The organism is Pseudomonas sp. WSY_20 (assembly GCF_043104335.1).
Classification (GTDB): domain Bacteria; phylum Pseudomonadota; class Gammaproteobacteria; order Pseudomonadales; family Pseudomonadaceae; genus Aquipseudomonas; species Aquipseudomonas parafulva_B.
This window is the reverse complement of sequence record NZ_JBICKP010000008.1, coordinates 57,672-101,569: the sequence shown is the minus strand read 5'-3', so window position 1 is coordinate 101,569 and position 43,898 is coordinate 57,672. Positions and strand designations below refer to the sequence as shown.

Below are 43,898 nucleotides of genomic sequence, written 5' to 3'. Positions count from 1 at the left end.
AAAGGTGATCATGCGCCACCCTAACTATTGAATACCAACTCAATATAAATGCCCACACCGATACTCAGAACTCAGAACTCAGAACTCAGAACTCAGAACTCAGAACTCAGAACTCAGAACTCAGAACTCAAAGTTCAAAGTTCAAATCCCGCCGAGTTTGATTCAAAATCCGGGTAACTACTAAGCGCCCGCCCACAAACCCCACCCCCACCTCCCATAAAGTCCCCACCGACAATACCCATTGACTGTACCACCCACCCCCTCCGCATAATCCCCAACCCACCCGGAGGCACCATGCACAAGACAATCCTGGTCCTGGTCGAAACCGTAGACACCTATCTACCCCTGTTGACCAACGCTGGCTACCACCTGATCCTCGCCCAAACCCCCGACCTGCGCGCCCAAGCCATCGAGCAAAACGGCCCCCGCATCGACGCCGTCCTCACCCGCGGCCCCCTCGGCCTGACCGCCCAGGAAATCGACGCACTGCCCAACCTGCAGATCATCTGCGTCATCGGCGCCGGCTATGAGCAGGTCGACCTGCAAGCCGCCCATGCCCGCCACATCACCGTCACCAACGGCGCCGGCGCCAACGCTGACGCTGTGGCCGATCACGCCATGGCTATGCTCCTGGCCCTGCTGCGCAACATCCCACAAGCCGACGCCAGTACCCGGCGCGGCCAATGGCAGCGCGTGATCAGCCCATCGGTCACTGGCAAACGCCTGGGCATTCTGGGCATGGGCGCCGTTGGCCGAGCCATCGCCAAGCGCGCGCATCAAGGGTTCGACATGCCCGTAAGCTACTACAACCGTACACCACGTCCGGCATTGCCCTACACCGGCTACGACAGCGTCCTGGCCCTGGCCGGGGCAGTCGATATTCTCGTGGTCGCCACACCCGGCGGCGCCGATACACGCCACCTAGTGGATGCACAGGTGCTGCACGCACTCGGCCCCCAGGGCTACCTGGTCAACATCGCGCGGGCCAGCGTCGTCGATACCCAGGCGCTGACCCAGGCACTGCAGGGCGGGCAATTGGCCGGTGCGGCCCTGGACGTGTTTGACGAGGAACCTGACGTTCCCCACACCCTCAAGTCGCTGTCGAACACGGTATTGACGCCCCATGTCGCCGGACAATCGCCAGAAGCGGCAGAAGCCACGGTGACGTTGGTGCTGCGTAACCTCGATGCTTTTTTCGCCGGCAAGCCAGTGCTGACACCGGTGCTTCATTAAGCCCCATACTGCCAAATACCTGCACAAGGGCAGGCAACAAGGAGCGCATCCATGCAACTTGAAATCTTCCAGGTCGACGCCTTCAGTGCCGAACCCTTCGGCGGCAACCCGGCTGCGGTCATCCCGCTCGATCACTGGCTACCCGATGCCGTGCTGCAGCGCATCGCCGAGGAAAACAACCTTTCCGAAACGGCGTATTTCGTACGCAACGGCGAGGCGTTCGACCTGCGCTGGTTCACGCCCACCGTGGAAGTGGACCTGTGCGGCCACGCCACGCTGGCCTCGGCCTACGTGTTGTTCGAACACCTCAATGAACCGGCGCAGGTGCTGCGCTTCAGTACCCGCAGCGGTGAACTGCGGGTAACTCGTCAAGCGGACGGCCTGCTGGCCATGGATTTCCCCGCTCGCCAACCAGAGGCCCAGCCCGTGCCAGCCGGTCTGTTGCAGGCGTTGGGCCTGCAACAGGCGCTGGCGGTATATCGCAGCGACGACTACGTGGTGGTGGTCGATGACCCTGGGTTGCTCGACACCCTCACGCCAGATTTTGTCGCGCTGGCCGGCTTTGACGTGCGCGGCATCGCCGTGACGGCGGCGGGGCGTGGGTTCGATTTCGTGACGCGCTGGTTCGGGCCACGCGTGGGGGTCAATGAAGACCCGGTGACCGGCTCGGCCCATACCTCGCTCGCACCGATCTGGGCACAACGGCTAGGCAAGCAGTCGCTTGAGTGCGAGCAGGGCGGTGCGCGCAAGGGCCAGCTGCGCTGCGTGCTGCCGGGCAATGGCCGGGTGATCATCAGTGGGCGGGCGGCGTTGTTCATGCGCGGTAACGTTTACCTATAGGACGGCCCTGTCGTCACGGACAATGCGCGAGCCGACACCAAGGCTTGCCAAATCCGGGCAATGCTGCGAAAAGGACGGCATTTTCGTAGCGGCTGGAGCCTGCGCATGAACCAAGAACTGCAAATCATCGACCTGGTCGAGGGCGACGGCAAGGCGGCCGTCAAAGGTGCCCTGATCACTACCCAATACACCGGATGGCTGGCCGATGGCACCGAGTTCGACTCCTCCTGGTCACGCGGCAACCCGTTTCAATGCGTGATCGGTACCGGGCGCGTTATCAAGGGGTGGGACCAGGGCATCATGGGCATGCGCGTTGGCGGCAAGCGCAAGCTGTTGGTGCCGGCGCACCTGGGCTACGGGGCGCGTAGCGTCGGATCGATTCCACCTGATTCGGACCTTGCGTTCGAAATCGAGCTGCTTGAAGTGCTGACGCGCGACGACTGACAGGATGGCCCCGTAATGCCCGTGCCAGACGCCTGGCACCCGGGCAGCGGGGAACAAATCGGGTTTTTGGCACTCTGAACCGAACCCGTCGTCAAGGAAGGCACTCACTGCAAAAGGCGCCCTGTGCCCGTCCGGGCGATGCGCGGGTGACCCGTTTGTCACACGAGCCTGCATTGATGAAGTTGATTCCACACCTGCATCGTCGCCGTCATTGGTTGCTGGGCCTGGCCCTGACCGCCGTAGGCGTGCCGCTGGCGCTGGACGCCGTCGAGAGCCGCGCGCAACCGGTCGATGGCACCCAGACCCTGGTGTTTCTGCGCCATGCCGAAAAACCCGGTGAAGGCTTAGGCCAATTGAACTGCCAGGGCCTGAACCGTGCACTGGACCTGGCCACGGTTTTACCCGAACGTTTCGGCAAGGCCGATTACGTGTTTGCCGCCAACCCGTCCCGGCACGTGGAGGAGGGCGCCGATGACCAAAGCTACAGCTACCTGCGTCCGCTCATGACCATCAGCCCCAGTGCCATTCGCCTTGGCCTGCCGGTCAACATCGACTACAGCGCCAACGACACCGATGACCTGGCCGATGAGCTGCTCAGCAACAAGTACCGTAACGCGACCATCTATACCGCGTGGTCACACGGCTACCTGCCGGACCTGATCAATACCGTCGCGGAAAAAGCTGTCGGCAAGGAGCACGTCATCACCGAGGATTGGCAGGATGGTGATTTCGACACCCTCTATGTTCTGACCCTGAACTGGCACGATGGCAAGGCCAGCCTGCGCAGCCGTAACGTGCGTCAGGGGCTCGATGACGGTGAGCATAGCTGCCCGACCTGATCCGCTGGTACTGTTGAGCCAGGATGCTGAACAGGGATGAACGATGAAGCGGCAGGTGACGGTGATAGGGGGCGGCGTGGTCGGGCTGGCGACGGCCTATGCGCTGGTGCAGGAAGGCCATTGCGTAGAATTGATCGAGGCCCACGACACCTTGGGGGCAGCCACCAGCTTTGCCAATGGCGGTCAATTGTCCTACCGCTACGTCGCGCCACTGGCTGATGCGGGCGTGCCGTGGCAGGCGCTGGGATGGTTGCTGCAGGGCGATTCCCCGCTGCGTCTGCACCTGCGTCTGGACCCGGCGCAGTGGCGCTGGCTGTTGGCCTTTACCCTGGCATGTCGACGCAGCGTCAACCGGCGCAACGCCACCGTCTTGCTTGACCTTGCCCTGCACAGCCAGGCGGTGTTGGCCCAGTGGCGCCAAGCCCAGGACCTCGGCGACTTTGCCTGGCGCCGCAATGGCAAGCTTGTAGCGTTTCGCAGCGAGTCCCAGTTCAAGCGCAGCCGTCTGCAACTGACCGATCCTGATCACCAGCAGGTACTGGGCGCTGCTGAGCTGCGGGCTCTGGATCCTGCGCTGCAAGAGTCGCCCTTCGTGGGTGGGGTATTCACCCCGGACGAGGAGGTGGGCGACTGCCATGCCTTCTGCCTGCGCCTGGCCGCCGCGCTGCAAGCCTCCGGCCAATGCCAGTTCCGGCTCGGTCAGCCGGTGACCCAGCTGCTTCACCGTGGGCATCAGGTGGTAGCGCTGCGCCTTGGCCACGAAGAACTGGCAGTCGATCAGTTGGTGCTGTGCGCCGGTTACCGCAGCGCTGCGCTGAAGTTGCCAGGGGTGAACATTCCGATCTATCCACTCAAAGGGTACAGCCTGACTGCGCCGCTAGCATCAGGGCAGCGTGCGCCTGAAATCAGCCTGACGGACTACGAGCGCAAGATCGTCTATGCCCGGCTGGATCGGCAACTGCGCGTTGCGGCCATGGTGGACATCGTGGGGCAAGACGAGGCGCTGGACAAACGCCGTTTGCAGAGCATGCGACGCCTGGCCCTGGAGACACTGCCCCACGCCGCCGATTACGCCCACGCGGTGGAGTGGGCCGGCATGCGACCGGCGACGCCCACCGGTGTGCCGATCATCGGCGCAACGCCTTATCGCAACCTTTGGCTCAACCTTGGCCATGGCGCGCTGGGCTTCACCCTGGCCTGCGGCAGTGGCCAGCGGCTGGCCAGAATGATCGGTTAAGCAGGCCCTGCGCAGGGTCGGTTGCCGATCCCGCGCAGGTTGCGCCGTGGTGCCCTAGCGGCCCAGGCGCATCGGCCAGCCTATGACCTTCTTTGCCCGAGGGGTCGCGTAGGTGCGGACCTTGGACGTACTCAGACCCAGGCGCACCAGCGACTCGGCGATGGTCACCGCCGCGCTGACCCCATCGACCACCGGTACCCCGGTGCGTTGGCGGATCTGCTCGTCCAGCCCGGCCATGCCTCCGCATCCCAGGCAGATGACCTCGGCCTTGTCATCGCGTACGGCCCGTTCGGCCTGCTCGACGATGGCCTCGACGGCGCGCTGCGGATCGGCCTCGAGCTCCAGCACCGCCAGGCCGCTGGCGCGTACCGAGGCGCACCGATCGTAGAGCCCGGAAAGTTTGAGGCGGTCTTCGATCAAGGGCACGGTACGGTCCAGGGTGGTGACCACCGAGTAAGCGTGGCCCAGGTACATGGCGGTACTGGCGGCGGCATCGGTGATGTCCACCACTGGCACGTTCAGCAGCTCCTGCAAGCCTTCACGGCCGTGCTCGCCATAGCCGGCCTGGATCACGGCATCATAGGGGCCCTCATAGGCCAGTACCCGATCCATCACGGCGATGGCGGCCAGGTAACTCTCGAAGTTGCCCTCCACCGATTCTGCGCCGAACCACGGCGTCAGGCCGATGATCTCGGTGCCCGGCGCCGCCACGGCGCGGGCCTGCTCGGCGATGGCCTCGGTGATGGCTTCGGTGGTGTTGACGTTGGCAATCAGGATTCGCATGCGCAGTCCTCCTTGTTCAGTGGCTGCTGTGGTCGACGGCGATGCATTCGCCGCTGACGTCGTGGTAATGACGGTTGCGCGGCGCGATCAACAGGTACAGGGCGGCGGCGATGCCAGCCCCGATCAGCCACGAGAACGGCGCGACGCTGTGGAAGTTGGGGACCAGGGCCAGCACGATGGCCAGCAGGGCCGCCGGCACGAACGCCGCGACCGCGCGCAGGTTGATGCCCTTGGTGTAGTGATAAGCGCCGGCCGGGTCTTCGCTGTAGAGCTGCGGGACGTTGATGCAGCCTTTGCGCAGCAGCCAGTAGTCGGACATGATCACCCCGTACAACGGGCCCAGCAATGCACCCAGGCCGGAGAGGAAGTAGACGATCACCAAGGGGCTGTTGTACAGGTTCCACGGCAGGATCAGCACCGCCAGCGTGGCGCTGATCAGCCCCGCGCGGCGGAAGTTGAGGTGACGCGGTGCCAGGTTGCTGAGCACGAAGGCCGGCGCCACGAAGTTGGCCATGATATTGACCGCGACCGTGACGATCAGGAACGACAGACAGCCCAGCACCAGGAAGGTGGTGTTTGGAATGGCTGCCACGATCTGGGTGGGGCTATCGATGATCTGGCCGTTGATCTTGAATTGAGCGCCGCACAGCACGACGGTGATCACGGCAAACACCAGGATGTTCACCGGCAGGCCCCAGAAATTGCCGACGCGAATGGTCTTGCGGCACGGCGAGGAGCGGGCGAAGTCGCAGAAGTTGAGCACCAGCGTGCCGTAGATGGCCAGCCACAAGGCACCGCCGGCAAAAATGTTGCGCCACATCTCGTAACCACTCAGGGGCTCTGCCACCGACCATGCGATGCGGGTGTCGGCCTTGAAGTACATGAATACCGCCAGCGCCGCGACCGTTACCAGGATGACAGGGCCTGCGAAGGCTTCGTAGCGACGCACCATCTCCATGCCGTAGGCGAGGATCACCAGCTGCACCAGCCAGATGGCCACGAAACAAGCCCAGCCCAGGCTGGAAAGGCCAAGGATGCTGTCGTGGTCATAGGCTGCCATTTGCGGCCAGACGGCGCTGAGCAGCACGCGCAGGACCACCGAGGCCAGGTAGGTCTGGATGCCAAACCAGGCGATGGCGATGACCGCACGTATCAGCGCCGGGATCTGCGCGCCGTGAATGCCGAAGGCGATGCGGCTGATGACCGGGAAGGGTACGCCGGTTTTCTGCCCCATGTAGCCCGATAGGTTCATGAAGAAGTACACCAGGGCCGCGCCAATGGCCAACGACAGAAGTATCTGCCAGCCGCCCAGGCCCAAGGCGAACAGGCCCATGGCAAATGAATAGTTGGCGATGTTGTGCACATCGTTGGTCCACAGCGCGAAGATGCTGTAACGGCCCCAGCGGCGTCCGGCGATGCGCGTGGGGGCCAGGTCTCGATTGTGCAGGCGAGGGCTCAGTGCCATGTCCGGCATCGTGTCGGCCGGGGTTGGGTGGGTCTGGGTGCTGGCGACGGATAGTTCAGGGGCAAGGTTGAGGCTGCTACTCATTCCGGCGGGCTCCTGATGCACGTTGACTGCGATGAGCGGGCAGCGCACGGGCTCGCCATCTCGTCGGTGCAGCGTTGGCATCTCGGGTTCTGGGCGCGGCGGCCGACGGTCAATCGGCGTCGCGGGTTCTTGTGTATTTATGTTCGTTGAAACTTGTATACAAAACACAAGCACAGTAAAGCCATTTCCATGCCAGCTTGAGTAAGCGACCGCCAAGGTGTTCATTCGGAAAGCGGGTATATTGCGGTAACAAGCTGAAAAATCAGGTTTTTAAACTGACCACAAAGTCAATAATTGTTTGAATTCATGGGCTTAGTTGATCAGTTAGTCAGCATTCAATGAGCGCTTCATGTAACACATCGGGGCTTAATCGGTGCAAGTGCACACAAAAATGGCACTTAAGGTGACATTAGTGTGTACAAAAAATAGACAATCCGAGATGGCGCCCCTTCGTGGCCTTGCCATGTAAAATACGACTCCGCTTACCGATGTGACCTGACATGACCTCTCCGATTGCCGCCCTCGAGCAGCATCTGCTTGCCGCCCTGAACCCCGCCCCTGAAGAAACCCGTCGTCTTTTCCACGGTCGTGGCCGTTGCTGGCCTGGTCTTGAGCAAATCACGGTGGACTGGCTTCAAGGCGTGTTGTCGGTCGCCTTGTTCCGTGAGCCCCCGGAAGGACAATTGGCAGAGCTTGAGGCGATGCTGTTGCGGCTGTCGCGCCTTGAGCAGTGGACAGGCCAGGCGATCCTGCTGCAACACCGTTACCTGCCCGACAGCCCCGGTCAATGGCTGGTGGGCGAGCCGTGTCAGCAACGTGAAGTGATCGAGGACGGGTTGACCTATCTGCTGGACCTGGGGGTACGCCAGAACAATGGCTTGTTCCTGGACATGCGCCTTGGTCGCCGATGGGTGCGCGCCCAGGCCAAGGGGCAGCGCGTGCTGAACCTGTTTGCCTACACCTGTGGTTTTTCGGTGGCGGCGATTGCAGGTGGCGCTGAGCAGGTGGTGAACCTGGACATGGCCAAATCGGCACTGTCCCGAGGGCGCGATAACCACCGCCTTAACCAGCACGACCCGTCTCGGGTGGCCTACCTGGGCCATGAGCTGTTCAAGTCGTGGGGCAAGGTGCGCAAATACGGGCCTTACGATCTGATCATCATCGATCCGCCTACCTTCCAGCGCGGCAGCTTCGTGCTGACCCAGGACTACGCGAAGATCCTGCGGCGCTTGCCTGAGCTGTTGAATGAAGGTGGGACGGTGTTGGCCTGTGTGAACGACCCGGGCATCGGGCCTGAGTTTCTGATCGAGGGCATGGCCGAGCACGCGCCCGGCCTTGCCTTCGTCGAACGCCTGCAGAACCCGCCGGAGTTTCCGGATGTGGATCCGGCTGGGGGGTTGAAGGCGTTGGTGTTTCGGTTGGGTTGATGGGGCGGGGCCACGCGGCGAAGCTCAAGCCCCCAGGCGCGTGCGCGGCTGACCCAGCTCAGCCCGCTTCACTGACCGGTATAAATCTGATCAAACACGCCCCCATCGTTGAAATGCGTTTTTTGCACGGTGCGCCAGTCACCAAAGGTCTTCTCGACCGAGAGGAATTCAACCTTGGGGAAACGGTCGGTGTACTTGGCCAACACAGTCGCATCGCGTGGGCGCAGGTAGTTCTGGGCGGCGAGTTCCTGGGCCGCCGGGGACCACAGGTATTTCAGGTATTCCGCGGCCACCGCCTGAGTGCCTTTGCGGGCGACGACTTTATCGACCACGCTCACCGGCGGCTCGGCTTCGGCCGACACGCTTGGGTAAACCACCTCGAACTGATCGCGACCGAATTCGCGGGCGATCATTTCGGCTTCGTTCTCGAACGTCACCAGCACATCGCCAATCTGGTTGGTCATGAACGTGGTGGTGGCGGCGCGACCACCGGTGTCGAGCACCGGCGCCTGCTTGAACAGCTTGCCGACGAACGCGCGCGCCTTGTTCTCGTCACCGCCTTGCTTGAGCACATAGCCCCACGCCGACAGGTAGGTGTAGCGGCCGTTACCCGAGGTCTTGGGGTTGGGTACGATGACCTGTACGCCATCCTTGAGCAGGTCGGGCCAGTCTTTCAATGCCTTGGGGTTGCCTTTGCGCACGATGAACACCGTGGCAGAGGTGAACGGCGCACTGTTGTTCGGCAAGCGCGTGACCCAGTTGTCAGGGATCAGTTTGCCGTTGTCGACCAAGGCATTGATGTCGGTGGCCATGTTCATGGTGATCACGTCGGCCGGCAGGCCATCGATCACCGCGCGCGCCTGTTTGCTCGAGCCACCGAAGGACATCTGCACATTGACCTTCTCGTTATGCTCGGCCTCCCAGTGCTTCTGGAAGGCGGGGTTGTAATCTTTGTAGAAGTCACGCATCACGTCGTAGGAAACGTTCAGCAAGGTCGGGGCAGCGTGGGCCAGGGTGCCGAAGGCCAGGCTGGCGGCGGCCAGCGAGACGGTGAAGAACTTTTTCACGACGCATTCCTTATGGGTATGAATGTTGGGCAATGTGCCAGCGACTATAGCGTCTTGTTCTTCAGGTATTAAAGAATCAATGCGTCTTTGCTTATATGCGCTGGCCGATTGGCGGTTCTGGCAGTTGTCCAGGGGCTTTGCCCACTTAATGACTCGCTCAGCCGTCAAGGTGAGCGAGCCCTTCAGATCGTCAGGGGCGCCTTAGTCAACCGGATTTCGGGAACAACGCATTGCCACACCGGGCACAAAACGCCGCGCCACTTTCATGGGATTTCTTGCTGCAGGTCGGGCAGGCGTGCTGCAGTTGTTCTCCACGCATGGCATTGGCGAGCTCGGCCGTAAAGATCCCGGTCGGCACCGCGATGATCGAGTAGCCGATGATCATCACCAGTGAAGAGAGCACCTGGCCCAATGGCGTTCTGGGCACGATATCGCCGAACCCGACCGTGGTCAGCGTGACGATGGCCCAGTAGATCCCCTTGGGAATGCTCGTGAAGCCATGTTCCGGGCCTTCGATCACATACATGAGGGTGCCGAACACGGTGACCAGCGTCGAGACGCTGACCAGAAACACGATGATCTTCTGCTTGCTGCCGCGCAGGGCATCGAGCAGGTAATTGGCCTGCTTGAGGTACGGGCTGAGCTTGAGCACACGGAAGATCCGCAACATGCGGATGACCCTCACGATCAGCAGGTACTGCGCGTCGCTGTAGTACAGCGCGATGATGCCCGGCACGATCGCCAGCAGATCCACCAGGCCGTAGAAGCTGAATGCGTAGCGCAAGGGCCGGGGCGAGCAGTACAACCGTGTCAGGTATTCGCACAGGAAAATGGCGGTAAAGCCCCATTCGATCGCGGCCAGCAGGCCCCCGTACCCGCGATGCACCTCGTCGATGCTGTCCAGGATGACCGTGACCAGGCTGGCCAGGATGATCAGCAACAGGGTCTTGTCGAAGCGTCTTCCGGCCACGGTATCGCTCTGGAAGACGATCACGTAAAGCCGCTCGCGCAGGCTTGCAGGTTTGTTCATTGGCTCTGTCCATCGTGAAGTCGGCTGAGCCTATGGGGTGCCTTTCAGCTATGCAAGCGCCCCGGGGTCTGGCGTTTGCCAAGCTTCAGGTGACGACCGAAGTGGATGAGCCAGCAGGCGGCGACGAAGGGTGCCGTGAGCGCCGGGACCGGCAGCCTGCTCAAAAGCGGCTGCAACGCCAGCGCCAGGCCAATGGCCAACAGCGTGACCCAGGGTTTTTCCCCTTGTCGGCTGAAGGCCAGAGCTGCCAGGGCCGCGTTGAATCCATACAGCCCCATCCATGCTGACTGCGCATCACCCACGAGCAGTGCCAGGCCTGCACCCGCGGCAGAGCCTATGACCGCCCAGAGACAGGCATACGGGTTGGCGATCAATAGGCCGACGATGATCAGCAGCCCGGCCAGGGGTTGATCGAGCAGGAAAATCTGCCCGACCCCTCTTGCCAGGGCACTCGCCAGGTCGGCCTCGACCACCACGGGTGCGCTAGCCGTCTGCACGAATAGCAACGTGCCCCAGCCCAGCAGTACGAAGGGCGCCGTGTAGGCGACCAGCAGCTTGCCCCCCCGCTTGCGCCATTGGTGGGTGATGATGCTGGACAGGCCGGCGGCAGCGATTACCAGCGGTGGCTGGATGATCGACCAAGGCAGCACAGCGCTGATCAACAAACCGATGAGCACGCCGTTGTAGCTGTACAGCCCAGCCTGTCGATCGGCGCGGTCGTAGCCGCGGGCCTGTGCCGTCAGCAGGCCTGCCAGCGCGCCAAGCAGCGCGCCGCCCAGCAGCGCCGGTGCGGTCAACAAGATCGCCAGCAGGCAGCATAGCCCGCACCAGGGGTTACGCAGCAACAGCACCTGGCTGAAGCCGTTTAGCAGCGCCGTGGCCCAGTCGGGGCACGGGTTTACGAAATTTTTGGTGTACATGGGGCAGTCAGTGAGGTGGATGGGAGGGCGGTGGGCCTCTTTGGGCCTCGATTGACCGCAGGTCTGGTACATCGGTGTTAGGGGAGGGCTGCGCCCTCCATTCCCGGGGCAAGGCTGCTCCCACAAGGTCTGCGCTGTGCCATGGAGTGGCGCGCATTCTGTGGGAGTGGGCTTGCCCCGGGAATGGGGCGCAGGGCGCCCCCGGGGATCTCAGTTCAACGTCTCGATCCGCAGCGTGTTGGTCGACCCTGGCTTGCCGAAAGGCACACCGGCAGTGATCAGAAGCGTGTCGCCACGGCTGGCCATGCCTTGGGCCTGGGCAATTTCCAGCGCAGTGGAAACCACTTCGTCCACCTGGCGCAGGCGGTCATTCACTACCGAATGCACGCCCCAGGCCACGCTCAGGCGCCGAGCGGTGTTCAGGTTCGGCGTCAGGTTGAGGATCGGTGCCCGTGGGCGCTCGCGCGCAGCACGCAGGGTCGAGGCGCCCGACTCGCTGTAGTTGACCAGCACCGCCACCGGTAGGATGCCGCTGATGCGGCGGATGGCGCAGCTGATGGCGTCCGATACGGTGGCCTCGGCCTTCGGCCGGCCAACGTCGAGCTGGGCCTGGTAGTCCGGGCCGTTCTCCACCTGGCGGATAATCTTGCTCATCATCTGCACGGCTTCGAGCGGGTAGTTACCCGAGGCCGTCTCCGCCGACAACATCACAGCGTCCGCACCTTCGGCCACGGCGTTGGCCACGTCGGTGACTTCGGCACGAGTCGGTGCTGGCGAGAAACGCATCGATTCGAGCATCTGCGTAGCCACTACCACCGGTTTACCCAGCTGCCGGCAGGTGCCGATGATGCGCTTCTGAATCTGCGGCACGCTCTCGGCCGGTACTTCCACGCCCAGGTCGCCACGGGCCACCATGATCGCGTCCGCCAGTTCGGCAATGGCTGGCAGTTGTTCGACCGCCGAAGGTTTCTCGATCTTGGCCATCAGGAAGGCGCGGTCACCAATCAGCTGGCGCGCTTCAAGGATGTCCTCGGGGCGCTGTACAAACGACAGGGCCACCCAGTCCACACCCAGCTCCAGGCCGAAAGCCAGGTCGCGGCGGTCTTTTTCGGTGAGCGGGGAGAGGTTGAGCACCGCTTGCGGCACGTTGACGCCCTTGCGGTCGGACAGCTCGCCACCGTTCAGCACTTCGGTGTCGATCGCATCGCTGTGTTTGGCGGTCACCTGCAGGCGCAGCTTGCCGTCATCCAGCAGCAGGTCCATGCCGGGCTCAAGGGCTGCGATGATTTCAGGGTGTGGCAGGTTGACCCGGCGGCTGTCGCCAGGGGCCTCGTCCAGGTCCAGGCGCAGGGCCTGACCGCGTTGCAACTGCACCTTGCCTTCAGCGAAACGGCCCACACGCAGCTTCGGCCCTTGCAGGTCCATGAGGATGCCTAGCGGGTAGTGCAGCTGCTGCTCCACCTCGCGGATCCACTGATAGCGCAGCGCATGGTCGGCGTGCTCGCCATGGCTGAAGTTGAGGCGAAAAATGTTCACGCCTGCTTCCACCAGTTGCCGCACATCGTCGATGCCACCCGTAGCCGGGCCCAGGGTGGCGAGGATTTTCACTTTCTTGTCAGGCGTCATGAGGGGTCGGTCTCGAGAATCAGGATGGCGCGAAAGTCATTGACGTTGGTGCGCGTGGGTTCGGTGACGATCAGCGCATCGAGTGCGGCGAAGTAGCCGTAGCCGTTGTTGTCGTCCAGCTCGTCGCTGGCCGACAGGCCCAACGCTTGGGCGCGTGCGTAGCTGTTAGGCGTCATGACAGCGCCGGCGTTTTCTTCCGAGCCGTCGATGCCGTCGGTGTCGCCTGCCAGTGCGTAGACGCCCGGCAGGCCCTTGAGGCTTTCGGTGAGGCTGAGCAGAAATTCCGCATTGCGCCCGCCGCGGCCATTACCGCGCACGGTGACAGTGGTCTCGCCGCCGGACAGAATCACGCAAGGGGCCTTGAGCGGCTGGCCATGCTGAACGATCTGTCGGGCAATGCCTGCATGCACCTTGGCCACTTCCCGTGACTCACCTTCCAGGTCGCCCAATATCAACGGGCTGAAACCTGCCTGGCGCGCCTGGACCGCCGCAGCTTCGAGCGACTGTTGAGGCTTGGCGATCAGCTGGAAATGGCTGCGGGCCAGGGCTGGGTCGCCAGCCTTGAGGGTTTCCGAGGCCGGGTCGTTGAGCCAGTCGATGACGGCCTGTGGGGCGTCGATGGCGTAGCGCTTGAGGATCGCCAGTGCCTCGGCCGAGGTGCTCGGGTCGGCCACGGTGGGGCCTGAAGCGATGACCGTGGCCAGGTCGCCCGGCACGTCCGAGATCGCGTAGGTGTAGACCGTGGCCGGCCAGCAGGCCTTGGCCAGGCGCCCACCCTTGATCGCCGAGAGGTGCTTGCGCACGCAGTTCATCTCGCCGATGGTGGCGCCGGATTTGAGCAGGGCCTTGTTGATGTGCTGTTTGTCCGCCAGGGTCAGGTTGGCGGCGGGCAGCGCCAGCAAGGCAGAGCCGCCGCCGGACAGCAGGAATATCACCCGATCCTGCTCGCTGAGGTTGCCGACCAGTTCCAGCACGCGCCTGGCAACCGCCAGGCCGGCCGCATCAGGCACCGGGTGGGCGGCTTCGACCACTTCGATGTGTTGGCAGTTGGCACCATGGCCGTAGCGGGTCACGACCAGGCCGCTGACCTCGCCTTGCCAGTGCTTCTCAACCACCTCGGCCATGGCGGCGGCCGCCTTGCCTGCGCCGATGACGATCACCCGACCGCTGCGGTCGGCGGGCAGGTAGGGTTCGAGCACGTGGCTGGGATGGGCGGCGGCGATGGCTGTGTCGAACAGCTCACGCAGCAGTTTGTGTGGATCGACCGACATGGCAGGCTCCCTTTATTGTTGTTCTGCACAATCGAGAACGCCCCTGGAACAGCCTCCGTGCAGGCCGAACCAGGGGCGGTGTTGCTCGGGTTCACCCCTGGCTGTGCTCAGCCAAGGGGCGTAACAGGTGTGCCGGGTTACCGGCAGCAGGGCTGCAAGGCAGGCCCTGCGCTCGGATCAGCGGTCGTCGCGGATCGAGAAATTGGCCATGTGCTCCAGGCCCTTGATCAGCGCCGAGTGGTCCCAGTTGCCGCCACCCAGGGCCTGGCAGGTGTTGAACACTTGCTGGGCATTGGAAGTGTTAGGCAGGTTGATGCCCAGTTCCTTGGCGCCTTGCAGGGCCAGGTTAAGGTCCTTCTGGTGCAGGTTGATGCGGAAGCCTGGGTCGAAGGTGCCTTTGATCATGCGCTCGGCGTGCACTTCCAGAATTTTCGACGATGCGAAGCCGCCCATCAGTGCCTCGCGCACCTTGGCCGGGTCGGCGCCGTTCTTCGCGGCAAACAGCAACGCCTCGCTGACGGCCTGGATGTTCAGGGCGACGATGATCTGGTTGGCCACCTTCGCGGTCTGACCGTCACCATTGCCGCCTACCAGGGTGATGTTCTTGCCCATGCTCTGGAACAGCGGCAGGGCGCGCTCGAAGGCTTTTGGGCAGCCGCCGACCATGATGCTCAGGGTCGCGGCCTTGGCGCCCACTTCACCCCCGGACACCGGGGCATCAAGGTAGGTAGCGCCGGTGGCGTTGATCTTCTCGGCAAAGGCTTTGGTGGCAGTAGGGGAAATCGAACTCATGTCGATCACCACCTTGTTCGGGCCCACGCCCTGGGCAACGCCGTTGTCCCCGAACAGTACGCTGTCGACCTGTGGGGTGTCCGGGACCATGACGATGATGAACTCGGCTTCCTGGGCCACCTCCTTGGGGTTGGCCAGAGCCACGGCGCCGTCGGCGATCAGGTCGGCTGGAGCTGCATCGTGGTGGGTGGAGACGAACAGGCTGTGCCCTGCTTTTTGCAGGTTCTGGGCCATGGGCTTGCCCATGATGCCGGTGCCGATGAAACCGATTTTAGCCATCAGAAATTACCTCTTTTATCGTTGTTCGCGTTCCCGGTGGGATTCAGATCGCGTTGTGCGTTTTCAGCCAGCCCAAGCCCGCTTCGGTGGTGGTCTTGGGCTTGTATTCCGCGCCCACCCAGCCCTGGTAGCCGATGCGGTCCAGGTGCTCGAACAGGAAGCGGTAGTTGATCTCGCCAGTACCCGGCTCGTGACGGCCCGGGTTGTCGGCCAGCTGGATGTGGTTGATCGACTGCAGATTGGTTTCCATGGTGCGCGCCAGGTCACCTTCCATGATCTGCATGTGGTAGATGTCGTATTGCAGGAACAGGTTGTCGCTGCCCACTTCGGCCTGAATGGCCAATGCCTGCTCGGTGGTGTTGAGGTAGAAGCCCGGAATGTCGCGGGTGTTGATCATTTCCATGACCAGGCGAATACCGGCGGCCTGGAGCTTGTCGGCGGCATAGCGCAGGTTTTCCACGAAGGTCTTGCGCACGGTGGCGCAGTCCGGGCCGTCTGGGCGAATCCCAGCCAGGGCGTTGACCTGGGTGTTGCCCAGCACCTTGGCGTACTCGATGGCCTTGTCGACACCTGCACGGAATTCTTCGACGCGATCGGGGTGGCAGGTGATGCCACGCTCACCCTTGGACCAATCCCCCGCGGGAAGATTGAACAGCACCTGGGTCAGGCCGTGAGCCTTGAGCTGCGCCTGGATTTCGGCAGCGCTGAAATCGTAGGGGAACAGGTATTCGACACCACTGAAACCGGCGTCGGCGGCGGCCTTGAAGCGGGCCAGGAAGTCCTGCTCGGTGAACAGCATGGACAGGTTGGCAGCGAAGCGAGGCATGGTTGTCTCCTTGCGTTGAGAGCCCCGGGCCAGCCGGGGCGTCAGGCGATCAGTCCAGCAGCGAGATGGCGGTCGGCGCATCGTTGCCGACCAGGGCGAGGTCTTCGAACTCGTTGACCGCGTTGATCTCGGTGCCCATGGAAATGTTGGTAACCCGTTCAAGAATGATCTCGACCACGACCGGCACGCGGAACTGCTCGGCCATTTGCCGTGCTTTTAGCAGGGCAGGGGCGATGTCGGCCGGCTCGAATACCCGCAGGGCCTTGCAGCCCAGGCCTTCGACCACGGCGACGTGATCGACGCCATAGCTGGCAGCGTCGGTGGCGTTGATGTTCTCGAACGCCAGTTGTACACAGTAGTCCATGTCGAAACCACGCTGGGCCTGGCGAATCAGCCCCAGATAGGCGTTGTTCACCAGCACGTGGACGTAGGGCAGGTTGAACTGCGCCCCGACGGCCAGTTCTTCGATCATGAACTGGAAGTCGTAGTCGCCCGACAAGGCCACGACCTGGCGCGTGGGGTCGGCCTTGACAACACCCAGTGCCGCAGGGATGGTCCAGCCCAGTGGGCCGGCCTGGCCGCAGTTGATCCAGTGCCGTGGCTTGTACACGTGCAGGAACTGCGCACCGGCGATCTGCGACAGACCAATGGTGCTGACATAGCAGGTGTCCTTGCCGAACACCTGGTTCATCTCCTGGTACACGCGCTGGGGCTTGACCGGCACGTTGTCGAAATGGGTCTTGCGCTGCAGGCTGGCCTTGCGCTGCTGGCAGTCTTCAAGCCAGGCCTGGCGGCACTTGAGTTTGCCAGCGGCCTGCCATTCCCTGGCGACTTCCAGGAACACCTCCAGGGCCTTGCCGGCATCGGAAACGATCCCCAGGTCTGGGGTGAACACGCGACCGATCTGGGTCGGCTCGATATCCACATGCACGAATTTACGGCCTTCGGTGTACACGTCCACGGAACCGGTGTGGCGGTTGGCCCAGCGGTTGCCGATGCCCAGTACCAGGTCGGACTTGAGCAGGGTGGCGTTGCCATAGCGGTGGGAGGTTTGCAGGCCGACCATCCCGACCATCAGCGGGTGGTCATCCGGGATGGTGCCCCAGCCCATGAGCGTCGGGATCACTGGCACACCGGTCAATTCGGCGAATTCGACCAGTTTGTCGCTGGCGTCGGCGTTGATGATGCCGCCGCCTGCCACCAGCAAGGGCCGTTCGGCCTCGTTGAGCATGGCCAGGGCCTTTTCCGCCTGGACGCGCGTGGCGGAAGGCTTGTGCACGGGCAGCGGTTCATAGGCGTCGATGTCGAACTCGATTTCAGCCATCTGCACGTCGAATGGCAGGTCGATCAGTACCGGGCCGGGCCGGCCGCTGCGCATTTCGAAGAACGCTTTCTGGAACGCATACGGCACTTGGCCAGGCTCCAGCACGGTGGTTGCCCACTTGGTGACGGGCTTGACAATGCTGGTGATGTCCACGGCCTGGAAGTCCTCCTTATGCAGGCGGGAGCGTGGCGCCTGGCCAGTGATGCACAGGATCGGAATGGAGTCGGCACTGGCGCTGTAAAGGCCGGTGACCATGTCCGTGCCCGCCGGGCCGGAGGTGCCGATGCACACACCGATGTTGCCGGGGTTGGCACGGGTGTAGCCCTCTGCCATGTGCGAGGCGCCTTCGACGTGGCGAGCGAGGACGTGATCGATGCCACCCACTTTCTTCAGGGCTGAATACAACGGGTTGATGGCAGCCCCTGGGATGCCGAACGCAGTCACCACGCCTTCACGGCGCATGACCAGTACGGCTGCATCGATTGCTCTCATTTTGCTCATGATTTGTGCCTCATCGATTTTGTAATTGTATACAACCTGCGTTGCGATTCAGTGTATTCATGCTCAGGTGATCCGGTCAATGGGTTTTGATCGGGCAAGTCGATGCGGCCGTGAAATAGGGTGTTTGCGCTATCGAATACGATTGAATCTAAATATTGTATACAAAAATATTTTCGGTTGTGTTCTATTGGGGTATCGGTTTTCAACTGCCCTCAGGGCTTCTCACAATAAAAAGAGGACCTTCCCATGAATGCTTTGAACCTGAACCTGGCGCTGAGCCTGGTAAACGCCGCATTGGCTGCCGGGCGTACCATCCAGGCGGCGCCGCTGACGGTGGCGGTGCTCGATGCCGGTGGGCACTTGCTTGCCTTGCAGCGTGAAGACGGGGCGAGCCTGATCCGACCCGAGGTCGCCACGGGCAAAGCCTGGGGTGCGATAGCACTGGGCAAGGGCTCGCGTCTGCTGGCGCTGGATGCGCAGCAACGGCCGGCCTTCTTCGCCGCGCTCAACGGGTTGGGCGAACGGGCGGTCGTGCCGGCGCCAGGCGGTGTGCTGGTGCGTGATCAGGATGGGCGGGTGCTGGGGGCGGTGGGGATCAGCGGGGACACATCGGATATCGACGAGCAGTGTGCGATCAGTGCCATCGAGGCGCTGGGGCTGCGCGCCGATGCGGGCGCGGTGGCCTGACCCGCATCAACTGCCGTTGCTCGATGCCCCAGCCCCCAGCGGGCCTGGGTCCGTGCAGGGCAAACGGCAAGGCGGTACTGCTCAGGCCGGCTCGGGTTCGCAGCCTTTGAGCACCATGCGGATGATGGTTTCGGCCGCCGCGTCGTAGTCGCTGTCGGCCAGCTTGGCCTTGCCGGTCACTGCCGAGATCTGCCAGTCGAAATCAGCGTACGTCTGGGTTGCCGCCCAGATGCTGAACATCAGGTGATGCGCATCGACGTGGGCGATCTGGCCGCGGTCTATCCAGTGCTGGATGCACTCGATGTTGTGCCGCGCCTGCTCGTTGAGCTGTTCGACCTGGCTGGGCGACAAATGCGGGGCGCCGTGCATGATTTCGCTGGCGAACACCTTCGACGCATGGGGCAGGTCGCGGGAGATGCGGATCTTGGAGCGAATGTATGCGCTCAGCACCTCGCGAGGATCGCCATCGGCGTTGAACGGGGTGGAGGCCTGCATGATCGGTGCGATGATGCTTTCCAGCACCTCGCGGTACAGGTTGTCTTTGGACTTGAAGTAGTAGTAGACGTTGGGCTTGGGCAGGCCAGCCTTGGCGGCGATATCGCTGGTTTTGGTGGCTGCGAAGCCCTTGTCGGCGAATTCCTCGCTGGCCGCGCGCAGGATCAATTCCTTGTTGCGCTCGCGAATGGTGCTCATGGTCAGGGATTTTCCTCGTGTCAGGCCACCTCTAGGCTCTGTGTGAAAAGCCTTGATACTCGGTGATGCTGCGTTGAAAACAGCCTCGGAATGCTCATTTACAACCCGTAAACTCCGCTTCCTCGGCTGTTTTCGCCTTGCCTGACCTTCGTCTCAAGACTTTTCACACAGAGCCTAGGAGGCAGCCGGCATGGTAGCACCGTGCCCAATGGCGGCTCAAGGCAGCGGCTTTGGGCAGGGCCTTTGCATCCAGTCGCGCACGTGGGCGCTAGCGCAGCAGGTTGGTCTTCGCCAGGTCCAGCACCTCGTCGCCGCGCCCGCTCATCACGGCCTTGAGCATGTACAGGCTAAAGCCCTTGGCCTGCTCCAGCTTGATCGCCGGCGGCATGACCAGCTCTTGCGTGGCGGTGACTACATCGAGCAGTACGGGGCCGTCGTGGGCCAGGGCACGGCGCAGGGCCTGCTCCAGGTCTTCGGAGCGCTCGACGCGAATGCCCAGAATGCCCATGGCATTGGACATGGCGGCAAAGTCGGGGTTGTGCAGGTCGGTGCCGGTATCCAGGTAACCGGCAGCCTTCATTTCCATGGCGACGAAGCCCAGTGACGCGTTATTGAACACCACCACCTTCACGGGCAGCTTGAGCTGGGCGAGCGAGATGAAGTCACCCATCAGCATGCTGAACCCACCGTCGCCACTCATCGAGATTACCTGGCGCCCCGGGAAGGCCGCTTGTGCGCCCATGGCCTGTGGCATGGCGTTGGCCATCGAGCCGTGGTTGAACGAGCCGACCAGGCGACGCTGGCCATTCATCTTCAGGTAACGCGCCGCCCAGACCGTGGGCGAACCGACGTCGGCGGTGAAGATCGCGTCTTCGCTGGCCAGTTCGCTGAGCAGGCGCGTGACGTATTGTGGGTGGATCGGCCGGTCACCCTTGGAGGGTACCGCCAGATCGTCCAGCCCCTGCCGCGCCTTGCTGTAGGCTTTGAGTGCATCATCCAGGAAGCGCCGATCGGTCTTGCGCGTCAGGCGTGGCAGCAAGGCGTTGAGGGTTTCGCCGACATCGGCAGCGATGCCCAGCGATAACGTTGCGCGTCGTCCCAGCGCTTGCGGATCACGGTCGACCTGCACGATCTTGGCGTCGCTTGGGAAAAACTGCCGGTAGGGGAAGTCGGTGCCGAGCATCACCAGCGTGTCGCAGCCGAGCATCGCGTGGTAACCGGAACTGAAGCCGATCAAGCCCGTCATGCCGACATCGAAGGGGTTGTCCCATTCCACATGCTCCTTGCCGCGCAACGCATGGACCACCGGTGCGCCGAGTGCATCGGCCAGGGCCACGACCTGGTCATGCGCACCGGCGCAGCCGCTGCCGCACAGCAGGGTCACCTTGTGGCTGTCCTGCAACAACTCGGTCAGGCGCTGCAGATCGACTTCCGTAGGCAGGATGCGTGGCTGCTGCAGGGAAGGCCAGGCCGCCGGTTTCTGCTCGACCTCCAGCAGCGATACGTCACCGGGAATCACCACCACCGCCACACCGCGATTGAGGATGGCCGAGCGCATGGCCCGGTGCAGCACCTGCGGCATCTGTGCAGGGTTGCTGACCAGTTCGATGAAATGGCTGCATTCCTTGAACAGTTCTTGCGGATGGGTTTCCTGGAAGTAGTTCAGGCCAATCTCCGAGGAGGGGATCTGCGCGGCGATGGCCAGCACGGGCACCCGGTTGCGGTGGCAGTCGAACAGGCCATTGATCAAGTGCAGGTTGCCCGGCCCGCAACTGCCAGCGCACACCGTCAACTCACCGGTGACCGCCGCCTCGGCACCGGCGGCGAAGGCGGCGACTTCCTCATGGCGCACGTGCATCCATTCGATGCTGTCCATGCTGCGCAGGGCGTCGGTCAGGCCATTTAGGCTGTCGCCGGTCAGGCCCCAGATACGTTTGATACCGGCCTGTTCGAGGGTCGAGGCCAACTGCTGGGCCATGTTGAGCTTTGCCATGAATACTCCTGGTGCGAATGAAAGGACGTGATCGATGAGATAGAGACAGGCGCTTGGCCACGGCTGTTCGTTTGCGTCCATGAACGAATCGTCATGCGCGCTGCCCCGTGCCTGACGCTGCCCTGAACCTCCTCTGCTGCCGCAGGCCACCGCACACGCGCCCGGCAGAACTGTTCAGCCACCGGCCGGTCTGTATGCCATCGTGATTGCCCTGGGAGCACGTCTGGCTATTCAGGCGTTTCAGGATGATGAAATCGCACGCGTCTACTAAGGGTGAATGGAATGGCTGGCAGCAGTTTTTTTGCGTTGTTGGATGACATCGCGGCCCTGTTGGATGACATCTCGTTGATGACCAAGGTCGCGGCCAAGAAGTCGGCCAGCGTGCTGAGCGATGACTTGGCCGTTAACGCCGAGCAAGTGACGGGCATGAAGGCCGATCGCGAACTGCCGGTGGTATGGGCTGTATTCAAAGGCTCTCTGAAGAACAAGGCCATCCTGGTGCCCTGCGCCCTGATCCTCAGTGCAGTGCTGCCGGCAGCGGTCAAATGGCTGCTCATGGCCGGCGGCCTGTATCTGTGCTACGAGGGCTTCGAGGCGATCAAGGACAAGTTTTCTCGCAGCGAGCATGGCGCCAAGGCGCAAGGAAAAAAGGCGCTTCCCAAAACCCCCGAGGAACTGGCCGCGTATGAGCAACGCAAGATCAAAGGGGCGATCAAGACCGACTTCATTTTGAGCGCGGAGATCATCGTCATCACCCTCAACGTGGTGGCTGAGGCTGCGCTGTACCAGCAGATCCTGACCTTGGTTCTGATCGCCCTGGTCATGACGATGGGCGTCTATGGGCTGGTCGCTGGCATTGTGCGGCTGGACGACGCAGGCTTCGCCTTGGCGAAATCCAAGGCCCAGGGTATGTGGGGCCGTGCGGTCAGAAAGTTGGGTGAAGTGCTGGTGTCGGCCGCGCCTTTCCTGATGAAGGCGCTGTCCTGGATCGGAACGGTCGCGATGTTCTTGGTCGGCGGGACATTCATTGCCGAAGGCATTGCACCCCTGGAGCATGTCATCGAAGGCTGGGTTGCGCACAGCGGAAGCTGGGAAGCGGTTGCCAAGCACGTCGTGTTCGGGGTTGTCGGGGCTGTCGCCGGAGGCCTGGCGGCACTGGTGGTCGGCGGATTCTCTTGGGTTCGCGCACGCGCGACCGGTTGAGCGACGACGCCTCGGCAAAGGGGCCGGCTCGCGGCCCCGCGATCATGCCGTGATCAGAACAGCACCTTGACCAGGAAGCTCATGGTGTTCTGGTCGGTGGTGAAGGCGCCGGAGTCCTTGATGCCGTACTTGTTCTTCCAATAGTCGTACTCAACACCCACGTACAGCTGCTTCTCGCCCAGGTGCATGGCTTTGCCCAGGTCATACTTGATCTGCGGGTTGAAGTGCAGGTTGGCGTGGTAGGTGCCACGGCGGTTTTCATCGTTGTCCACCACCCAGTCCATGAAGCCATCGATCAACACGTCGGAGGAGCCGACCGGGATGGTGTAGGCCCACACCGGGGTGATCTGCCAGACATTGTCGCCAGGGCGGCTGCCATCGGTGGTGCGCTGGTAGAAGTTCAGCTGGAAGTAGTCAAAGCCTGGGATGTCCAGGTCGAAGCCGGGGCCGATCAGGTAGGCTTCCGTGTCGCCCTCGCCAAACTCATAGGTCATGGCCAGCAGCACGTCCTTGACCGGGCCGAAGGACAGCTTCTGGTCGAAGATCTTGTTGAAAGACAGGCGCGGGCTGATTTCGCCGTAGTAGGTGTTGGGACCGTTGCCGGCGTCCTTCTGGCCTTGGTAGAAGATCTTGTCGACGAACAGGAAGTTATCGCCGTACTTCCAGCCGTCGGCGTGCTCGAAGGTCAGGGTCTGTTGGGTCGACGGGTTGACCTTGAAGTTCTTGCCCCACAGGTAGGTCAGGCTGTTGCTCTGCCACTGCAGCAGGTCGCCGGCGAAGGTGGTGCCACAGGCCAGCAGGCCGCCGGCGAGGATCAGGCTGTTGATGGTACGCATTGCGGATGTCGCTCCCTTGGTTGATCTGTTGTCAGCGCTCGGTGTTGGCGCTTTTTCTGTCTTTTTAGTCAGCTTTTTTCGATGGGCCACAGCTGTCTGGCAAGGGTTGAGCCAACTTTCTCCCGGTTGGCGAAACCGTCCTGCTCGACGTCGTTCTGAACGGATGAAAAGGGTCTTTCAGGCTGGCAACACGTTGGCCAACCGCCCGAATTCATTGACTGAGCGGTCAGTAAACGCAGGCAGAATCCGTTCTGCCCTGATCGAGGGGGCGCGCAGATTACTGGCTTGCGCGCCTGGCCTCAAGTGCTCCGTCGTGGAGCATGGTGGAGCAAACCTGTGCATGTGGTCAGGTTGTCAGAAGTGTACCTTGATCAAGGCACTGGCCACGCTCTGATTGCTGTCCAGGGCGCCCCGGCTGTCGATGCCGTATTTGTCTTTCCAGTAGCTGTACTCCAAGCCCACGTACAGCTGCTTGTCACCCAGGCTAAGCGCCTTGCCCAGGTCGTATTTCACCTGCGGGTTGAGGTGCAGGTTGGCGTGGTAGGTGCCCCGTCGGTTCTGGTCGTTGTCGGTCACCCAGTCCATGTAGCCGTCTATCAGAATGTCGGACTTGCCCAGTGGCACCGTGTAGGACCAGGCGGGCGTGATCTGCCATACGTTGTCGCCGGGGCGGCTGCCTTCGGTATTGCGCACGTAGAAATTGAGCACGAAATAGTTGAAGCCTGGCACGTCGAGGTCAAAGCCTGGGCCGATCAGGTAGGCTTGATTGTCACCTTCGCCACGCTCGTAGGTCATGGCCAGCAGCACGTCCTTGACCGGGCCGAACGCGAGCTTGCGGTCGAGGATCTTGCCCAGCGAGAAACGAGGGCTGAACTCGCCGTAGTAGGTGGTCACCCCTTTGCCGGGATCGGCCTTGCCGTTGTAGAAAATCTTGTCGACGAACAGGAAGGTGTCGCCGTATTTCCACTTGTTGGCGTGCTCGAACGTGAGCGTCTGCTGGATGCCAGGGTTGATCTTGAAATCCTTGCCGTACAGGTAGGTCAGGCTCTCGCCGTGCCATTGCAGCCATTGGCCGGCCTGGCTCGGTACGCTGGCCAGCAGGCTGGTGCCCAGCAACAAGGCTGTGGGGATGTGGTTCATGTGACAGCTCCCGGATGTTGTTCTTGTGGGTTGTCAGGCGCGTGCGCGCCCCGGGCGGCCCACGCGGGGTGGGCCGACGGCACAGCAGTGATTCAGGCGTAAAGCACGGGCGGGCAGGGCGCCGCCCGTTGGCTCAGTGGGGGTGGCAGGGCGCGTTGTGCGCCGCGCGGTCCGCACCGCCGAGAATGTTGAACAGCACGTTGAGCACCAGCGCACTAACCGTGGCCATGGCGATGCCGCTATGGGTGATGGGCTCCATCCACTGGGGCATCTGAGCGAAGAATTCCGGCCGTACCACCGGGATCAGGCCGAAACCGACGCTGACCGCCACCAGCAACTGGTTGCGCCGATCCCCGATGTCCGCTTCCTGAAGGATCTTGATGCCAGTGGCAGTGACCATGCCGAACATGGCAATGGACGCGCCGCCGAGCACCGCTGGCGGAATCGAGGCGATCAGGTAGGCCGCCTTGGGCAGCAAGCTGAGTACCACCAGCAAGCCGCCGGCCACCACCGTGACGAAACGGCAGCGTACGCCGGTCATCTGCACCAGGCCGATGTTCTGGGCGAACGAGGAATGGGTGAAGGTGTTGAAAAAACCTGCGATGAAGGAAGCGCCAGCGTCGCACAGCAGCCCGCGGCGCAGCATGCCTGGGGTGACTTCGCGGTCGGTGACCTTGCCCAAGGCCAGGAACATGCCGGTGGACTCGACGAAGATGATCACCACCACCAGGCACATCGACAGGATCGGGGCCAGGCTGAAGGTGGGCATGCCAAAGTGCAGCGGGGTGACCACCTGCAACCAGGGCGTGGCCCCTAGGCCCGAGAGGTCGACCATGCCGATCGATCCCGCCAGCAGGTAACCCAGGCCCATCCCCACCAGCACCGACACGTTGACCCAGAAGCCCCGCATGAAGCGGTTGATCAACAGAATCACTGCCAGCACCAGGCCAGCGACCAGCAGGTAGATCGGTGAGCCGAAGGTGGTCGCTTGCTGGCCGCCTCCGGCCCAGTTCACCGCCACGGGAAACAGCGACAGGCCGATGGACGTGATCACCGTGCCGGTCACCAGCGGCGGGAAAAACCTCACCACCTTGGACATGAAGGGCGCGACCAGCATGCCGAAGAAGCCTGCGGCAATGGTGGCCCCGAAGATACCCTGCAGGCCCACGCCGGGCATGCCGGCCATGGCCACCATGCTGCCAACGGCGGCAAAACTGGCCCCCATCATCACGGGCATGCGAATGCCCACCGGGCCGATGCCCAGCGATTGCACCAGGGTGGCGACCCCAGCGACCAGCAGGTCGGCGTTGATCAGAAAGGCGACTTCTTCGCGGGACAGGCCTGCGGCCTGGCCGATGATCAGCGGTACCGCGATGGCGCCACCGTACATCAGAAGCACATGTTGCAGGCCAACCAGAAAGAGCTGGAACAGGGGCAGGGGCTGTCGCGGCGGCGCTACCGGGATAGACGCCTTGGATGACTCGGACATGCAGCACCTCGAGTTTTGTTTTTATTCTCGGATCCAAGCGGCGGGCGAGCCCAAGGTTCAAGCGGCGATCTTCGACTTGAAGATCGCGTTGCTTTAAGCCTGGGCCAGCGCCTGCGCTCGATGCTTGCGTACGACGTTATGCGGTGTAGCCAATTGCGGTCAGTTGACAGGCGCGCCCTTGGCGATCCAGTCGCCTACCAGCTTGCGCTCTTCGGTGGTCATCTGGGTGATGTTGCCCAGCGGCATGATCTGGCTGGCAACCGCTTGCGCTTGGATGCGCGCGGCCTGGGCCTGGATCTGTTGCGGGGTGTCGAACATCACGCCACCTGGGGCGGCACTGAACAGTGGGCTGGTCGGCTTGGAGGAGTGACACACGGTGCAGCGTTCCTGGATGACATGGTGGATCTTCTCGAAGCTGTCACCGCCGGCCTGCGCCGTCGCCTCGGCCGGCACTGCCGGTTCGGCGGGCTTGGCCGCGTCTTCGGCGCGGCGTTCGGCCGCCGTCTTGCCGCCCACGGCCGTGGCTGGCAACGGCTGGTACTCGATCTTGGCAGCGGCCTGTTCCGGGCTGACCGGCATCGGCTTGGGACCTGTGACATAGGCCAGGCAGATCATGGCCAGGGCGCCGACCGGCAGCGTCCAGGCGTACTTGTTGCTGTCGTGGCGGGTGTTGAAGTAGTGACGGATCAACACCGCCGCCACTGCGATCCCCGCCAGGATCAGCCAGTTGTACTGGCTGCCGTAGGTGCTGGGGAAGTGGTTGCTGATCATGATGAACAGCACCGGCAGCGTGAAGTAGTTGTTGTGGCGTGAACGCAGCAGGCCCTTGGCCGGCAACACCGGGTCCGGGGTCTGGTTGTTCTCGATGGCAGCCACCAGCTGGCGCTGGGCCGGCATGATGATGCGGAACACGTTGCCGACCATGATGGTGCCGATGATCGCGCCCGTGTGCAGGTAGGCCCCACGGCCGCTGAACACCAGGCTGAAGCCCCAGCAGGCGGCAATGATCAGCACGAACAGCACCGCACCCAGCAGGGCAGGGCGCTTGCCCAGGGGCGAGTCGCAGAGGAAGTCGTAGACGAACCAGCCCACGACCAGCGACCCGATACCGATCGCCACGCCCTCGGCGCCGCTGAGGGTGCTGCCCGGTGCCAGCAGGTACAAGGTGGGGTTCCAGTAGAACACCACACACAGCAGGGCAATGCCGGACATCCAGGTGAAGTAGGCTTCCCATTTGAACCAGTGCAGGTTCTCGGGCATTTTCGGCGGGGCGAGCTTGTATTTTTCCAGGTGGTAAATACCACCGCCATGAATGGCCCAGAGGTCACCTGACAACCCATCGCGCGGGTTGCTTCGATTCAGGTGGTTTTCCAGCCAGACAAAGTAGAACGATGCACCGATCCAGGCCACGCCGGTGATCATGTGAACCCAGCGAATGCTCAGGTTCAGCCACTCGTGAAGGTGTGCTTCCACAGTATGTACCTCTTGCCGGTCACAGGCGCGGGCAGTGCCCTGGCATGACCGACCTTTTCTTATTGGTGGGGGTTGAGGATCAGCATCTGTTCCTCGCTGAAGTAATGCTCATCGCAGTTGTTGCCAGAACCACTGCGATCAACCACCAGGAAGTCATCCCGCTTTTCGATCGTCAGCACCGGGTGGTGCCAGACGCCGCGATGGTAATTGACGCCCTGCCTGCCGTTGCTGCGGAAGGCGCGGACCAAGCCTGATACAGGTGCATCGCCAAGTGGCGCGACCACGATCAGAAAGGGGTTGCCGAGCAGCGGAATGAAAGCCTGGCTGCCCAGCGGATGGCGTTCGAGCATGCGCACGGTCAGCGGCATTTCCAACGCGTCGGCGCGGAAAATACTGATGATCGCCTTGTCTTCGGGCTCGGCGGTCTCGACCGTGGCGAGCTTGTGAAAGCGCATGGTCGAGCCGTTGTTGATCATGAAGTGGTCGCTGCCGTCGGTTTCGATCACGTCACCGAAAGGGGCGAAGGCTTCTTTGGTCAGGGGCTCGATCATCAGGGTGCGCATGCGGTTATCTCTTCTATTGTGCGTTGTTCTGTAAAGAATCGTCGGTCGCTTACAGCTGTTGCAGGCGGAACAGGGCGATCTGGTTGATCTGCTTGAGCGCCTCGGCGAATTCGGCCTTGGCATCGTTGTGGATGCGCTGTTCGAACGAGGCCAGGATCTGGTGCCGGTCGCTGCCCTTCACGGCCATGATGAACGGGAACTGGAACTTGGCCTTGTACGCCTCGTTGAGCGAGGTGAAGCGCGCAAATTCCTCGGCGGTGCATTGGTGAATACCAGCTCCGGCCTGTTCGTTGGTGCTCGAGGCGGTCAGTTCACCCTGCACGGCAGCCTTGCCGGCCAGGTCCGGGTGGGCGTTGATCAAGGCCAGTTGGTCGGCTTGGGGTGCGCTCAGCAGGATGTCGCTCATACGCTGATGCAGTGTTTGCACGTTGTCCAGTTCGTCCAGTTGACCGAGGTCGTAGGCCTTCTCGGCGACCCACGGCGAGTGCTCGTAGATGTCGGCGAAGGCGTGGACGAACGCGTCACGGTCAAGGGTGGACGGCTTGAGGGTCTTGAAGGTGGTCATCAGACGGTCTCTTTCTGGTACGGGTGGGTGGCTTGCCAGTGGCGGGCGATGTCGACGCGGCGGGCGAACCATACCTGCTCGTGGCTTTTGGCGTAATCGACGAAACGCTTGAGCGCTGCCAGGCGTGCCGGCCGACCGACCAGGCGGCAGTGCAGGCCGATGGAGAGCATCTTCGGCGCCTCGGCGCCCTCGGCGTACAGCACGTCGAAGGCGTCCTTGAGGTATTGGTAGAACTGCTCGCCACAGTTGAAACCCTGGACTTGGGTGAAGCGCATGTCATTGGTGTCCAGGGTGTAGGGAATGACCAGGTGCGGCTTGCCGGTGGGGTTGTTCGGCTCCCAGTAGGGCAAGTCGTCGTCATAGGTGTCGCTGTCGTAGAGAAAGCCGCCTTCTTCCATGACCAGTCGGCGGGTGTTGGGGCCGGTGCGGCCGGTGTACCAGCCCAGCGGGCGTTCGCCGGTGATTTCGGTGAGGATGCGGATGGCTTCGAGCATGTGCTCGCGCTCCTGGGCCTCGTCCATGTACTGGTAGTCGATCCAGCGGTAGCCGTGGCTGCAGATTTCATGGCCGGCCTGGACCATGGCGCGGATCACGTCGGGGTGGCGCTGGGCAGCCATGGCCACGGCGAAGATGGTCAAGGGAATGCCGCTGTCCTTGAACAGTTTGAGCAGGCGCCACACGCCTGCGCGGCTGCCGTATTCGTAGAGCGACTCCATGCTCTGGTTGCGCACGCCCTGCAACGGCTGGGCAGCGACCATCTCGGAGAGGAAGGCTTCGGACTCCTTGTCGCCGTGCAGGATGTTGCGCTCGCCGCCTTCTTCGTAATTGAGCACGAACGACAGGGCAATGCGGGCGTTGCCTGGCCATTGCGGGTGAGGAGGGTTATTGCCGTAACCGATCATGTCGCGAGGGTAGTCAGCGCTCACTGCAGTCTTCCTTCTTGTACGTGTGGGCAAGGTGGCGGGCCGCGTCGCTGTGTCGCACCACCGGATGCGATGATTGTATACAACTTATGAATTCTTTTGTAAGTCTGAATTTCCGTATTTCTGCCCAGGTGTCGTGTCTGGATACCTTGCAAGAAACCTGCCCACTTGGTCAGCTAAGCGCGATGAAGACGCTATGCCCTGCATTGTTGCCGCTGAAGCCATGGTCTGTTGGCTAATTGGCTGGGCAAGCAATAAAATTGTGTACAATTTTTTTTGAGAATGTCTTAATTATGCGAATTCAAGCCGCACGTTGCCCCAGTTCGGGTCACTGGCGTGCGTACTTGCCCCTGGCAAACAAGAGGCGACAAGCAGATGGGACGTTTGACCACTCACGTACTGGACGCAGCCCATGGCTGCCCAGGCAGCGCAATCAAGGTGGAGTTGTACCGTGTCGAAGGCAGCCAGTTGACGTTGGTCACCTCGGCGCTCACCAACAGCGATGGCCGCGTCGACGCGCCATTATTGCAAGGCGATGACTACCGTTCGGGTGTTTACCAGCTGCAGTTCAATGCCGGTGACTACTACCGCGGGCGTGGCGTGGCGCTGCCTGAGCAGCCGTTTCTGGATGTGGTGGTATTGCGCTTTGGCATCGATGCGCAGCAGGAGCACTACCATGTGCCGCTGCTGATATCGCCGTACAGTTATTCGACCTACCGTGGAAGCTAGTTGGTCGCTAGAAGAATCTTCGTAGGTCCTTTGGCCCGCTCTCACACTGGCGGGCTTTTTTTCGCCTAGGCCTAGGTGGTTTCGGTACGAATGCTCTGTTGCATATATGCCAGCGACTTGCCGGTCCTGAACAATGCGTGGTCTTCTGCGCCTGCGGCCAACGCACCTAGCAGGTTGAAACTCGTGCCGACCAGGCGAGGTGCTCCCCGTTCCTTCATCCATTCCTGACTGGCCAGTAAATGCGCAGATGTGTTGGAAATGCTAGCGCGTCTAGTGCGATCGGCGATGTCTACATAGACTTGCGCGTGCTCGATGCTCAGGGAATTATCACCGTGGCTGGCCAGGTTGCTGTTGACCACGCCAAGCTTGTGGATGAAAGGCGTACTGGTTGAGAGTTTCCTCGTGTATTCATGGATCACGGCCCGCCCCCCATTGAAGCTAGGTATGGACTGCGGGTTTGGCGATATCGACTTTCGGGTAAGACCCAAGCTTTCGGCCGCGAGCTCATGATTTGACCTCCACCACTTCTTGATTGCGCTGAACGTCACGGGCGCTCGACCCGACGGGTCGGCCATGTTCACCGGATCGTTCTGGCAGTAGGCGTATGGATTGAGCCCACCCTGAGCAAATGGACTCCAGTGGTCAGGGCTCTGCAACCTCATCAGTGTCGGGTCGTAGAGCCGGTGGCCTTTGCCTAGAGGGTACAGGCGGGAAATCGGATCACTGAACTCGCCGTTGAAGCCCAATGAGCTCTTGCTCCATAGGCTATGACCATATGGGGTATAGGTGGATAAGGCAGAGGTAGGTATGTGCATCGGCAGGCCTCCGTAAAGGCTTTCACTTGTAACAAGCACCGATTCAGTTTGCACCTGGCAAAAATCCTAGTTTGATCGATTTGCACGCCAATCGCGCCGGTAATGACAAATGGGCGCCGAAGCGCCCTTGGCTGTTGCGAAAGTTTCAGAGGAAGATGAACTTGGCAATAAAGATCGCACACAGCACCCACAGGCTGGCAGAGATCTCCTTGTATTTACCCGTACCGGCTTTAAGCGCCACGTAGCTGATGAAACCCAGCGCAATGCCATCGGCTACCGAGAACGTCAGTGGCATCATGATCACGGTGACGATTGCCGGAATGCTGTCGGTCGCTTCGTCCCAGTTGATGTGCGCCATGCTGCCCATCATCAGCATGGCGACGTAGATCAAGGCGCCAGCGGTTGCATAGGCGGGGATCATGCCGGCCAGCGGTGCAAAGAACATGGCGGCGATGAACAGCACGCCTACCACCACCGCCGTCAGGCCGGTGCGCCCCCCGGCGGCCACCCCCGCGGCACTTTCCACATAGCTGGTGACCGGCGGCACGCCGACTACGGCGCCGAACACGCTCGAAGCACTGTCGGCCTTGAGGGCTCTGGACAGGTTCTCGATACGGCCGTCGGGGGCCACCAGGTTCGCCCGCTGTGCCACGCCCATCAGCGTCCCGGCGGTGTCGAACATGTGCACGAACAGAAAGGCCAGGACCACGCTAATCATGCTCACGTTGAACACGCCCGCCACGTCCATGGCCATCCAGGTCGGCGCCAGGCTGGGCGGCATCGACACCACGCCGCCGAACTTCACCAGTCCCAGACCCCAGCCCGCCAGCGTTACGCCGATGATGCTGATCAGGATCGCCCCGAATACCCGCTTGTAGCTGAGGATGGCGATCATCAAAAAGCACATCGCCGCCAGCAGCGGGCCTGGCTCATGCAGCGAACCGAGTTTGATCAGGGTGGCGGGGCTGTCGACGATGATACCTGCGGTCTTCAGGCCGATCAGGCCGAGGAACAGGCCCACCCCGGCGCCCATGGCATGGCGCAGGCTGACGGGGATGCTGTTGAGCAGCCACTCGCGCACCTTGGACAGCGTCAGGAACATGAACAGCACGCCGGAGATGAAGACCGCGCCCAGTGCCGTTTCCCAGTTGTAGCCCATGGTGCCGACCACGGTGTAGGTAAAGAACGCATTGAGGCCCATGCCGGGTGCCAGGCCCACTGGCCAGTTGGCATACAGCCCCATGAGCAGGCAGCCGAGGGCGGCGGCGATGCAAGTCGCCACGAAGGCTGCGCCATGATCAATGCCGGCATCGGCCATGATGTTGGGGTTGACGAAAATGATGTAGGCCATGGTGATGAAGGTGGTCACCCCGGCGATCAGCTCGGTTTTAACGGTACTGCCGTGTTGCCTGAGTTTGAAAATGCGCTCCAGCCAACCCGTGGCGGGCGGTGAAGCGATGTCCAGCGTAGGGACTTCGGTTTTGCGGCTTTCCACAGCGAGTACTCCTAAAGTCTTTCTTGTTGTTATGGAGCCCGTGGTCCTGAGCAATGCACTTGGCGGCTCCGCGAGGGCGGCAACTGGCCAGCAGCATGCAGTGCCGTGGCGCATTGTTGACCGTAAGGTCAGGAAGTTGCCTGAGCGATTATGCTTTTGTGTACAAAGAAAGCAAATACTGTTTTATGTTTTGTATGCCAGGTGAGGTGAACAATCGCTATATGCGTTAAAGCACGCCTGCAGAAACGGCTCAGCCTGTGTACAATGACGCCATACTTTCCTTCGTGCCTCGAGAGCCCATGAACGAACAGCTGCAACCCCTGAAAAAACCCGCGCGTGCTGGCAAGGCCGGTCGCAGTGGTACCCAGGACGACATTGTCTATGCGCACATCTTCGAGGCCATCCTGGAGCAACGTCTGGCGCCGGGCACCAAGCTCAGCGAAGAGGCGCTGGGCGAGATTTTCGGCGTCAGCCGCACCATCATCCGCCGGGCCCTGTCACGGCTGGCCCATGAGAGCGTGGTGCTGCTGCGGCCCAACCGAGGTGCCGTGGTCGCCAGCCCAACCGTGGAGGAGGCGCGCCAGGTGTTCTTCTCGCGGCGCATGGTCGAGCGTGCCATCACCGAGCTTGCCGTGGAGCACGCCACTGCCGAGCAGCTGGCCGAGCTTCGGCAGATGGTCCGCGAAGAGCGCGACAGTTTTTCCCGAGGGGATCGCGGCGCCGGCATCCGGCTGTCCGGCGAGTTTCACCTCAAGCTTGCCGAAGCGGCGGGGAATGCGCCGCTGGTGAGCTTCCAGCGCAGCCTGGTATCGCAGACCTCGCTGATCATCGCCCAGTACGAGAGCGGCAATCGTTCCCACTGCTCGTACGACGAGCATCTGCAGCTGATCGATGCCATCGAGGCGCGTGACGCCGCCCAGGCAGTCAGCCTGATGATGCATCACATGGACCACATCGACAGCAAGCTGAACCTGGACGAGGAGAGCGCCTCGGACGATCTGCATGCGGTGTTCTCCCATCTGCTGAAAAAGCCCAAGCTCACGGTCAAGAACTGACCGTTCGCCTGGGCTCGCATCAGCGCGACCCTTACCTTTCGCGCTGATGCACGCAACGCCCGGCCGCATAGGTTTCACGAACCGTGCGGTCGTCGCCTAGGGTGGTCAGCACGGACAACGTCTCCTCGATGCTTCTGGACTGCTGCAGGCGATAGTCCAGCAGCGGCGTTGCCTTGTAGTCCAGCACCACAAAGTCCGCGTCATTGCCCGGGCGCAGGCTGCCGATCCGGTCATCCAGGCGCAGCGCGCGCGCACCGCCCAGGGTCGCCAGGTAGAGCGACTTGAAAGGGTGCAGGCGTGCGCCTTGCAGCTGCATCACCTTGTATGCCTCATTGAGCGTGTTGAGCAGCGAGAAGCTGGTACCGGCGCCTACGTCGGTGCCCAGGCCGACATTGACCTTGAAGCGCTCCGCCTGAGGCAGATTGAACAGCCCGCTGCCCAAGAACAGGTTGGAGGTGGGGCAGAACGCGACCGCCGAGCCCGTCTCGGCCAGGCGCTGGCATTCTTCGTCGCACAGGTGCACGCCATGGGCGAAGACCGAGCGCTCGCCCAGCAGTTCGAAATGGTCGTACACATCCAGGTAGCCCTTCTGTTCGGGGAACAGCGACTTGACCCAGTCGATTTCCTGAAGGTTCTCCGACAGGTGCGTGTGCAGGTAAACGCCTGGGTGTTCCTTGAGCAGTTGGCCCGCCCGTGCCAGCTGCTCAGGCGTGCTGGTCGGTGCGAAACGCGGGGTGACGGCATAGTGCAGGCGGCCTTTGCCATGCCAGCGCTCGATCAGCGCTTTGCTCTGGGCGTAACCGGACTCGGCGGTGTCGGTCAGGTAATCGGGGGCGTTGCGGTCCATCATCACCTTGCCAGCGATCAGACGCAGGTCCAGGCGCTCGGCTGCTTCGAACAAGGCGTTGACCGATTCGGGGTGCACACTGCCGAACACCAGGGCGGTGGTGGTGCCGTTACGCAGCAGCTCCTTGAGGAAGATCTGCGCCACCTGGTCGGCATGGTCCTTGTCGGCAAATTGCTTCTCGCAAGGGAAGGTGTAGGTGTTCAACCAGTCCAGCAACTGCTCCCCGTAGGAGCCGATCATGCCGGTCTGGGGGAAGTGGATGTGGGTGTCGATGAACCCTGGGGTGATCAATGCGTCCTGGTAGTGCTCTACCGGTATGTCGGCGTCCAGGGTCGGCAACAGGTCGCTGGCATGGCCCACGGCCTGGATGCGTCCGCCGTCGATCACAAGCACGCCGTCTTCGAAATACTCATGGGAAGCGTCCAGGCCTACCTCGGCCGGGTCGGCGATGCTGTGCAGGATGGCGGCTCGGTAGGCTTTGCGGGTAACGGTCATATCTCACTCGTCAAATGGCTTGGCTGCGCCGTGAAGGCGGCAGCAACTGGGCAATGGGGCCGGCGTTGGCGGCAGCGTCGTGCTGGCCGAAGCGGGCGTTGTAGGTGGCGATGATTTCGCCGGCGATGGACACGGCGATTTCGATGGGCAGCTTGCCCTTGACCTCGGTCAGGCCCATCGGGCACCGCATGCGCGCCACCAGGGCGGGGTCGAACCCGCGCTCGCGCAGGCGATGCTCGAACTTGACTCGCTTGGTCTTCGAGCCGATCAGGCCGAACCAGGTGAAATCGTTGCGCTTGAGGATGGCAGCGGTCAGCTCCAGGTCGAGCTGATGGTTATGGGTCATGACGATGCAGTAGCTGCCCGGCGGCAGGTCTGCCACTTCATCGACCGGTTCCTCGCTGACCACGCGCGTCACGCCGGCGGGAATCTGGGCAGGGAATTCCTGCTCGCGCGAATCGATCCAGCGCACCCGGCAGGGCAGCGCGGCGAGCAAGGGTACCAGAGCCCGGCCGACATGGCCCGCGCCGAACACGGCGATCTGCGCCTGCACGGCGGCCATGGGTTCGAACAACAACACCGTCATACCCCCGCAGCACTGGCCGAGGCTGGCGCCAAGACTGAAGCGTTCCAGGTGCGGGGTACCGCGGTGCTCGCCGAGCATCTGCCGGGCGATGTGCAGCGCCTTGTATTCCAGATGGCCGCCGCCGATGGTGTCGTATGATCCGCAGGCGCTGACCACCATTTTCGAACCGGCATTGCGCGGGGTGGAGCCGCGTTCTTCGATGATGGTCACCAGTACGCAGGCCTCGCCTCGGGCTTGGTGTTCGGCCAGGGCGTTGATCCATTGGTGCATGATGCAAGATCCTCATCTATGGGTGCCTGTTCGGGCCTTCTCGCCGACTTGCCGGCAATGGGCCCGAACAGGCAACGCACCTTCAATTGTTCACTGCGTCCAGTTCCTGCACCGCAGGTTGCAGGGTGGCCGCCTTGCGCATCTGCTCACAGCCCCACAACACCCGCTCCGGCGTGGCAGGGGCATCTATGTTCGGTTGCACGCGGTAGTCGGCAAGGCTGGCCACCGCATCCTTGATCGCGCACCAGGCGGCGATCCCGAGCATGAACGGCGGCTCGCCCACGGCCTTGGAATGGAACACCGTGTCCTCCGGGTTCTTGCGGTTCTCCACCAGCTTGACCCGCATGTCCAGCGGCATGTCGGCCACCGCTGGAATCTTGTAGCTGGCCGGGCCGTTGGTCACGAGTTTGCCCTTGGCGTTCCACACCAGCTCCTCGGTGGTGAGCCAGCCCATGCCTTGAATGAACCCTCCCTCGACCTGTCCGATGTCGATGGCCGGGTTCAGCGAGTCGCCCACATCGTGCAGGATGTCGGCGCGCAACATCTTGTATTCGCCGGTCAGGGTGTCGACGATCACTTCCACGCAGGCCGCGCCAAAGGCGTAGTAGTAGAAGGGGCGCCCCCGTGCCTGGCTGCGGTCATAGAAGATCTTTGGCGTGCGGTAGAACCCGGTGCTCGACAGCGACACCTGACCGAAATAAGCCTGCTGCACCAACTGCTCGAAGCTGACGATCTGGTCGCGCACACGCACGTGGCCATTACGGAACTCCACGTCTTCCTCGGTGACCTGGTAGTGCCTGGCAGCGAATTCGGTCAAACGTTTCTTGAGAATCTCGGCTGCATGCTGTGCGGCCTTGCCGTTCAAGTCAGCCCCACTGGAAGCGGCGGTAGGGGAGGTGTTGGGTACCTTGTCGGTGTTGGTGGCGGTGATCTGGATCCGGTCGATATCGACCTGGAAGACCTGGGCCACCACCTGCGCCACCTTGGTGTTCAGGCCCTGGCCCATTTCAGTGCCGCCGTGGTTCAGGTGGATGCTGCCATCGGTGTAGATATGGATCAGCGCCCCTGCCTGGTTGAGGAAGGTGGCGGTGAACGAGATGCCGAACTTGACCGGAGTCAGCGCCAGGCCTTTTTTCAGGATCGGGCTGCTGGCATTGAAGCGGCCGATGGCCGCCCGCCGTTCGGCGTAGTCACTGCTGGCTTCAAGCTCGGCGGTCATCTCCTCGAGCATGTTGTGCTCGACGGTCTGGTAATAATGGGTGACGTTGCGCTCGTCCTTGCCATAGTAGTTGGCCTTGCGCACGGCCAACGGGTCGCGGCCAAGGTGCCTGGCGATGTGGTCCATCACCTGCTCGATGGCGACCATGCCTTGCGGTCCGCCAAAGCCCCGGTAGGCCGTATTCGACGCGGTGTTGGTCTTGCAGCGGTGCCCGTGGACGGTGGCATCGCCCAGGTAGTAGGCGTTGTCGGAGTGGAACATGGCGCGGTCGACGATCGAGCCGGACAGGTCCGGGGAGTAGCCACAGTTGCCGGCCAGCTGCAGGTTGATGCCGTGCAGGCGACCCTGGTTGTCGAAGCCCACGTCGTACTCGACGTAGAAGGGGTGTCGCTTGCCGGTCATGGTCATGTCCTCGACCCGCGGCAGGCGCATCTTCGTCGGTTGCCCGGTCAGGCGGGCGATGACGGCGCACAGGCATGCCGGGCTCGCGGCCTGGGTTTCCTTGCCGCCAAATCCGCCGCCCATGCGGCGCATGTCCAGCACCACCTTGTTCATGGGCACATCGAGCACTTCGGCCACCAGTTTCTGCACCTCGGTGGGGTTCTGGGTGGAGCAGTACACGATCATGCCGCCGTCTTCGGTGGGCATCACCGAGGAAATCTGGGTCTCTAGGTAGAAGTGTTCCTGGCCGCCGATGTGCAGGGTGCCTTGCAGGCGATGCGGGGCGCTGGCCAGGGCTGCAGCGCTGTCGCCGCGCTGATGGGTGTGGCTGTCGAGCACGAAGTGCCGCTTGCGCAGCGCCTCGACCACATCGAGCACCGGTTCGAGGTCCTCGTATTCGATGACGGCGGCCATGGCGGCGCGGCGTGCGGTGTCCAGGTCACGTGCGGCCACGGCCAGGACCGGCTGACCGAAGAACTCGACCTTGTCGATGGCCAGCAAGGGATCGCCTGCCACCACCGGGCCGATGTCCTTGAGCCCGGGAATGTCCTGATGGGTGATCGCGATGCGCACCCCTTCGAAGGCGTAGCAGGGCGTGGTGTCGATGCGCAGGATGCGCGCATGGGCACGGTCTGCGGTACGTGCGTAGACGTGCAGCTGGTTGGGGAATTCCAGTCGGTCGTCGATGTACAACGCTTCGCCGGACACGTGCTTGTCGGCGCTATCGTGCTTGACGCTGCGCCCGACCCCGGTGGTCAGGTCCTGGCGGAACAGGTCGGCCATTTCGGCCTGGCTTTTGGGCACATGATGGTTAGACATAAGCGGTCACCCGGGTTTCGATGTGCGGCGTTTGCAGTTCGATAAAGTACTTGCGCAGCAGGTTCTGCGCGGTCAGCAGGCGGTATTGCTGGCTGGCGCGGAAGTCGCTGAGCGGGGTGAAGTCTTCGGCCAGGGCCTGGCAGGCGCGCTCCACGCTGGCCTTGTTCCAGGGTTGGCCCAGCAACGCCGCCTCGCAGGCACGGGCGCGCTTGGGGATGGCCGCCATGCCGCCGAAGGCGATGCGTGCGCCGCTGACCACCCCGTGCTCGATGCTCAGGTTGAACGCTGCGCACACCGCCGAAATATCATCGTCCAGGCGCTTGGAAACCTTGTAGGCGCGGAACGTCCAGTCGTGCCGGGCCAGGGGTACCAGGATCTTCTCGATGAACTCGCTGTCCTGCCGGGCGGTGATGCGGTAGTCGATGAAATAGGCTTCCAGCGGCATCGTGCGCTGGCGCTCGCCCTGGCGCAGGACCACCTGGGCGTCCAGCGCGATCAACAAGGGCGGTGAGTCGCCGATGGGCGAAGCGTTGCCGATGTTGCCGCCCAGGGTGCCCTGGTTGCGGATCTGCAGCGAAGCGAAGCGATGCAGCAGCGCCCCGAAGTCCGGGTATTGGGCGTTCAACGCCTGGTAGCAGTCAGTGAGCGGGGTAGCGGCACCGATTTCAAGATGGGTGGCGGTCTGCTCGATCCGCTTGAGCTCGGCTACATGCCCCACGTAGATCATCACTGGCAGGGTCTTGTGCATTTGCGTGACTTCCAGCGCCAGGTCGGTACCGCCTGCCAGCAACCGGGCTTCGGGGTGCGAACTATAAAGCTCGGCCAGGTCGGCGACGGTCAGCGGGACCAGGCAACGCTTGTCGCCACTGTTCAGCTCGCCGGTCTGCGACGGTGCAATGGCCTTGAGGCGGGCGATGGTCTGCGCTTGCTGGGCATCGAACTGGTCGCGGCAGGGTTGCCGGCAGCTCTGCTGGGCGGCGTCAAGAATGGGTCGGTAACCCGTGCAGCGGCACAGGTTGCCGGCCAGTGCTTCCTGGGCCTGGTGCACGTCGGCACCTTGACTGTTCTTTTGCAGGGCGAACAGCGACATCACAAAGCCTGGCGTACAGAAACCGCATTGCGACCCATGGCAGTCCGCCATGGCTTGTTGCACGCTGTGCAGCTGGCCTTGGTGCTTGAGGCCTTCGACGCTGATCAGTTGCTTGCCGTGCAGGCTGGACACGAACGTCAGGCATGAGTTGAGGCTGCGATAGCGCAAGGCATCGTCGCCGGCGGCGTCCTGGGTCAGTTCACCGATCACCACGGTGCAGGCACCACAGTCACCGCTGGCGCAGCCCTCTTTGGTGCCGGGTTTGCCCAACTGCTCGCGCAGGTATTGCAGCACGGTCATGTTCGGGTCCAGGACGTGCTCGCTGCGCAGCTCCTGGTTGACGAGAAACTGGATCACGGGGATGGCCTCGCAATGGTTTTATTGTTGTTGGGCCGACTCTAAGCAACACCTGTCGCGCGGGTCAATGTTTTTCTGACTCAAAGGTCAGGAAATCGTCCGGCGGCCGGCCCACCCTGGTTGATGATGCTTACACCAAGCATAGATCGCGCCGGCCCGGCAGCTGTCCGGGTGGTCAAATAAACCCCGATAGCCCGCTGCGCTTCCCGGGGGCAAGTAGGCTACAATCCGCCCCCTTGTGTCCCGTTCAGTGATTTGAAGGAAAACCATGACGTTCAAGGCCCCGGACAGCCTCGCCGAGCAGATTGCCGATTACCTGGCCGAGCGCATCATCCGCGGCGAACTGGCGCCTGCAGAGCGTATCCAGGAACAGAAGGTGACCCAGGCGCTCAACGTCAGCCGGGGTTCGGTGCGCGAAGCGCTGCTGATCCTTGAACGTCGCCACCTGGTGGCGATATTGCCGCGCCGGGGCGCCCACGTCACCGAACTGGACGAGCGCAGCGTGCGCAGCCTGTGCACGCTCATGAGCGAGTTCTACATCCTGCTGGGCAACGCGGTTGCACAACGCTGGCGCAGCGAAGACGAACTGCGCCCGTTTCTGGACATTCAGCAGCGTCTTCATGTGGCGCATGCCGCACGCGACATCGAGGCGTTCGTGGCCGAGAGCTTCGAGGTGATGCGTGCTGCCTACCCCTTCGCCGACAACCCGTTCCTGCAGGAAACCGTCGAGAACCTGCAGCCCGCCATGAGCCGCGCCTATTACCTGTCCCTGGACCAGCGCCAGGCGAACATGGTCGATTACCTGGGCCTGTTCGGTCACTTGCTCGAGGCGGTGGTGCTGCGCGACTTGCCGCGCATTCGTGAAGTACTTACCGCCTATGGCCAGCGCAGTTGCGAACTGGTACTGGCGGCGCTGGCTCGGCCCTGACTGATGCGCCTCAAATGCATCCGCCTGGCGGGGTTCAAGTCCTTCGTCGACCCCACCACCGTCAACTTCCCAAGCAACATGGCGGCGGTCGTAGGCCCCAATGGCTGTGGCAAGTCCAACATCATCGACGCCGTACGCTGGGTGATGGGCGAAAGTTCGGCAAAGAACCTGCGCGGCGAGTCGATGACCGACGTCATCTTCAACGGCTCCAGCGGCCGCAAACCGGTCAGCCAGGCCAGCATCGAACTGGTGTTCGACAACAGCGAGACTACCCTTGTGGGCGAGTATGCCGCCTACGCCGAGATCTCGATTCGGCGCAAGGTCACCCGCGACAGTCAGAACAGCTATTACCTCAACGGCACCAAGTGCAGGCGTCGGGACATCACCGATATCTTCCTGGGCACAGGCCTTGGGCCTCGCAGCTACTCGATCATCGAACAGGGCATGATCTCCAAGCTGATCGAAGCCAAGCCTGAGGAACTGCGCAATTTCATCGAGGAAGCGGCGGGTATCTCCAAGTACAAGGAACGTCGCCGCGAAACTGAAAACCGCATCCGCCGAACCCAGGAGAACCTGGCACGCCTGACCGACCTGCGCGAGGAGCTGGAACGCCAGCTCGAACGCCTGCACCGCCAGGCCCAGGCGGCCGAGAAATACCGTGAATACAAGGCGCAGGAACGCCAGCTCAAGGCGCGCCTGGCGGCGTTGCGCTGGCGCGAGCTGGACGAACGGGTTCGTCAGCGTCAGTCGGTGATCGGTAACCAGGATGTGTCCTTCGAGGCGCTGGTGGCCGAGCAGCGCAATGCCGATGCCAGCATCGAGCGGCTGCGTGACGGTCATCATGAGCTGTCCGAGCGCTTCAACCAGGTGCAGGCCCGGTTCTACTCGGTGGCCGGCGACATCGCCCGGGTCGAGCAAAGCATCCAGCACGGCCAGCAACGTTTGCGCCAGTTGCAGGACGATTTCAAGGAAGCCGAACGCACGCGCCAGGAAACCGAATCGCACCTGGGGCATGACCGTACGCTGCTGGCAACGTTGGGCGAAGAACTGGCCATGCTCGAGCCCGAGCAGGCGCTGACCCTGGCGGCTGCCGAAGAAAGCGCTGCCGTGCTGGAAGAGGCCGAATCAGGCATGCACGGTTGGCAGGAGCAGTGGGACACCTTCAACAGTCGCTCGGCTGAACCGCGTCGTCAGGCCGAAGTGCAGCAGGCGCGCTTGCAGCAGTTGGAAAGCGGCTTGGAGCGCCTGGCCGAGCGTCAGCGCAAACTCACCGACGAACAGGTGCAGTTGGGCGAAGACCCGCAAGACGCGGCCATGCTGGAGCAGGTTGAGCAGTTGGCCAGCAGCGAGTTGTCGCTCGAAGCACTGCAGCTGGAGGAAGAGGAGGTTATCGAGCGCCTGGAAACGGTGCGCCAGGCGCTGCAGGAGGCCGGGCTGGCTCAGCAACAGGCCCAGGGTGATGTGCAACGCCTGGGCGGGCGCCTGGCATCGCTGGAAGCCCTGCAGCAGGCAGCCCTGGACCCAGGTGCTGGTGTGGGCCAATGGTTGCAGGGGCAGGGGTTGGCAGACTGCCCTCGCCTGGCACAAGCGTTGCGCGTTGAGCCCGGGTGGGAGCTTGCGGTGGAAACCGTGTTGGGCGCCGACTTGCAAGCCGTGCTGGTGGACGACTTCGCACCGTTGGATCTGGCGGGCTTGCAGCAGGGCGATGTGAGCCTGCTGCTCGCGGCTTGCGCCAGCCAGGCGGTGCCTTCCGGCAGCCTGCTGGACAAGGTACAAGGCCCCGTCGACCTCGCGCCATGGCTGGGCCAGGTCAGGCCCGTGGAAGACCTGGCCGAGGCCTTGGCCTTGCGTGCTGCGTTGGGCGAAGGGCAGAGCCTGGTCAGCCGCGATGGCTACTGGGTCGCCCGCCACAGCCTTCGTGTGCGCCGCGGTGGCAGCGGTGAAGGCGGGGTGCTGGCGCGCGGTCAGGAGATCGAGCGGCTCGAGCACAGTCAGCGTGAGCAGCACATCGCCCTGCAGCAGCTTGACCAGCAGCTGCACACCCTACGTGAACAGCAGCAGCACCTGGAAGCGCAGCGCGAGCAGGTACGCCGTCGCGCCCAGGAAGAAAGCCGCCTGCAAGCCGAACTCAAGGCCAGCTTGTCAGCCAACCGTGCCCGTGCCGAACAGGTCGCGCTGCGCCGCCGCCGTTTGGACGAAGAGCTGGCTGAGCTCGACGAGCAGCGCGCCCTCGAGCATGAGCAACTGGGCGAAGCCCGTTTGCTGTTGCAGGATGCCCTCGAACTCATGGCCCAGGACACCGATCGGCGCGAAGTGCTGCTGGCCCAGCGCGACCGGCTGCGTGAGGGCCTGGACCGCATTCGTCAGGAAGCCAGGCAGCACAAGGACCATGCCCACCAGCTGGCCGTGCGCCTGGGGTCGCTGCGCGCCCAGCATGACTCCACGCGTCAGGCCCTGGAACGCCTGGAACTGCAAGCGGCCCGTCTGAGCGAGCGACAGGAGCAGCTGAGTCTGAACCTGGAGGAAGGGGAGGCGCCGTTGGAGGAGCTGCGGCTCAAGCTCGAAGAGTTGCTGGAACGGCGCATGGGTGTCGACGAAGAAATGCGCCAGGCACGCCTGCAAATGGACGAGGCCGACCGCGAACTGCGCGATGCCGAAAAGCGCCGCACCCAGGCCGAGCAGCAGGCTCAGTTGCTGCGTGGTCAACTCGAACAACTGCGCCTGGAGTGTCAGGGCCTGGAAGTGCGGCGTACTACATTGCAGGAGCAGTTGCTCGCCGACGGTTACGACTTGCAGGGCGTTCTCGCCACGGTCGAGCCCGACGCTACCGAGGCCGGCACCGAGCAGGCCTTGGAGCAACTCGATGCCCGTATCCAGCGGCTGGGCGCGATCAACCTGGCCGCCATCGAGGAGTACGAACAGCAGTCCGAGCGCAAGCGCTACCTCGATGCCCAGGATGCTGACCTGGTCGAAGCGCTGGACACGCTTGAAAATGTCATTCGCAAGATCGACAAGGAAACCCGCCACCGCTTCAAAGATACCTTTGATCAGATAAATGCCGGATTGCAGGCACTTTTCCCAAAAGTTTTCGGTGGCGGCAGCGCTTATCTGGAACTGACGGGCGAAGATCTACTCGATACAGGGGTGACGATCATGGCGCGACCACCGGGCAAGAAGAACAGCACCATTCATCTGCTGT

Annotated in this window: 37 protein-coding genes (1 of these 37 only partly in view); 12 read left to right on the top strand and 25 right to left on the bottom strand. The window is 62.5% G+C overall.

The genetic code is table 11. The features are described 5' to 3' along the window. Window positions 1-294 precede the first annotated feature (294 nt). The 5 genes from ACF8E5_RS00955 (at window position 295) to ACF8E5_RS00935 (ending at window position 4,593) form a co-directional block, all read left to right on the top strand. Window positions 295-1,233 carry a 2-hydroxyacid dehydrogenase gene (locus ACF8E5_RS00955; protein ID WP_392474771.1) on the top strand — a complete coding sequence of 313 codons (939 nt, stop codon included), beginning with the start codon at window positions 295-297 and terminating at the stop codon, window positions 1,231-1,233. A 51-nt stretch (window positions 1,234-1,284) separates the two neighbouring features. Then, window positions 1,285-2,073, top strand: coding sequence for a PhzF family phenazine biosynthesis protein (locus ACF8E5_RS00950; RefSeq protein ID WP_392474770.1), 789 nt, complete (start codon window positions 1,285-1,287; stop codon window positions 2,071-2,073). 105 nt (window positions 2,074-2,178) lie between these two features. After that, window positions 2,179-2,517, top strand: coding sequence for an FKBP-type peptidyl-prolyl cis-trans isomerase (locus ACF8E5_RS00945; RefSeq protein ID WP_392474769.1), 339 nt, complete (start codon window positions 2,179-2,181; stop codon window positions 2,515-2,517). 176 nt (window positions 2,518-2,693) lie between these two features. Continuing rightward, window positions 2,694-3,356: a hypothetical protein gene (locus tag ACF8E5_RS00940; protein ID WP_058639835.1), complete on the top strand. Its 663-nt coding sequence runs from the start codon at window positions 2,694-2,696 to the stop codon at window positions 3,354-3,356. A 43-nt stretch (window positions 3,357-3,399) separates the two neighbouring features. Beyond that, window positions 3,400-4,593, top strand: coding sequence for a D-amino acid dehydrogenase (locus ACF8E5_RS00935; protein ID WP_392474768.1), 1,194 nt, complete (start codon window positions 3,400-3,402; stop codon window positions 4,591-4,593). A 54-nt stretch (window positions 4,594-4,647) separates the two neighbouring features. Here ACF8E5_RS00935 and ACF8E5_RS00930 read toward each other — a convergent pair whose 3' ends face one another. Together ACF8E5_RS00930 and ACF8E5_RS00925 are read right to left on the bottom strand one after the other, a co-directional pair. Further along, window positions 4,648-5,376 (bottom strand): aspartate/glutamate racemase family protein, encoded by a 729-nt coding sequence (locus ACF8E5_RS00930; protein WP_058639837.1) that lies wholly within the window; start codon window positions 5,374-5,376, stop codon window positions 4,648-4,650. A gap of 16 nt (window positions 5,377-5,392) precedes the next feature. Then, the gene (locus ACF8E5_RS00925) at window positions 5,393-6,925 is read right to left on the bottom strand and encodes an NCS1 family nucleobase:cation symporter-1 (protein ID WP_058605967.1); all 1,533 of its coding nucleotides are present in this window, start codon (window positions 6,923-6,925) and stop codon (window positions 5,393-5,395) included. A 500-nt stretch (window positions 6,926-7,425) separates the two neighbouring features. On the opposite strand from ACF8E5_RS00925, the gene ACF8E5_RS00920 reads away from it, so the two are divergent. Continuing rightward, window positions 7,426-8,352 carry a class I SAM-dependent methyltransferase gene (locus ACF8E5_RS00920; RefSeq protein ID WP_196141639.1) on the top strand — a complete coding sequence of 309 codons (927 nt, stop codon included), beginning with the start codon at window positions 7,426-7,428 and terminating at the stop codon, window positions 8,350-8,352. A 68-nt stretch (window positions 8,353-8,420) separates the two neighbouring features. Here the strand turns inward: ACF8E5_RS00920 and ACF8E5_RS00915 are convergent, their stop codons facing one another. The 8 genes from ACF8E5_RS00915 to gcl all read right to left on the bottom strand — a co-directional run bounded on the left by ACF8E5_RS00915 (window position 8,421) and on the right by gcl (window position 17,988). Beyond that, on the bottom strand, window positions 8,421-9,419 hold the full coding sequence (locus ACF8E5_RS00915; protein ID WP_392474766.1) for a sulfate ABC transporter substrate-binding protein: 999 nt from the start codon (window positions 9,417-9,419) through the stop codon (window positions 8,421-8,423). 205 nt (window positions 9,420-9,624) lie between these two features. Then, window positions 9,625-10,449 carry an ion transporter gene (locus ACF8E5_RS00910; protein ID WP_058605970.1) on the bottom strand — a complete coding sequence of 275 codons (825 nt, stop codon included), beginning with the start codon at window positions 10,447-10,449 and terminating at the stop codon, window positions 9,625-9,627. Window positions 10,450-10,493: 44 nt separating this feature from the next. After that, window positions 10,494-11,369, bottom strand: coding sequence for an urea transporter (locus tag ACF8E5_RS00905; protein WP_326384028.1), 876 nt, complete (start codon window positions 11,367-11,369; stop codon window positions 10,494-10,496). A gap of 210 nt (window positions 11,370-11,579) precedes the next feature. Then, complete coding sequence (gene pyk, locus ACF8E5_RS00900) at window positions 11,580-12,995, bottom strand: pyruvate kinase (protein ID WP_392474765.1); 1,416 nt, start codon at window positions 12,993-12,995, stop codon at window positions 11,580-11,582. Beyond that, window positions 12,992-14,266 carry a glycerate kinase gene (locus ACF8E5_RS00895; RefSeq protein WP_392474764.1) on the bottom strand — a complete coding sequence of 425 codons (1,275 nt, stop codon included), beginning with the start codon at window positions 14,264-14,266 and terminating at the stop codon, window positions 12,992-12,994. The genes pyk and ACF8E5_RS00895 overlap by 4 nt, the downstream gene beginning before the upstream one ends. Before the next feature lie 177 nt (window positions 14,267-14,443). Further along, window positions 14,444-15,337: a 2-hydroxy-3-oxopropionate reductase gene (locus tag ACF8E5_RS00890; protein WP_058639843.1), complete on the bottom strand. Its 894-nt coding sequence runs from the start codon at window positions 15,335-15,337 to the stop codon at window positions 14,444-14,446. Window positions 15,338-15,380: 43 nt separating this feature from the next. Next, entirely contained in the window at window positions 15,381-16,163 is a 783-nt protein-coding gene (hyi, locus tag ACF8E5_RS00885) for a hydroxypyruvate isomerase (protein WP_326384025.1), read from the bottom strand. Between the two features lie 49 nt (window positions 16,164-16,212). Then, on the bottom strand, window positions 16,213-17,988 hold the full coding sequence (gcl, locus tag ACF8E5_RS00880; protein ID WP_078478867.1) for a glyoxylate carboligase: 1,776 nt from the start codon (window positions 17,986-17,988) through the stop codon (window positions 16,213-16,215). A 246-nt stretch (window positions 17,989-18,234) separates the two neighbouring features. Between gcl and ACF8E5_RS00875 the strand changes: the two genes are divergently transcribed. Continuing rightward, window positions 18,235-18,675 (top strand): heme-binding protein, encoded by a 441-nt coding sequence (locus ACF8E5_RS00875; protein WP_078478866.1) that lies wholly within the window; start codon window positions 18,235-18,237, stop codon window positions 18,673-18,675. A gap of 81 nt (window positions 18,676-18,756) precedes the next feature. Here ACF8E5_RS00875 and ACF8E5_RS00870 read toward each other — a convergent pair whose 3' ends face one another. Continuing rightward, on the bottom strand, window positions 18,757-19,368 hold the full coding sequence (locus ACF8E5_RS00870; RefSeq protein ID WP_078478865.1) for a TetR/AcrR family transcriptional regulator: 612 nt from the start codon (window positions 19,366-19,368) through the stop codon (window positions 18,757-18,759). Window positions 19,369-19,636: 268 nt separating this feature from the next. After that, entirely contained in the window at window positions 19,637-21,361 is a 1,725-nt protein-coding gene (gene poxB / locus ACF8E5_RS00865; RefSeq protein ID WP_144967056.1) for a ubiquinone-dependent pyruvate dehydrogenase, read from the bottom strand. A gap of 282 nt (window positions 21,362-21,643) precedes the next feature. Between poxB and ACF8E5_RS00860 the strand changes: the two genes are divergently transcribed. After that, window positions 21,644-22,564 (top strand): DUF808 domain-containing protein, encoded by a 921-nt coding sequence (locus ACF8E5_RS00860; RefSeq protein ID WP_182139735.1) that lies wholly within the window; start codon window positions 21,644-21,646, stop codon window positions 22,562-22,564. 53 nt (window positions 22,565-22,617) lie between these two features. Here the strand turns inward: ACF8E5_RS00860 and ACF8E5_RS00855 are convergent, their stop codons facing one another. The 7 genes from ACF8E5_RS00855 to puuE all read right to left on the bottom strand — a co-directional run bounded on the left by ACF8E5_RS00855 (window position 22,618) and on the right by puuE (window position 29,556). Then, window positions 22,618-23,400, bottom strand: a complete 783-nt coding sequence (locus ACF8E5_RS00855; protein WP_023535873.1) for an outer membrane protein OmpK — start codon at window positions 23,398-23,400, stop codon at window positions 22,618-22,620. A 354-nt stretch (window positions 23,401-23,754) separates the two neighbouring features. Then, a complete protein-coding gene (locus tag ACF8E5_RS00850) occupies window positions 23,755-24,540 on the bottom strand; it encodes an outer membrane protein OmpK (protein ID WP_196126031.1) in 786 nt (261 codons plus the stop codon). Between the two features lie 133 nt (window positions 24,541-24,673). Continuing rightward, window positions 24,674-26,029 carry a nucleobase:cation symporter-2 family protein gene (locus tag ACF8E5_RS00845; RefSeq protein WP_023535929.1) on the bottom strand — a complete coding sequence of 452 codons (1,356 nt, stop codon included), beginning with the start codon at window positions 26,027-26,029 and terminating at the stop codon, window positions 24,674-24,676. A 159-nt stretch (window positions 26,030-26,188) separates the two neighbouring features. Continuing rightward, entirely contained in the window at window positions 26,189-27,502 is a 1,314-nt protein-coding gene (locus tag ACF8E5_RS00840) for a urate hydroxylase PuuD (protein ID WP_027915998.1), read from the bottom strand. Between the two features lie 59 nt (window positions 27,503-27,561). After that, window positions 27,562-28,065 carry an ureidoglycolate lyase gene (locus ACF8E5_RS00835; RefSeq protein WP_023535901.1) on the bottom strand — a complete coding sequence of 168 codons (504 nt, stop codon included), beginning with the start codon at window positions 28,063-28,065 and terminating at the stop codon, window positions 27,562-27,564. 49 nt (window positions 28,066-28,114) lie between these two features. Further along, the gene (gene uraD, locus ACF8E5_RS00830; protein WP_058638547.1) at window positions 28,115-28,630 is read right to left on the bottom strand and encodes a 2-oxo-4-hydroxy-4-carboxy-5-ureidoimidazoline decarboxylase; all 516 of its coding nucleotides are present in this window, start codon (window positions 28,628-28,630) and stop codon (window positions 28,115-28,117) included. Then, the gene (puuE, locus tag ACF8E5_RS00825) at window positions 28,630-29,556 is read right to left on the bottom strand and encodes an allantoinase PuuE (protein WP_058638548.1); all 927 of its coding nucleotides are present in this window, start codon (window positions 29,554-29,556) and stop codon (window positions 28,630-28,632) included. The genes uraD and puuE overlap by 1 nt, the downstream gene beginning before the upstream one ends. A 372-nt stretch (window positions 29,557-29,928) precedes the next feature. Here puuE and uraH point away from each other — a divergent pair, with 372 nt between their 5' ends. After that, entirely contained in the window at window positions 29,929-30,282 is a 354-nt protein-coding gene (gene uraH, locus ACF8E5_RS00820) for a hydroxyisourate hydrolase (protein ID WP_058604793.1), read from the top strand. 71 nt (window positions 30,283-30,353) lie between these two features. On the opposite strand, the gene ACF8E5_RS00815 is transcribed toward uraH, so the two are convergent. Further along, window positions 30,354-31,097 (bottom strand): RHS repeat-associated core domain-containing protein, encoded by a 744-nt coding sequence (locus ACF8E5_RS00815; RefSeq protein ID WP_078478861.1) that lies wholly within the window; start codon window positions 31,095-31,097, stop codon window positions 30,354-30,356. A 145-nt stretch (window positions 31,098-31,242) separates the two neighbouring features. After that, the gene (locus ACF8E5_RS00810; protein ID WP_058638550.1) at window positions 31,243-32,592 is read right to left on the bottom strand and encodes an NCS2 family permease; all 1,350 of its coding nucleotides are present in this window, start codon (window positions 32,590-32,592) and stop codon (window positions 31,243-31,245) included. Between the two features lie 299 nt (window positions 32,593-32,891). On the opposite strand from ACF8E5_RS00810, the gene ACF8E5_RS00805 reads away from it, so the two are divergent. After that, a complete protein-coding gene (locus ACF8E5_RS00805; RefSeq protein WP_058638551.1) occupies window positions 32,892-33,647 on the top strand; it encodes a GntR family transcriptional regulator in 756 nt (251 codons plus the stop codon). A 31-nt stretch (window positions 33,648-33,678) separates the two neighbouring features. On the opposite strand, the gene guaD is transcribed toward ACF8E5_RS00805, so the two are convergent. From guaD to xdhA, 4 genes are all read right to left on the bottom strand, one after another. Then, the gene (gene guaD / locus ACF8E5_RS00800) at window positions 33,679-34,989 is read right to left on the bottom strand and encodes a guanine deaminase (RefSeq protein ID WP_392474763.1); all 1,311 of its coding nucleotides are present in this window, start codon (window positions 34,987-34,989) and stop codon (window positions 33,679-33,681) included. Window positions 34,990-34,999: 10 nt separating this feature from the next. Beyond that, a complete protein-coding gene (xdhC, locus tag ACF8E5_RS00795) occupies window positions 35,000-35,845 on the bottom strand; it encodes a xanthine dehydrogenase accessory protein XdhC (protein ID WP_058638553.1) in 846 nt (281 codons plus the stop codon). 82 nt (window positions 35,846-35,927) lie between these two features. Next, complete coding sequence (gene xdhB / locus ACF8E5_RS00790; protein ID WP_392474762.1) at window positions 35,928-38,324, bottom strand: xanthine dehydrogenase molybdopterin binding subunit; 2,397 nt, start codon at window positions 38,322-38,324, stop codon at window positions 35,928-35,930. Next, a complete protein-coding gene (gene xdhA / locus ACF8E5_RS00785) occupies window positions 38,317-39,771 on the bottom strand; it encodes a xanthine dehydrogenase small subunit (RefSeq protein WP_392474761.1) in 1,455 nt (484 codons plus the stop codon). Before xdhA ends, xdhB begins: the two co-directional genes overlap by 8 nt. A 268-nt stretch (window positions 39,772-40,039) precedes the next feature. Between xdhA and ACF8E5_RS00780 the strand changes: the two genes are divergently transcribed. After that, window positions 40,040-40,699 carry a GntR family transcriptional regulator gene (locus ACF8E5_RS00780; RefSeq protein ID WP_167338465.1) on the top strand — a complete coding sequence of 220 codons (660 nt, stop codon included), beginning with the start codon at window positions 40,040-40,042 and terminating at the stop codon, window positions 40,697-40,699. Between the two features lie 3 nt (window positions 40,700-40,702). Continuing rightward, window positions 40,703-43,898, top strand: partial view of a chromosome segregation protein SMC gene (gene smc / locus ACF8E5_RS00775; protein ID WP_392474760.1) — the 5' portion only. The gene runs 296 nt beyond the window's last position; only the first 3,196 of its 3,492 coding nucleotides appear in the window; its start codon is at window positions 40,703-40,705; its stop codon lies off the right edge, out of view.

Coding starts and splice junctions, on each gene's coding strand:
- ACF8E5_RS00955 (WP_392474771.1), top strand. CDS start 295: ATGCACAAGACAATCCTGGTCCTGGTCGAAACCGTAGACACCTATCTA.
- ACF8E5_RS00950 (WP_392474770.1), top strand. CDS start 1,285: ATGCAACTTGAAATCTTCCAGGTCGACGCCTTCAGTGCCGAACCCTTC.
- ACF8E5_RS00945 (WP_392474769.1), top strand. CDS start 2,179: ATGAACCAAGAACTGCAAATCATCGACCTGGTCGAGGGCGACGGCAAG.
- ACF8E5_RS00940 (WP_058639835.1), top strand. CDS start 2,694: ATGAAGTTGATTCCACACCTGCATCGTCGCCGTCATTGGTTGCTGGGC.
- ACF8E5_RS00935 (WP_392474768.1), top strand. CDS start 3,400: ATGAAGCGGCAGGTGACGGTGATAGGGGGCGGCGTGGTCGGGCTGGCG.
- ACF8E5_RS00930 (WP_058639837.1), bottom strand. CDS start 5,376: ATGCGAATCCTGATTGCCAACGTCAACACCACCGAAGCCATCACCGAG.
- ACF8E5_RS00925 (WP_058605967.1), bottom strand. CDS start 6,925: ATGAGTAGCAGCCTCAACCTTGCCCCTGAACTATCCGTCGCCAGCACC.
- ACF8E5_RS00920 (WP_196141639.1), top strand. CDS start 7,426: ATGACCTCTCCGATTGCCGCCCTCGAGCAGCATCTGCTTGCCGCCCTG.
- ACF8E5_RS00910 (WP_058605970.1), bottom strand. CDS start 10,449: ATGAACAAACCTGCAAGCCTGCGCGAGCGGCTTTACGTGATCGTCTTC.
- ACF8E5_RS00905 (WP_326384028.1), bottom strand. CDS start 11,369: ATGTACACCAAAAATTTCGTAAACCCGTGCCCCGACTGGGCCACGGCG.
- pyk (WP_392474765.1), bottom strand. CDS start 12,995: ATGACGCCTGACAAGAAAGTGAAAATCCTCGCCACCCTGGGCCCGGCT.
- ACF8E5_RS00895 (WP_392474764.1), bottom strand. CDS start 14,266: ATGTCGGTCGATCCACACAAACTGCTGCGTGAGCTGTTCGACACAGCC.
- ACF8E5_RS00890 (WP_058639843.1), bottom strand. CDS start 15,337: ATGGCTAAAATCGGTTTCATCGGCACCGGCATCATGGGCAAGCCCATG.
- hyi (WP_326384025.1), bottom strand. CDS start 16,163: ATGCCTCGCTTCGCTGCCAACCTGTCCATGCTGTTCACCGAGCAGGAC.
- gcl (WP_078478867.1), bottom strand. CDS start 17,988: ATGAGCAAAATGAGAGCAATCGATGCAGCCGTACTGGTCATGCGCCGT.
- ACF8E5_RS00875 (WP_078478866.1), top strand. CDS start 18,235: ATGAATGCTTTGAACCTGAACCTGGCGCTGAGCCTGGTAAACGCCGCA.
- ACF8E5_RS00870 (WP_078478865.1), bottom strand. CDS start 19,368: ATGAGCACCATTCGCGAGCGCAACAAGGAATTGATCCTGCGCGCGGCC.
- poxB (WP_144967056.1), bottom strand. CDS start 21,361: ATGGCAAAGCTCAACATGGCCCAGCAGTTGGCCTCGACCCTCGAACAG.
- ACF8E5_RS00860 (WP_182139735.1), top strand. CDS start 21,644: ATGGCTGGCAGCAGTTTTTTTGCGTTGTTGGATGACATCGCGGCCCTG.
- ACF8E5_RS00855 (WP_023535873.1), bottom strand. CDS start 23,400: ATGCGTACCATCAACAGCCTGATCCTCGCCGGCGGCCTGCTGGCCTGT.
- ACF8E5_RS00850 (WP_196126031.1), bottom strand. CDS start 24,540: ATGAACCACATCCCCACAGCCTTGTTGCTGGGCACCAGCCTGCTGGCC.
- ACF8E5_RS00845 (WP_023535929.1), bottom strand. CDS start 26,029: ATGTCCGAGTCATCCAAGGCGTCTATCCCGGTAGCGCCGCCGCGACAG.
- ACF8E5_RS00835 (WP_023535901.1), bottom strand. CDS start 28,065: ATGCGCACCCTGATGATCGAGCCCCTGACCAAAGAAGCCTTCGCCCCT.
- uraD (WP_058638547.1), bottom strand. CDS start 28,630: ATGACCACCTTCAAGACCCTCAAGCCGTCCACCCTTGACCGTGACGCG.
- uraH (WP_058604793.1), top strand. CDS start 29,929: ATGGGACGTTTGACCACTCACGTACTGGACGCAGCCCATGGCTGCCCA.
- ACF8E5_RS00815 (WP_078478861.1), bottom strand. CDS start 31,097: ATGCACATACCTACCTCTGCCTTATCCACCTATACCCCATATGGTCAT.
- ACF8E5_RS00805 (WP_058638551.1), top strand. CDS start 32,892: ATGAACGAACAGCTGCAACCCCTGAAAAAACCCGCGCGTGCTGGCAAG.
- guaD (WP_392474763.1), bottom strand. CDS start 34,989: ATGACCGTTACCCGCAAAGCCTACCGAGCCGCCATCCTGCACAGCATC.
- xdhC (WP_058638553.1), bottom strand. CDS start 35,845: ATGCACCAATGGATCAACGCCCTGGCCGAACACCAAGCCCGAGGCGAG.
- xdhB (WP_392474762.1), bottom strand. CDS start 38,324: ATGTCTAACCATCATGTGCCCAAAAGCCAGGCCGAAATGGCCGACCTG.
- ACF8E5_RS00780 (WP_167338465.1), top strand. CDS start 40,040: ATGACGTTCAAGGCCCCGGACAGCCTCGCCGAGCAGATTGCCGATTAC.